The organism is Limisphaera ngatamarikiensis, assembly GCF_011044775.1.
In the GTDB taxonomy this organism is placed as follows: domain Bacteria; phylum Verrucomicrobiota; class Verrucomicrobiia; order Limisphaerales; family Limisphaeraceae; genus Limisphaera; species Limisphaera ngatamarikiensis.
Genome location: NZ_JAAKYA010000023.1, coordinates 4,950 through 62,620 on the forward strand (window position 1 = coordinate 4,950; position 57,671 = coordinate 62,620).

Consider the following 57,671-nt stretch of genomic DNA (forward strand, 5'->3'; position numbering starts at 1 on the left):
AGCGCGGTTTGATTGGAGACCTTTTGGATCACCTCCCCGCTTCAATGGGGCCGCGCTCGTGTGAGCGCGGAGACACTCAACGGTGGGCGGCCTTCCTTCTTCGCCCCCAATAGCTTCAATGGGGCCGCGCTCGTGTGAGCGCGGAGACGAGCTCCTGGCGCGATTGCCCGGCCATCCTGCGCTTGCTTCAATGGGGCCGCGCTCGTGTGAGCGCGGAGACACAACGCCCGTATCAGGTGCCTGGCCGTCCGATCCGGCTTCAATGGGGCCGCGCTCGTGTGAGCGCGGAGACTTTCATCGAAACAGAGGTTGCCCTGATCAAGGTTGAGCTTCAATGGGGCCGCGCTCGTGTGAGCGCGGAGACTGAGTTGGTGGGATTCCTGTCAGACTGGCAGAGCCGTCAGGCTTCAATGGGGCCGCGCTCGTGTGAGCGCGGAGACATAAGCGCCGATTTGTACCCGCCAATTCATTGGCCGTGCTTCAATGGGGCCGCGCTCGTGTGAGCGCGGAGACAAGGCAGGCGCCGCAACCAAAACCAGCGGAGCCGCGGCTTCAATGGGGCCGCGCTCGTGTGAGCGCGGAGACGGGTCGCCCAACAGCTTGAGTATCGTGGCAGCGCCTGGCTTCAATGGGGCCGCGCTCGTGTGAGCGCGGAGACACAACGGTTCATCGATCCGTGGCGGGAGGGAAGGGAGCTTCAATGGGGCCGCGCTCGTGTGAGCGCGGAGACGCAGGGGTTGTTCCACCCAAGGCAGGCGCCGCAACCAGCTTCAATGGGGCCGCGCTCGTGTGAGCGCGGAGACCTCAGGTCTGGTACTCGTGGCTCTGCTCCTACAGTCCGGGCTTCAATGGGGCCGCGCTCGTGTGAGCGCGGAGACCCAAAGAAAACTTTCGAAAAGTTTTGCGCATGTTTAGCTTCAATGGGGCCGCGCTCGTGTGAGCGCGGAGACATTCAGATGGCCTGAAAAGGCCGATAGCCCCCCGAGCTTCAATGGGGCCGCGCTCGTGTGAGCGCGGAGACCAGGAGCAGTGAGCCACATCCAGCGAAGCTGGAAATGCTTCAATGGGGCCGCGCTCGTGTGAGCGCGGAGACGGCTTTGAGAGCGTCGTTTTGTCCTGGGGGCCCCTCGGGCTTCAATGGGGCCGCGCTCGTGTGAGCGCGGAGACCGCCGACGGAACGTTAACGCCTTCAGAATGCCCCCAGCTTCAATGGGGCCGCGCTCGTGTGAGCGCGGAGACCAAACTCACCTCTTCCACATCCCACGTGTTCGGGTTGCTTCAATGGGGCCGCGCTCGTGTGAGCGCGGAGACCCCCTCCTTGGGGTAGTGGTGAGTCATGCGTGTGAAGGCTTCAATGGGGCCGCGCTCGTGTGAGCGCGGAGACGTGGTCGGGGGAGCCCCCCGGAGGGTCGGAACCCCTCGCTTCAATGGGGCCGCGCTCGTGTGAGCGCGGAGACCTCCAGCTTCGCCCGGCATCAGAGTCCCTCCAGTCCGCTTCAATGGGGCCGCGCTCGTGTGAGCGCGGAGACCCGGCGGTGCCGGGCGGAATGGGTGGGGAGGCGGCCCGCTTCAATGGGGCCGCGCTCGTGTGAGCGCGGAGACCAGCGCAACGGGCGGTGGCATTACCATGTAGTAGTGCTATTGCTTCAATGGGGCCGCGCTCGTGTGAGCGCGGAGACTTGGTCGCGTATGAAGGCGGGTGATGTATGAGCTTGAGCTTCAATGGGGCCGCGCTCGTGTGAGCGCGGAGACAACCCACCCCCACCAATAGGTGCCCGAAGAGTAATACGGCTTCAATGGGGCCGCGCTCGTGTGAGCGCGGAGACGCCAATCCCGAAGAAGAGCTGAAAGGAGGAGCGATATGCTTCAATGGGGCCGCGCTCGTGTGAGCGCGGAGACTCGGCGCCCCCGTGGACATGGGCGGACTGGTCAACGCTTCAATGGGGCCGCGCTCGTGTGAGCGCGGAGACTTCCAGGGCGACCTTCCGATCCCACCATGCCGCGTCGCTTCAATGGGGCCGCGCTCGTGTGAGCGCGGAGACCTGTCCGGTGGATGCGGTCCGGTGGGTGCCAGTGAGGCTTCAATGGGGCCGCGCTCGTGTGAGCGCGGAGACACGCCCAACCTGTGGATGGCAGATGTGATTGCTGCGGTGCTTCAATGGGGCCGCGCTCGTGTGAGCGCGGAGACTCGGTCAGTGTGGGAAGCATCGCAAGCCTCCGCCCGCTTCAATGGGGCCGCGCTCGTGTGAGCGCGGAGACCACGTGGTAATGGATCCGCCCGGCCTTGGTCCGCTCCGCTTCAATGGGGCCGCGCTCGTGTGAGCGCGGAGACTTTTAGAGCGTCGTTTGGTCCTGGGGGCCCCTCGGGCTTCAATGGGGCCGCGCTCGTGTGAGCGCGGAGACCCGCCGGATGGCGTGGTAACCTCTTTGACCGCACTGCTTCAATGGGGCCGCGCTCGTGTGAGCGCGGAGACGGAAGCCGCGGGGTCGTATGTGGCCAAGTATTTGGTGCTTCAATGGGGCCGCGCTCGTGTGAGCGCGGAGACGATGGCCGGGTTCGGCAATGTGGGGAGGATCTTCGTGGCTTCAATGGGGCCGCGCTCGTGTGAGCGCGGAGACCGGTCCAGTACGCGGCATTCCCGGGGCTGGTGATCAACGCTTCAATGGGGCCGCGCTCGTGTGAGCGCGGAGACGGAGACACAATGATCCAGTCGCGATGCTGAAGGAGTATGCTTCAATGGGGCCGCGCTCGTGTGAGCGCGGAGACAAAATGCGGAATTCTCACGCGGACTCTCCCTTGGACTGGGCTTCAATGGGGCCGCGCTCGTGTGAGCGCGGAGACCCGCCGCCGTGATCAGCCAATCCCTCAACGTCTCCCCGCTTCAATGGGGCCGCGCTCGTGTGAGCGCGGAGACTAATCTTTCCCCACCGAAAACTGGGTCACTCCCGGGAGGCTTCAATGGGGCCGCGCTCGTGTGAGCGCGGAGACCGGCCTTACCTCACCCTGTACCGAGCCGAACAGATCCGGCTTCAATGGGGCCGCGCTCGTGTGAGCGCGGAGACGATCGACAGCACCAACACCCGGACCTCCTGGTCATCGTTGCTTCAATGGGGCCGCGCTCGTGTGAGCGCGGAGACCCTGGAGGTCGTTGTAAGTCGTTGATGCTCAATGGCGTGCTTCAATGGGGCCGCGCTCGTGTGAGCGCGGAGACCATTGCCGACGCGGGCTATCTGACCGCGGCTGCGTTGCTTCAATGGGGCCGCGCTCGTGTGAGCGCGGAGACACATGACAACGTTTCGATTGACGTGGTAGCATTGCTGGCTTCAATGGGGCCGCGCTCGTGTGAGCGCGGAGACCCAGTCCATCCACTCTGAGGCCGCCAGAATCAAACCTGCTTCAATGGGGCCGCGCTCGTGTGAGCGCGGAGACCGGTGCCTTATCTCGCCGGCATGCGCATGATCGGCGTGCTTCAATGGGGCCGCGCTCGTGTGAGCGCGGAGACATCTTCGCGACTGGCTGCGAGCCAGGCGCGTCGGTCGGCTTCAATGGGGCCGCGCTCGTGTGAGCGCGGAGACTGGAGCTGGGAGGTCCGAAGGCCATTCAACAAGAGATGGCTTCAATGGGGCCGCGCTCGTGTGAGCGCGGAGACCGCCGGTCCCGATCAATCCGCCGTGGGCGTCCCCTTCGCTTCAATGGGGCCGCGCTCGTGTGAGCGCGGAGACGACTGACCAACGGATACTCCCGAACGACCACCTGCGGCTTCAATGGGGCCGCGCTCGTGTGAGCGCGGAGACGGCATTTGTCAAGCCCCAAAAAGGAAGCCCCCTCAAAGCTTCAATGGGGCCGCGCTCGTGTGAGCGCGGAGACTTGTCGAGGCATTGTTCGGATTGTGATTGACCGCACCTCGCTTCAATGGGGCCGCGCTCGTGTGAGCGCGGAGACGCATCAGTAACATTCTCCAGCGGATTCCGGGCGCCAGGCTTCAATGGGGCCGCGCTCGTGTGAGCGCGGAGACCGAATTGTGACAATACAGCGCGGCGAGGTACAGCGGGCTTCAATGGGGCCGCGCTCGTGTGAGCGCGGAGACTCAGTCAATGACGGACTATTCCGCCGTGTCATCATCTTGGCTTCAATGGGGCCGCGCTCGTGTGAGCGCGGAGACCTCAATATCGGCAGAAGGCCATGGCGCCAAGTTGTGGCTTCAATGGGGCCGCGCTCGTGTGAGCGCGGAGACTGATGCAACCGCAGAGCTTGCACTGCACCGGCATCCGCTTCAATGGGGCCGCGCTCGTGTGAGCGCGGAGACCGAAACCGGCGAGATAGAGGAATGGGAGATTGCTGGGGCTTCAATGGGGCCGCGCTCGTGTGAGCGCGGAGACCCCACGTTCGTATTGCCACCAGTCGTCTGCGCACCACGCGCTTCAATGGGGCCGCGCTCGTGTGAGCGCGGAGACCAGGCGCTGCGTCGAGCTGTTGACTGGTCACGTAGAGCTTCAATGGGGCCGCGCTCGTGTGAGCGCGGAGACGTGGAGGGGAGGCACATGGACAATGGAAATCACCAACGGCTTCAATGGGGCCGCGCTCGTGTGAGCGCGGAGACGCGGCGTTCGATGCAGAGGCCGGCGATCCCAACCTCTTGCTTCAATGGGGCCGCGCTCGTGTGAGCGCGGAGACTAGCGGCAACCCCAAGAGCAGCAACGAACGCATCCGCCGCTTCAATGGGGCCGCGCTCGTGTGAGCGCGGAGACTACCACCGCCCAATTGTCGGAGCAGTTGCCCCACCTTGCTTCAATGGGGCCGCGCTCGTGTGAGCGCGGAGACCCCCTGTCCCGCAGCGCACCGTACTCATGCCCCAGGCCTAGCTTCAATGGGGCCGCGCTCGTGTGAGCGCGGAGACCGAAGCGCCGGATCTTCATGACCGGCACCCCGATCCTGCTTCAATGGGGCCGCGCTCGTGTGAGCGCGGAGACGTGTGCGATCTTCGACTTCCCCACACCGGATGGACCATGCTTCAATGGGGCCGCGCTCGTGTGAGCGCGGAGACTTCACGCATCGTGTCCATGATCAGCTCCTTTCATCAGGCTTCAATGGGGCCGCGCTCGTGTGAGCGCGGAGACGGCATCGGCCCGCATGGGCATGACCAGCTGCAGCTGGCTTCAATGGGGCCGCGCTCGTGTGAGCGCGGAGACGCGGCGGCGGCAAAGATCCCGAGCCGCGCGGCAGCAAGGGCTTCAATGGGGCCGCGCTCGTGTGAGCGCGGAGACGAAACACCTGCACGAAATGCGTGAAACACTGCGGTATGGCTTCAATGGGGCCGCGCTCGTGTGAGCGCGGAGACGGTGCCGCGCAAAGGCTGGCTCGAGCTGAAGACTTAGCTTCAATGGGGCCGCGCTCGTGTGAGCGCGGAGACACTTGGCAAGCTTAAAGCTTGCCAAGTTGTGTCATACGTCGCTTCAATGGGGCCGCGCTCGTGTGAGCGCGGAGACACACAACACACACAAAACACACAACCCACAAAGCTTTGGGCTTCAATGGGGCCGCGCTCGTGTGAGCGCGGAGACCTCTCCGCTTCTGCAAAGGAAGAGCGCATTCCTCACGCTTCAATGGGGCCGCGCTCGTGTGAGCGCGGAGACCTTGCTCTTGCGCCGGGACTCTTCTGAGGATGCTGACTGCTTCAATGGGGCCGCGCTCGTGTGAGCGCGGAGACCAGAGGGCTCCGCACCGTCGGGCTGGCATAGACCTCGCTTCAATGGGGCCGCGCTCGTGTGAGCGCGGAGACGAAGGTCTCCACGCATGGCGAGGACTGACCTTGCCACAGCTTCAATGGGGCCGCGCTCGTGTGAGCGCGGAGACTTGAAATTTCAAAACCGGAAATCTGAAAAAGCTTGCCGCTTCAATGGGGCCGCGCTCGTGTGAGCGCGGAGACACGACGCCGACGACGTGAGGTTCTTCTGCGAGGAGCTCATGCTTCAATGGGGCCGCGCTCGTGTGAGCGCGGAGACAGACAGAACACAGCCCAGACCCACTCACTCACTCGACATGCTTCAATGGGGCCGCGCTCGTGTGAGCGCGGAGACCGGCCCGCGACTGTACATCCATCGCGTGCTGGACTGCAGCTTCAATGGGGCCGCGCTCGTGTGAGCGCGGAGACACCAACGAGCCTGACCGCCAGGGATCGCACCCCCCTGCTTCAATGGGGCCGCGCTCGTGTGAGCGCGGAGACATGTATGCATTCGGGAGGGTGCGTTTCTGTTGGGGAGGCTTCAATGGGGCCGCGCTCGTGTGAGCGCGGAGACCCGCACCCCCCCACACCGCGCAGCATCGCCAAGACTATGCTTCAATGGGGCCGCGCTCGTGTGAGCGCGGAGACCGCAACCAAAAACTCCGAACCTCTTCATCCGGCAAACGGCTTCAATGGGGCCGCGCTCGTGTGAGCGCGGAGACGACCTGGAGCGCACGATTTCAACCACAGCTCTGACCAAGCTTCAATGGGGCCGCGCTCGTGTGAGCGCGGAGACGGGTGGAGGATGCTGCGCGGGCTGTTGCGGTGGGTAGTGCTTCAATGGGGCCGCGCTCGTGTGAGCGCGGAGACGAACCGATACCGCGGACACACCCACCGCAACTCCCGCCGCTTCAATGGGGCCGCGCTCGTGTGAGCGCGGAGACTGACGCGGGGCGCTGGGGCTGAACCCACCACCCACCGGGCTTCAATGGGGCCGCGCTCGTGTGAGCGCGGAGACCCGTGGGTCGTCGGTTGGGGCGTAGGGCAGGGCGTGCTTCAATGGGGCCGCGCTCGTGTGAGCGCGGAGACCCCAGACCACGAGCAGCAGCCTTCACCCCCGACGCGCTTCAATGGGGCCGCGCTCGTGTGAGCGCGGAGACACTGCCATGAAACAGCTGAGCAAGCGACAGGTGGTCAGGCTTCAATGGGGCCGCGCTCGTGTGAGCGCGGAGACTGACGGCGCCGTTTTCGGCCTGGATGATCAATGTCTTGCTTCAATGGGGCCGCGCTCGTGTGAGCGCGGAGACGCCGGAAGGTCCTCGAGCTCCGATTCCAGGAGATGGAGCTTCAATGGGGCCGCGCTCGTGTGAGCGCGGAGACTCGAAGGAGATCCTGGCGCAGCTCCGCGCCTGGGCCAGCTTCAATGGGGCCGCGCTCGTGTGAGCGCGGAGACCGATGTATTGGAGGTGGGTGACGGTGGGGTCGGCCTGGCTTCAATGGGGCCGCGCTCGTGTGAGCGCGGAGACCGACCAAATTCGTATTCGGACTGAATCGCACGAACTAGCTTCAATGGGGCCGCGCTCGTGTGAGCGCGGAGACCCATGTCCGAACTCCGCGCCATCGCCGAGGGCCGTCGCGCTTCAATGGGGCCGCGCTCGTGTGAGCGCGGAGACCGAAGTCCTCGATCCGCCGCATCAATTCGTCGAAAGGCTTCAATGGGGCCGCGCTCGTGTGAGCGCGGAGACCACGCAAAGGCAAATTCGTGGCAACCGGCTTCCCCAATGCTTCAATGGGGCCGCGCTCGTGTGAGCGCGGAGACCGCGACGGCCAGGCCTTCGACGTCACGGCGCCACGGCTTCAATGGGGCCGCGCTCGTGTGAGCGCGGAGACCGGTGGACGCCTTGGGGCTGGTCTTACGACGGGTCTGGCTTCAATGGGGCCGCGCTCGTGTGAGCGCGGAGACCAATCAGATTGCCTCCTGGTGCATGGAATACTTTGCGCTTCAATGGGGCCGCGCTCGTGTGAGCGCGGAGACCGGGACCTCGACGGCTGGCATCGTAGGCCCACTGGCAGCTTCAATGGGGCCGCGCTCGTGTGAGCGCGGAGACAATCATCCTGACGGCCCGGGCGTTCGCCGATCGCAAGGCTTCAATGGGGCCGCGCTCGTGTGAGCGCGGAGACACAATTCTTCTGCGAGGAGCTCATCAAAATTATCCAGGCTTCAATGGGGCCGCGCTCGTGTGAGCGCGGAGACGCGTTGCCAATATTTGGCATTGTTTAAGCTATAGCTGCTTCAATGGGGCCGCGCTCGTGTGAGCGCGGAGACCTGCGCCCGCCAATCATCCTCATACGGATCGCAAGAGCTTCAATGGGGCCGCGCTCGTGTGAGCGCGGAGACACCCCGCGGAAACAATCCACGCACGAGCCCCAAGAACCCCGGCTTCAATGGGGCCGCGCTCGTGTGAGCGCGGAGACATCTCCCATCGCCGGCTGCCAGAGTCGTGCGAAACATGCTTCAATGGGGCCGCGCTCGTGTGAGCGCGGAGACCCCCACCGCTACCAACCACGCCCGCCCCGCCAACACACCGGGCTTCAATGGGGCCGCGCTCGTGTGAGCGCGGAGACACAACAATTTTGCGCCCCAACAGAAACGCACCATCGCGCTTCAATGGGGCCGCGCTCGTGTGAGCGCGGAGACCGCATACGCCACCGATAGCACCACCACCCGGAGCACGGCTTCAATGGGGCCGCGCTCGTGTGAGCGCGGAGACGCGTCCCACCAACAACCACACAATCCAACGCAACAGTAGGCTTCAATGGGGCCGCGCTCGTGTGAGCGCGGAGACGGACACAATCCACGCACGAGCAGCAAGAACACCCGGCACGCTTCAATGGGGCCGCGCTCGTGTGAGCGCGGAGACAGTCGCTTCCCCGCCCCCTCTGTCCCGCCCAGGCTTCTGCTTCAATGGGGCCGCGCTCGTGTGAGCGCGGAGACCACCCGACCAACCACGGCACACCGAACACCAACGCCGCGCTTCAATGGGGCCGCGCTCGTGTGAGCGCGGAGACCCTCCGCGAGGCGTTTCAGGGCCCGGTGGGCCCACGCAGCTTCAATGGGGCCGCGCTCGTGTGAGCGCGGAGACATACTCCAGAAGATATCCTTCCAATCTGCTATTACGGCTTCAATGGGGCCGCGCTCGTGTGAGCGCGGAGACATTGGTCAGCTATGTTGTCTGGGATTATTGCTTGGCCAGCTTCAATGGGGCCGCGCTCGTGTGAGCGCGGAGACGTTGCCATGCTAGAACCCCCAACAATACCCCCAATACGCTTCAATGGGGCCGCGCTCGTGTGAGCGCGGAGACGCTCACAATATACGGATTGCGTGCGTGCGTAAAGACGCTTCAATGGGGCCGCGCTCGTGTGAGCGCGGAGACCCGGACACGCAGTCCGGACCAGAGCGGAAACTATATGCTTCAATGGGGCCGCGCTCGTGTGAGCGCGGAGACGGTCGGTATGACCTGCCCCACCAACATCGCCGGCCCCGGCTTCAATGGGGCCGCGCTCGTGTGAGCGCGGAGACAGGGTACCACTTGCCGAGCCTCTACGTGCCCCACCGCGCTTCAATGGGGCCGCGCTCGTGTGAGCGCGGAGACAGGGTCAGCGAGGACAGCCCCTGCCCGGGCGGATCCGCACGGCTTCAATGGGGCCGCGCTCGTGTGAGCGCGGAGACTCGCGTCGTTTTACGGCGGATGGAGGATGATCTGTCGCTTCAATGGGGCCGCGCTCGTGTGAGCGCGGAGACGATTGGGGAGGATACGCAGGGCACGCTGGTCAGAGCGCAGCTTCAATGGGGCCGCGCTCGTGTGAGCGCGGAGACGCAACCGGTCGCCTACCATGTCCGCGTCAACCAAAACGGCTTCAATGGGGCCGCGCTCGTGTGAGCGCGGAGACCGCGCAACAGCGTCTGGTTGTCCAGCAGCTGCGCCTGCTTCAATGGGGCCGCGCTCGTGTGAGCGCGGAGACTTGCGAAATCTCGATCTTTACCTGCAGGGCGCTGGCATGCTTCAATGGGGCCGCGCTCGTGTGAGCGCGGAGACATAAAGAGGTGCGACAGACTGCCGGAGAAGGTGGTTGCTTCAATGGGGCCGCGCTCGTGTGAGCGCGGAGACATAAACGCACCCCGGATATGAGACGGACACCGGCCCCTCCGCTTCAATGGGGCCGCGCTCGTGTGAGCGCGGAGACACACTGTGATTGCAGGACGATTGATCTCGGAGCCATGAGCTTCAATGGGGCCGCGCTCGTGTGAGCGCGGAGACCTACGGGGATCCCAAGTACAAGATCACTGGACTGAAAGGCTTCAATGGGGCCGCGCTCGTGTGAGCGCGGAGACAATCCCAAGAGCGTCTCCGTCCAAGACTTCCTCCTCGGCTTCAATGGGGCCGCGCTCGTGTGAGCGCGGAGACGGGCCGGCCTAATGGCAAGGGGCGGGGAGCAAACCAAGCTTCAATGGGGCCGCGCTCGTGTGAGCGCGGAGACCCGGGGTGGGCCGTGGAGGTAGTGAGATGAAGATCAGTGCTTCAATGGGGCCGCGCTCGTGTGAGCGCGGAGACTGGCCTGTCGTCAGACACATAATTGGGAGCCAAAAATAGCTTCAATGGGGCCGCGCTCGTGTGAGCGCGGAGACGGGACGGTCGTCGATTGGTTTACGTGGGGCGTCTCGCTTCAATGGGGCCGCGCTCGTGTGAGCGCGGAGACCCAACACGTAGTCGTCCCGCACCAGGGGCAACATCCTGCTTCAATGGGGCCGCGCTCGTGTGAGCGCGGAGACCCGCAGCCTACGTGGCCGAGCAGGTCAAGTCGAAGCAGCTTCAATGGGGCCGCGCTCGTGTGAGCGCGGAGACCCTCCGACACGCACGCCCGGAACTCCCGAGCCTTCCCACGCTTCAATGGGGCCGCGCTCGTGTGAGCGCGGAGACGCAGCAGTCCCACCAGCTCCCGGAAATCGGCATCCACGCTTCAATGGGGCCGCGCTCGTGTGAGCGCGGAGACCGCACGGCGCCGCAACCAATGCGTTGCGAACGAGTTGCTTCAATGGGGCCGCGCTCGTGTGAGCGCGGAGACAAGTCCCGGCGGATGTAGAGGGTGACGTGCTGACCGAGCTTCAATGGGGCCGCGCTCGTGTGAGCGCGGAGACCACCCCCGGGAGCGTCTTTGAGCCGATCAACTGTTCGACGCTTCAATGGGGCCGCGCTCGTGTGAGCGCGGAGACTTGAATCCGTCAAAAAGGCGATCGAAACGCATCTGGCGCTTCAATGGGGCCGCGCTCGTGTGAGCGCGGAGACTCTACTTGGTACTGGCTCAAAAATTGACGCTTGCCAAAGCTTCAATGGGGCCGCGCTCGTGTGAGCGCGGAGACACAATTGCATCCGCGAGGGCGAAAGCTTTGGATGCTGCGCTTCAATGGGGCCGCGCTCGTGTGAGCGCGGAGACTCTTCGTCCTACCCCTTCAATCTCCACCACCGTTCCGCTTCAATGGGGCCGCGCTCGTGTGAGCGCGGAGACCCGACCGGCAAGATTTGCCGGGTGGGGGACATGTCTCGCTTCAATGGGGCCGCGCTCGTGTGAGCGCGGAGACGCACCTATGCAATTTTTGCGCAGTTTGGCAATGTCCAGCTTCAATGGGGCCGCGCTCGTGTGAGCGCGGAGACCGCTCTGGCCAAACGGAGACGTAACACTTCATGAACTTGCTTCAATGGGGCCGCGCTCGTGTGAGCGCGGAGACTCCATGCGTTCCGCGAAGAACGCTGCGAACACGTCATTCAGGCTTCAATGGGGCCGCGCTCGTGTGAGCGCGGAGACCCGCAAATGGTGGTTTGTGTGGAATTGATGAACCATGAGCTTCAATGGGGCCGCGCTCGTGTGAGCGCGGAGACAGACCTCAGCCAAGACCGATATGCCATCCATGTAATCGGCTTCAATGGGGCCGCGCTCGTGTGAGCGCGGAGACCTTGCGTGGCGTTCGTGTTGTGCGACGATTGTGAGTGGCTTCAATGGGGCCGCGCTCGTGTGAGCGCGGAGACGTTGCTAGGTTGTGGCAACATATAAATGCACACACAAAGCTTCAATGGGGCCGCGCTCGTGTGAGCGCGGAGACTGATCGTCCTCGGTTTTGTAGGTGGCGCTTTCCGACGCTTCAATGGGGCCGCGCTCGTGTGAGCGCGGAGACCGGCGGGACGGAGTGTGACTGACATGGCGACCTCCTTGCTTCAATGGGGCCGCGCTCGTGTGAGCGCGGAGACGGCGGTGGCGTTGGATTCGACGAACGCCACGGGGACGCTTCAATGGGGCCGCGCTCGTGTGAGCGCGGAGACTGGCCCAGGCGTCGAGCAGCATGCCCATGATGCCCCTGGCTTCAATGGGGCCGCGCTCGTGTGAGCGCGGAGACACAACTCCGCTCTTCCAGGGCCCAGCATCTCATCCTGGCTTCAATGGGGCCGCGCTCGTGTGAGCGCGGAGACTGTTTTGCAAGTGCTTTTGCAATTGCTGGCAGGCTGCTTCAATGGGGCCGCGCTCGTGTGAGCGCGGAGACTGCGCCCTACTAAGTACCTGGTTGTCAAAGAGCTCGTCAAGCGTTCGCGAGCGGCGACCCATCTGCGGAGCGCGAAGGCGCTCTCAATGCGCCCGGCAGACCCGCAACCTGTTGCAGCGGCGTGGCTTACGAGGCGCGAGCGCCCGCCGCAGTTGTCGCATCACCTCGCCTCTCGCTCATGCGGAGTATGCTGAATGCGTGCGTTGTCGCCGTCAATGTGCTTCAAGTTAACGCGTGACGAATGCGCTGTACTGCGGGACCTCGCCGTTGATGTACCGGGCCAGGAGACGGGTTTGGATTTCAAGAATTCGGCGGTAGCTGACCCGGTAGTCGAACAAGGGATGTGTGGCCAAAGTATCCATGCGTTGCTCGTATGCACGGAGGAAGTGTTTGCGAGCGTCGTTTTTGAGGGCGACCGAGGGGCCTACCTGGACGAAATCGTCGGGTGTGAGCATGCGGTTGTTGATTGCGATGAGAACGGCGCTGTCGGCAATAATGGGCCGGAAGGGTTCCATAAGGTCGAGGGCAAGGGCCGGGCGGCCGAAGCGGGGTTGGTGGTAGAATCCGACGTAGGGGTCGAAGCCGACGGCCCAGGCTGTGATGGTGACGTCTTTGGCGAGAAGGGAATAGGCAAGTGATAGCAGGGCGTTGATCGGATCTCTGGGTGGGCGCCGGTTGCGATGGGTGAAGTGGAAAGTGAACGGGAGCCGACTTTTCCCAGTCGCTTCCCAGAGGTCGTCGATTTTGAGCATGCCGGCAAAGTGTGCAAAGTACAGGTTGGCGGCCTGGCCCTCTATCCCGCGGAGGGTTTCCAAAGAATCGGCGGTGCGGGCCTGCTGTGCAAGGTGTTTCAGGGCGGCCAGGACCTCGGCGGGTGGCTCGATGTGGTTTCGTTGGAGAAGAGTCCGTTGATTCTGGATTTTGCCGGCCACAAGGGCGCGGGCGATTTTAAGGCAGGCCCAGGGGGTATCTGCGAGTCGGAACTGGTTGCGGCGGAGGAAGACATTTTTGAGGCTGTGCCCGCGCGTGAGACCGTAGAACCAGCCCCCCATGGAGAAGTAGGCAATGGGGATGTCCTCCTGGCAAAGGGCCTGAATGGCCTGGGTGGTGAGCTGGACGTTCCCAAAAACGTTGACCTGATTGACATCCATGAGGCGGATTTCCTGCGTGTGATCCTCCTTGTCGCGGATCTGCAACACGCCTCCTGAGATGCCGATCTTGAGTCCCTGGGTGTTGAGGTAGAGTGGTTTTTCGTCATCGCGTGCGGGCACGAGCCGTCGGACGGGCGGGACGGGCTGCTGCTCTGAAGGACACTCGGGGAACAGGGAAAGTTGAATCGCCGTGGGCCGGGACGGTGGCTCTGTAATATCAAGACGGGTGGTGATCCAGGTTTCGTCCGGCAGGCAGATTCCGACCAGGGAGCAGCGGGGGCATTTGGGGCTGTTGAACAGAGGGGGTGGGATTTGGCGGCGCGCTGCCAGGGCACGGGCCTGGTGGGCGAGGCGGAGGGTTTCTTCGATCAATTCCTCCGTAATGGGCAAACGAACGCGTTGACGGGTGCTGCAGTAGTAGACAATACCCTCTTCACAGCGATAGCCGTTGTCCCGTAGGATAATTGCCTGGGCGGCGAGCTGGACACGGTCTGTATCCCAGAGTTCCGGGGCGCCATCGCCCTGGCGCGGGGCCCCACGCTTGTAATCCACGGGGCAGACCGCGCCGTTTTCAACCTCGACGAGGTCGATGCGGGCGATGAGGCCGTGTTTTTCGCTACTGAGGGTGACGGAGCGGGCGTGGATGGCCTCGGGGACCTCTTCGGCGGATGTAGGGCTGGGGAGGGCCGTGGGCCCCTTGTCCACGCGGCGATGTTGGTGGGCACCGTGCACGGTGTCGGCATTGTCGGCCCACAGGGCCTCCACCCATTCGTAGTAGAAGAGGCGTGGGCAGTAGACGAATTCGTTGAGCATGCGGGCCGGGAGCAGGTCCGGGACCAGGGCGTGTTCAGGGTCGGTTTGTGTGGGACTTTGGGCCTGAGCCGTGGCAGGCGCCGCGGGCGGATCGTGAGCCGGTCGGTTGTGTCTTGAATTGGAATTCATATGTCACATAAAGGCACACCCGGTGCGGCCGTATGTGCCTCACCGTCTATATCGGAACGGGGGTATGTCCACTTGAGCAGGTCATACGACGTAGCAGGGGGCGTCGATGCGGACGTAGGGCAGGCCGATGGCGGTAATGACCCGTTCTCCGCGCCCCTCGGCCGGTCCGAGGGAGACAAAAAGAACCTGATCTTCCGCATGATTGATGATGGCGGAAAGCGCGGCTTCGAGTTCAGCTTTTTCGGCGGGGTTCAAGTCGCATTCGAAGACCGAGTACTGGAGGTGGTTGCCGTAATCCTTGCAGGTTTTGAAGACCTGTCGAAGGCGTTTATCGTCGCAGATGTCGTAACAGACCAGATACGTTGTCCGCATGGCTCGTGGTGACGCTGGACCGGAGCCCTCTGGGGCCGTTGGCAGGTTGTTGAAAAGTTCGCTTTCGGACGAACAATCATGCGACAACCCGGTAATTGTTGAGGTCGGCTTTTCACAACCTGGCTTTTCCGACAGTCAAGCGGACAGGCCAGCATGCTGAATGCCAATCGCCAGTGGCCGGCCTGCGTCTTTTCATGGTTTAGAGGCTAACACTGTTCGAGCTTGCATGGCTGGGGTGGAGGTCGCACCCGGGGTGGTTATCGTTACAGGGCTTGTTCAGGAGCGGGGACGAAAAGTCCTAGGCCAAAGTGGGCTGCGTAGCCGAGGGCCAAGGGGCCTCTAACGGGCTCGGGGAAGACGATCTGGAAGGCAACGGGTACTGTGCGGGTGGCGCGGCGACCCTGACCATGGTATCGACGGGTCTGGAACTGGATGGGGCGGAGGATGCGGGAGGAAACCGTGATGGTGCGGAGGGGAGTGATTTGAGAGGGGCGTGGCAGGCCGGCCTCCAAAAGGAGACGGCGCAGGTCGTGTTCCGGTGATCCTATCCAGAGCCCGTCGACGTCGAGCTTGGGCTGACCGTTTCGGTGGGTCTTGGGATGACGGGTCGCAACGAAGGGCGTCAGGGAACGCCAAACATTTGCGGGGCCAAACAGGCGACAATCGGCAAAGGTCTGCTCATCTCCAAAGCCAAGGAAAACGAGTTGCAGATCATGGCCGCCGTGTCCCCACAGTCGTGTGACGGACTCGATGGCGCGGCGGGATTCGGGGTCGAAGCCATCTCGAGCGTAGAGGGTTACGTGGGTGATGGCGTCGCGTGGGCCGTTGGGCTCGCTGAAAATGTAGAGATGCTTGTGGCCTCGGAGCGGGTTCCCCTCCGGATCTCGCCCGGAGATCAGGGATGGTGGGTCCTGGTTTTTAAAGCGTGAGAGGAGAGCTTGGTGAAGTCGTTCGGCCACCGAGACGGCGTCCAGGATCCGCGGCGGTACGGCGCTGGAGAGGGCAAAGCGCGCGACGGTGTGGCGCTTGGTGAGGGAGCGGCTTGCTCGGACGGGAGTCCGGGCCACACCCTGGGCCGGGCGGATGTAATTGAGGAAACGGCTGCCGGGGGGTAGCAGCCAGCCGGCGGACTGCAGGTCCGTCGTGTCGGCGTGGAGGGCCTCAAACAGGCTGTCCGGCAGCTTCGGAGCTTCATGCCTCTGCCTGCGGGTCCTTTTTCGGGCCCGAGTGGTTTTTCCCGACGCTTGTGCATCATGTTGGGCCCGCCACTGAGCGAATTCGGCGGGGCTTAATGGCGTCAGCAGGCGCACCAATTCCGTTCCCACGGGTACGGGCTCGGTATCCGACAAAGGGCGCGCATTGGGAAGGAAGTCGTCCCCGGTCGGGATCAGCGTGGCTTCGACGAGGCTCTCGGCGCGGCCGAAGTAGGCAAGTCGGCGACAGAGGATGTGGAGGACCTCCTGTTCCTCTGGCGTTAGAGAGAGGTCCCAGCCGACGCGTAAAGGGCCGGCGAGGTGAAGGAAAGTGTCGAAGATTTTGACGGGCTTGAGTTTTCTGCCCTCGATGACCTGCATGTAATGGCGCGTATGCGCACCTGTGGCGGGCGGCAGATGGAAGGAGGGTGGTTGAGAGGCCAGTTTCTCCACGAGACTGCGGATTGGGGCCTCGGGGATCTCGTCTTTTGCCTTGAGATGCCAGGTGGCGACCAGGGCACGGAGAAGCCGCCATGGCGAAGGAGGCCACTCGACCACCCCCTCGTTAACGTGACTACCCCATGGCGTGGCATGGTAGCGGCCCGCGGGAAAACGGAGTTCAATGACGAACATGGCTATTCTTCACCGGTTTGCGTCTGGGACTTTTTGGGCTGGGAGGCCTCTTCGTAGACCACCCTGGTGATGGGCGGTTGGGCAAAGCGTGTGGAGACGGCCCGGATCAGTTCAGGGAGCTCCTGCTCAATTGTCTCCAGTGGAGGCAGCGCGAAGTTTTCCGGGCGTTTGACCTCGAGGTTGCCATCGACTTCGAGATCGCAGGCGGTTCGCAACCGCAGCCCGTCTCTCAGGAAACGAAGGATTTTGAAGAGGGCGAGAGTAATCAGTAAGCGCTCGACATCCTGGCCGAGGCCGAAGCCGCGGATCAAAGCGAGGTCGAGCGAGAAGTAAGCCCTTATGTCGCCACAGAATTCCTGGCGATGGTAGGGGACGTTACCAAACCCCTTGTTGGCGTCCCCGCCAGGGTTGAGAGCGTCGTTTTTGACGCCCCCGCTGGGGGCCACGGTGACGTTGCGGGCCTCGATGAATGCGGTAAGTGCTCGGGGCAGGCGCATACGCCCACCAGCGATGTCGCTTTTGGCCAAGAAAACGCCGTGCAGGAGGCTGTTGATGTCGTATTTGAGGAGTACTTGAGCCAACAGTCTGAGGTTGACCGGCGCGAAGTCATCGACAGCCAACTCCTTTTTCAGGGTTTCCGCAAAGTTCTTGTGTTTACCCTCCAGGATATAGGGACTATTGAGGCGGTGGGCCTCGAGCACGGTGCAAGTGAGGAATCGGCCATTTTTGTCGGTGACGACCACGCACGGCAGACCGCGGAGAGGTTCGACCCAGTCGTTGGCGACGGTGTCCCAGCAGACGGCTTCCAATCGGTTGGCCATGCTCTGTGCGGATTCCACCAGAAGCATGTCCGTACCGTCCGGTAGCTTGTATTGTGCCGGCCCGAGGTCCGGAAAGCCGGTGGGCTGGAAGCGGGTTCCGGCGATGGGTTTGAGTCTGGCCTCCAGGAGGAGGCGCGGGCTGTTCTTTAATGCATCGAGGTTCATGGGTTTCGTTCGTTTTCGTTGGGTTTCAGACCCTTTGGGTTTGAGGTTTCAGGATCAAGTCCGCCAGCCGTTCGAGATCACGTCGGCTGAGCGGAAAGAGGATTGCGGCCGCTGCTCGGCGGGCGGCTTCTCCGTGGATGTCGACCGACCCGAGCGCCGGGGCCAGATCGGATGCCCGGAGCCGTTGCGCGGCCAGACGCGAAGCTGCCAGGCCATTGCCGGCGGCGGCCCACCGGTGAACAGCGGGCACCAGGGGTATGGGCGCAAGGGAACCCTGCTCGGATGGCCGAGCAAAAAGCAGGCGCAGGAGGCTGAAGAGGGCCGAAGGGGTAGCAAGGTCGCCGGGATCCCTCCATGTTGCCGGTAATGAATCCTCCTGCCGGCCAGGGGATGACCAGTCCACAAGGCAGAGTCCCCATAGCAGGTCAGCCAGGCGGGCATCGTCGGTTTGGTGGTCGAGGAAGGCCACCACGTCGCCGAGCGGGGCGGGATATGCGGCGTGATCGGGCAGTTCGGAGAAGCCGGACTGCGTGGCGCACAATAGACGGCGGGTGAAGATCGCATTCAACAGGTCCACGAAATCACCCTCGTGCCACACGACATGATTGGAGGGATTGTCGTCCCACTGGAATGTTCCGCGTCGGGTATCGAACGTGACCGGCTCGAGATGGCAGCGCAAGGGTAGTCTCAGAGGTTGTCCTTCGCGGTTTTTGTAGGAGCCTGTGATGGAGACCAGGGCGGTGGCGAGGCGGAACTCAACCGAGCCGTCATCTGCTTCCCTGAGCCACTGTCGGGAGAGCCCGTGTAGCGGCCAGATTCTCGTTCTGGGTGGCCTGCTGTCGAGACCTGCGGCCCAGGAGTGGCTGCGGGCCAGCGCCTTTTCAGCCCGGCCGAGTGCAATCAAAACGCCCTGGAGGCGCGTTGCACTGTTTTCCTGGCAAAGGCTCAGAATGGCTTCCTCTACGTCGCGCAGGGCCCGGGTTACTGAAGCCGGCACCCGGTCGGCAGTCGGACCAGCGATGTTGCGGAGTGTGTCCAGCCAGGCATCCACCTCACAGATGAGGTCGGCTCGGGCATTGCGGCGGACGACGAAGCGCCCCAGGGGCGTGGCAAAGTAATTCAGGCCATTACGGACCTGGAACCCGTAGCGTTGGAATGCACTCAGCCCCCGGTCGACACCCAGACCCACAATCGCCCGGGCAAAATCGACCCCGTGCCGGGCGGGGCGATTGCCGATCTGTGCGCGACCCTCGGCGAGGATGGCTGCGAGTTCTGGCAGCCTGGTGGGACGCTCCCACAAGGGCATCCACATTTCGCCGCGGGCTGTGGCCTCGTCAGCCCCGGCGGAGCTGGCGTAGCCGGCGGCGGCTGCACGCACGCAAAACGGATAGGCTATCGTTCCTGGTTCGGTGGTCTCTAGCCGGCGGACGACGGCCGAGGCGAAGAGCAGGGAGCCTTCGAGCGTGAGGATGTAATCCCATGGATTGATCAAACTGGCTCCCTGGAATCCGGAGGCAGCATTGGCACCGCCGGCCTGACCGGGCAGGAACTGGCCCACGGATGCATTGGCCAAAGGAAGGGCTTCCTGAGCACCGAAAAGAGCGCCTGTTAAAAGCGCACTGGCAGTCCCGCGAGGGTGTCCCGTGGCGGGGTCGATGACCTCGACCAGGCGCTGCATGAAATTGTTGGTGAACTCCAGCCGGCCGTCGTTGCCGCCGGTGCCGAGTAACGGGGGATACTTGGGCCCATGTTCGGTCAATACATAAGCGGCGTCCAACCAAGCCAGAGCCTGTTCCGGAAATAGACTTCGACACAGCAGAAGCAGTTGTTGTTTGGCCTCCGCATTGGGTTTTGCTGTCAGGCCCAGTCGGTTGAGCGCCGATCGGGCTTCGGCAATCGTGCGGCGATACACCTCAAATCTGGGAGAAGTTGAGCCGGCGATGGATTCGAGCGCTGTGCGGTTGTCCTTTGGGTAGAATCCGCTGCCACCGTTCCAGGGAGCGAGGATGGGCGTGGGACTGTATTCGTGGAGGAAAAACTTGAGGAGGCTGTCGGCGTCCAAGGAGCTGTTGAGCACGAAGACATCGCGTTGCCAGTAGCCTGTGGCGTCATGGTCCTTCTGCTCGGCCACCAGACGCAGGATGCCCAGCGCTTTCAAGTAATGCGCCAGAGGAGTGGGAGCACAACCGGTGAGTCGAATCTCGGGCATGGTCTAAATTTGCGGGTTGGATGTGTTCGACGTTTGGGTGTTGGCGTTTTGGCGGCTCTCGGCAGCGGAGGCGCGTGCGTCGGCGGCGCGCAGCAGCGTCTCCAGCCAGGCGAGTCGAAAGGGGCCCAGGCGGTCCCGCAGGGCCAGCATGCGTTCCAGCCAAGAGGGGTGTCCGGAGGAGTTTCTCCCCATTTCCATGAGGTCCAGCGTGAGCCGCAGGGGTTCGGCGGGTGGGGTGACCTCAATGGCGGCGAACGCCTCCGGTGGCAGGAGGTCACCCTCAACGATGCCCCGCGCAATGCGGGCGTCAGGCCGGTCGGGAGGTGGTTCTTCCCCGGGCATCGAGCGCAGGGAGAGGCGAACCTTACCGTGGTGCGACGCGATGAGGTAGGCGACCAAATCGCGCTCGGGGTGCGACTCTGGTTGGGTTAGGAGCCACGCAAGGGCGGAAGCGAGTTCGTGGCGGAAATAGCGGCGGGAGGCCGGGCGGGCAGGGGCCTTTGCTTTTGCCCAGAGCTGCTGTGCGCGGGATGAATCGTCGCCGCGGAGCATGTGTTGGAAAACTTCGTGGGCTTTGCCCAGATCATGCCAGCGAGCGGCTGTAACCAGGATGTTTGCAGGCGGTTCCCGGAGGTCCAGCTGGGTGAGCTCTGGAGCCAGGCTACTGACAAGATTGTGTGTTTCTGTGCAAACGTGTCGGGTGTGTTCCGTAAGGGTGACCCAGACGCCGCGTAGACTTGAGGGATCGCCGCTATAGCCCTGACCGAGGTCGGCACATTGGGTGGAGAGGTTGTCGGATGGCGTGATAAGCGGGATGTGAGGTGCATGGTCGGCGGTGCCGAACCATCCGAGTTCTGAGGAATAACCGCCGGCGTCAACATTGACGAGGTAAGTGGCGCCGGGCCTGGGATGTTGCGGAACACGAGCTTCTTCCCACTGCTCGGCCAACGGGTTCCAGATCCAGACGGGCCAGAGCTGGTGCGTACCGGAGCGTTTCGTCAGGGAACGGAGAAACGCTTGAAAGCTCGCGAGGGAGACCTGGCACAGTTCGCCAGGGGCCGGCTCGGGCTGGTTTTGCGAGGGTTCTTGCCCGTTAAGGGCACGCCAGAAGACCTGGACATCCGTGCCCTCGTGGTCGCGTATGAATCTGGAGATATCGAGGTCGTGGCCGGCGAGATCCGGCGTGGTGTCGAAAAGTTCGAGGATATCCTTGCGACGCAGGACAGGTCGGATGTCCGATGTAACGGGGGGGTCAATGCGCTGCAGGTGAATGGGGCTGGCATCTTGGAGGTTCTTGAGGCGCTCGCGGGCATCGTGCAGCTCAGCGCAGGTGTAGGGTTGGCAGAGGTCGGAGTTCTCCGACCTTGGGGCGATGTCGATCCAAATGATGCTGGCTTCGCCGGAGCCGAATTCGCCGTAGCGATTGCAACGGCCGAAGCGCTGGACCATGGAAGACCACGGTGCCAGCTCGGTAATGAGGGTTTGGGCGGAAATATCGATCCCGGCTTCGACAGCCTGCGTGGCGATAACGATGCGGCTGCCCGGCTGCTTGAGGACCTCTTCGTGCTTTCGGCGATCCGGTGGTCGAAAGCGGGAATGCACGAGCGCAAGGTCGGCGTGTGGGGCCATGGCCTTGAGGCGGGAATAGACCTCCTGGGCCCTGTTGACCCGATTCAGGATCACCAACGTCAGAGAGCCCTGGACGTGGCGTTCCAGGACGAGGTCGGCGACGAGGTTTGCGTAGTTGGGCAGGGTGCTGTCGGACAGGTCGATCTCCGCGCGGACGAGCTTTTTGGGTGCGTGAACGCGGGCCCTGACGCTCTCGAGTGCCAGATCCCTGTCATCCAGTATAAGGTTGGGCCAGCCGCCGTTTGGCGGGGTGTGATCCACGGTGTTCAGCCGGTCTGCGTCCAGGGTCGCGCTCAGCCACCAAGTGGCCGCGGGGCCCACGGTCCCGGGCCGGCCGTTCCCAAGAAATTGGCGGAACGCATCCAGCTGGGCCGTGGTCTCCAGGCCTACGCCCATCAACTGGGTTTCATCCACGACCCACAGGCAGTCGTTGTTTAGCAGGGCGAAGTGGATGGGCCATCGGTAGCGGCTCATGCCATAACCGCGGTTCAGGGCCCGGCTGAGGAGCATGTCCTGGGTGCCGATTACGATGCAGGGTTTTTCGGGGTACAAATCCCAGTCTCGGAGGTGCGACTCCAATTGCTGACCGCCCATGAGTATCAGCGGGGAATGGGCTGGATGATCCGGGCTGCGGTCGCCGGCCATCCAGTGCAACTCGGCAAGCGCCGAATCTGACAATGCCAATGCGTCGCGCTTTTCCCAAAGATTTGCGAGCCAGCGTTGGATGTTTTCAGCCGTTTGCTCGACGAGTGTTCGCATCGGGAGGCAGTAAACAAGGCGTCGGGGCCAGGGCTTGTGGGCAACATGATTGGGCTGCGGCTTTGAACTCCCATTGGGTGATGGTGGGTGTGGCAGGGTGTAGAGGCGGTTCCATAACCAGGCAAGCACGACGGCAGCGGTTTTTCCCAAGCCGGTGGGGATGTGGATCAGTTGTGATTGGCAGACGGTTCCGGTTTGGAGTGATGAGGGATTGGCGGGGTCGGCATCAGGGCCGCACGCGAGACGGCACTGGTAGGGGTAGGGAGTGTGAGAACCTGTGGCGAGGCGGAAGAATGTGTCGAATCTGACCGGTGTCATTTCAGTTCAGAGAAGAGAGTACCGCGAGTGAGACGCCGCAAGCAAGAGAAAGTTCATGGCCCCTGGTGGTTGATGAGGGTGGGCGGCATGTCTGTGCGGTTCGGTGCGGCGGGCGGGCTTGGTGCGCTGATGGGCTTGGTGTCCTGTTGTGGGACAGGGTGTCCATAAATGTGACCCGCGGGGTCAGGCGGTGCGGACTGCTGCGCTCTTGGGGATTTGGTGGGGCGTGGGAAATGGGGAAGGTGACGTTCGCGGGGTGAAGGAATGCGTGCGTGGGATGGGCACGGCCCGAGGTGGCGGCATGCCATGTGTAATGGAGGCTGCATCAGTTGGGAGAGATGGGTTTGTGCGCCACCCGACCTGCTCTGCCTTGCCGGTCGGGACGTGCTGAAGCCCATGTCGTGCGCAGGTGAGCCCATGAGAGCCTCGGGAGGAGACCCGGGCTGTGCGGTACCGCGAGCACCCGGGCGCCGTGGCAGTTGCCCTGGAGGGTTGTTTGCCGGCGGAGATTGGGTGGAGGATTCCGTGGCCTGCACGAAGGATCAGGAGGCAAACGGGTAAACGACCGGATATGCTTCTGTGGAACCGTGGGCTTGGGGCGAGAACCGAGATGGCGGGTGCCGGTCGAGCGGGTGAAGGCGTGGCGGTGGGAAGGTCACGGGCTCCGGGTTTGCCGATTGAAATTGCCGCGAAGATGAAGGGTTGTGAGGAGGTGCGGCGGTGGGATAGGATGCTTTTGATGAGAGCGCATCGGAGTGACGGGGTGACGTGGCTGGGTGTGGGGCTGATGGTGTGGGTGGTTGGGGGAGTGGCGGATTGGGGTGGGGCTGCGGAGGCACGCTGGAGCTGGCAGGATAGTTATGCCGAGGTGGATCCCCGCGGGGATTTGCGGTGGCGCCCGCGACCGTTCGTGTTCGAGCGGGGTTCGTCCGTCCGGTACATTGATTTCGAGGGGGGCGATGACGGGAACGAAGGGGACAGTCCGGAGCGTCCCTGGAAGCATCATCCGTGGGATCCGAACGCGGCGGGTCGGGCGGCGGCGGAGCGGGGCGTGCATACGTACGTGTTCAAGCGGGGCTCGGTGTATCGGGGGCGGTTGTTGGTGCGGGATGCGGGCCGGCCGGATGAACCGATTCGGCTGACCGCGGATCCGGAATGGGGCAGCGGGGAGGCGGTGATATGCGGTTCGGAGCGGGTGAGCCGGTGGGTGCGTGGCGCCACACATCCGGACATTCCCGAGCCGGAAAAGGTATGGTGGACAGACCTGGATTTCCTGCCACGGTCGGTCTGGCTGGTCGACGCGACCGGGGGTGTGCGGCGGATCCCGCTGGCGCGGACGCCGAATTGGAAGGTGTCGAACCCGGACGATGTGAAAAGCGAATGGTGGGAGTGGGACAATCCCGGCCGTCCGTTTGGCAATGTGGTGACGAATGGGCGCGGACAGATTTTGCATCTGGGGATTGACACGCGACACATCCGGGACAGGCCCGAGGACTACTTTCGGGGTGCCCTGGTGTGGACCGAGTTTGGCTGGGTGATGAGTGCTCCCTATCCCACGCCGGTGGAGGTGGTGGATCTGCAGCGGCACGGTTTGGGGTTTGCGGGTTGGACCGGGGGCGGGACGAACGGGGTGATCATGCGCGGCATGCGGTACTATCTGGAGGACAAGCCGCATTATCTGGACGATCCCGAAGGTGAGTTTTGGTTTGAACGGCGCGGGCGTGGCGGGCGGTTGTATCTTCGGCTGCCGAACGACGGAGATCCGAGGGTGGAACGGGTGGAGGTGGGTCGGTGGAGCAACCTGGTGGAAGGGCGGCGGGTGGAACATGTGCATGTAACCGGCCTGACCTTCCGATTTACGACGCCGGACTGGGACTTGACGGCGCCCCCCTGGGATTTTCGGACGCAACCCTGGTCGTTGCGGCCGGAGCAGCATCCCGGCTGCATCTTTGTGTGGGGTGAAGGTCGGGACATTCGGATTGCCCATTGCCGGTTTGAGCATGTGGTGATGCCGGTTCGGATTCGTGCGGTGGAGCCGGGGCAGAGGGTCGACGGGGTACGGATCGAGGACAACGAGGTTTGCTACACGGATCACGGGATTTTTTCCGTGTGTGACGGTGGCGCCTGGGGTTATGCGGACCTGCGAGGGCGGCTGGGGGATGTACGGATTTACCGCAACCGCTCCTTCGAGACGGCACGCCGGCCCTCCCGATACAGCAACGGGATTGGCATTGAAGTGGCGGGGGCGCGCACGGTGGAGATAGCCGGGAACATCCTTGAGCGGTCCTACGCGCAGGGGATTGACGTGCTGGGCGGCAAGCGGAGCGGTGTGTGGGGGGATGTGCCATTCACACGCATCCTGATTCATCAGAACAAGGTGTGGGAGTCCCTGTTGAACTGTAATGACTTTGGCGGGATTGAGACGTGGCAGGGGGGACCGGCCTATGTGTTCAACAACCTTTCTTACAATCCGCTGGGGTACCGGCATTGGAACCGTTCCACGGGCACCGACGCCGGGTTTGGTCATGCGTACTATCTGGACGGTGCGTTCAAGAACTATCACTTCAACAACATTGCGTGGGGTCGGGGCAGGGATCCGAAGGGGGCCGTGGTGAACTGCGCGGCGTTTCAGGAGATCATCAGCTATCAAAACACGTTTTTCCACAACACGGTGTACAATTTCCACATGGGCTCACGGCGGCAGGAGCCCCGGGCCGGGCGGAACAAGTATGTGGCGAATCTGTGGCAGGGGATTGGCGGGTATGTGTTCCGGCATGCGGACCCGGCGCGGACCCGTGCGGAGGGCGAGGCGGCGCAGGCACGGCCGACGGGGGAGCGATATGCGCTGGAGCTGAATGCGTTCAGTCGGAATGTGTTTTATGACTTTGCCCAGATGGGGGTGTTGGAACCGTCGGGCCGGTGGCTGTCGCGGTTTGAGGATTTTCAGCGGGCGTTGCGGGAGCATCGGAGTCTGACTTACGATCTGGGGGTGGTGAGTCCGGTTCCGTTGCTGAGGGATCCGGAGCGCGGCGACTTCCGGCCGGTGGCAGGGTCCCCCGCGGTGGACGGTGGGGCTCGTGTGTTTGTTCCCTGGGCGTTGGCGGCGGTGGTCGGTGAATGGCACTTTTATCCGGCCGGGGATGATCAGGCGCTGATCCCGGATGAGCATTGGTATCTGACGGACTATCATGTGTCGCGGGACACGTACGGGGATCGGCCCACGTATCCGTTGCGGGTGGTGAATGGGCGGCCGGAGGATTTTGAGGTGGGGCTGCTGGAGGACTGGGTGCGGGGCGCGCTGCGGTTTCGTGCTGATCGGCGGCAGTACGCGGTGGTGACCCATGCGGAGATGATGCGGCCGTTTCGGTTTACGGATTTGAAGCGGAGCCGGCACGAGAACGCGCAGCCGGAGCCGCATGTGGTGGAGGGGGAGGCTTTGAGGAATCTGCAGGTGTATCGCTCGGGTTTTTTGGTGGAGCTGGTGGTGCGGGTGGAGGCGGGTCATGGGGGATCGGTCCTGGTGGAGAAACGGCGGGGCACGGGGTACAGCCTGGGGGTGACGGAGGAGGGCCGGTTGAGATTTGAAGTGGGACCGGAGGGTGCGGGCTTTCGGGTGGAGAGTGAGACGCGGGTGAACGACGGGCGTTGGCATCATGTACTGGCGGAGGCGGACAGGGAACGCCGGCGGCTGACGTTGTATCTGGATGGCAGGGTGGCTGGTGAGGCGGCGGGGCCGGACGATTCGATGTCGCTGGCCAACGAGGGGGATTTTTATGTGGGGGGAACGCCGGGCGGGAGGTGGCTGGAGGGTGTGATGGATTTCCTGCGGGTGGCGCTGGGCACGTTGCGGGATGCGGACACGTGTGTGGAGGAGCTGTATGCCTGGGAGTTTGACGGCCCGTTTCTGCGGGATTTTGCCGGGCGAAGTCCGAAGGGTTTGCGGCGTGACGCCGGGGCACTGGAGCTGGTGGACCCGCCGGGCGACCCTGTGAGTGCAGTCCGGTGACAGTGAGGTGCCGGGTTGTGAGAGGTTAAAAAGGCTTTTCCGGGTGGCGGATTTGGGGCAGCTTCCCGCCGGCGTGTGTGCGTGCGGTGCAATGGGATCGGGTCATTCGATGAGTGCGTACGAGGAAACCCTGGCGAGGCTTCGGGCGCGACCGGCACGGTGGCTGGTGACCGGCGCTGCCGGTTTCATTGGTTCGCATTTGTTGGAGCAGTTGCTGCTGTTGGATCAATGGGTGGTGGCGCTGGACAATTTCAGCACGGGAAAGTGGGAGAACCTGGAGGCGGTGCGCGCGCAGGTGACGCCGGAGCAGTGGGCGAGGTGTCGGGTGGTGGAGGGGGACGTGTCGGATCCGGGGGTGTGTGCGGCGGTGTGCGAGGGGGTGGAATATGTACTGCACCATGCGGCACTGGGGAGTGTGCCGCGCTCGATTGCCGAGCCCCGGGCGAGTCATCGGGCGAATGTGACGGGGACACTGGAGCTGATGGAGGCGGCGCGGCGGGCGGGGGTGCGGCGGTTTGTGTATGCGTCGAGCAGCTCGGTTTATGGGGATGACCCCCATCTGCCGAAGCAGGAGGATCGGATCGGCCGGCCGTTGTCGCCCTACGCGGCAACGAAGCGGGTGGACGAGATTTATGCGGACACCTGGGGGCGGGTTTACGGGCTGGAATGCATCGGGTTGAGGTATTTCAACGTATTCGGACCGCGGCAGGATCCGGAGGGCCCGTATGCGGCGGTGATCCCGCGCTGGATGGAGGCGCTGTGGCGCGGGGGGTCGGTGACGGTGTACGGGGATGGGGAGACGACACGGGACTTTTGTTATGTGGGGAATGTGGTGCAGGCGAATCTGCTGGCGGCGACGGTGGAGCGGGCGGGTGCGGTGCATCAGGTTTACAACATCGCGGTGGGGGAGCGGACGTCATTGAATGCGTTGTATCGGATTCTGGTGGCGGGGTTGAAACGTTGGCGGCCGGAGGTGGAGCCGGGCCGGCCGGTGTACGAGGATTTCCGGCCGGGGGATGTGCGGCATTCGTTGGCGGACATCCGCAAGGCTCACGAATGGTTGGGTTACGAGCCACGGTACCGGCTGGAGGAGGGGTTGGAACTGACGTGGGCGTGGTTTGCCGCGCGCCCGGCCGGTCAGGGGTGTGGTGGGAACGGCGGGGCCGTAGCTCGCCCACGGGCAACGGCCTGAGCGGGCGGTGCTTTGATAGATGATGCGACCGACCGGATCTTCCCGGTTCAGGTGGCCAGCAGGAGTTCGGCGATCTGGACGGCGTTGAGTGCGGCGCCCTTCAGGAGCTGGTCGCCGCAGACCCAGAAGCAGAGGCCATTGTCGAGGGCGCAATCCTTGCGGATGCGCCCGACGGCGCAGTTGTCCTTGCCGGCCTGGTAGAGGGGCATGGGGTACTCGCAGCGGGCCGGGTCATCAATGACGTCGAGGCCGGGGGCCTGGCGCAGGACGTCGAGGGCGGCCTCCACGGAGACCGGTTTTTCGAACTCGGCGCTGACGGCCACGGAATGGGCCCGGTAGACGGGCACGCGCACGCACGTGACACTGGCCCGGAAGCCGGGGTGGTGCATGATTTTGCGGCCCTCGTTTTCGAGTTTCATTTCTTCGCGGGTGTACCCGTTGGGGAGGAAGCTGTCCACGTGGGGGAGGACGTTGAAGGCGATCTGGTGGGGGTAGACCTCGCGGGTGACGGGCTCGCCGTGGACGATCTGGCGCACCTGTCGTTCCAGTTCGGCGATGGCCCGGGCGCCGGTGCCGGAGACGGCCTGGTAACTGGAGGCGAAGATGCGGCGGCAACCGAAGGCCCTGTGAAGCGGGTAGAGCGCCATGAGGGTGATGGCGGTGGTGCAGTTGGGGTTGGCGATGATGCCGCGATGCCAACGGACGTCGTCGCCGTTGATTTCGGGGACGACGAGCGGGACGGTGTCATCCATGCGGAAGGCGCTGGAATTGTCGACCACCACGCAGCCGGCCTTGACGGCTTCGGGTGCGAACTGTTTGGAGACGGAGCTGCCGGCGCTGAAGAGGGCGAGGTCGACGCCCCGGAAGGAATCGGCTTTGAGTTCCTGGACGGGGATTTCCTCGTTGCGGAACCGGATGGTTTTGCCGGCGGAGCGGGCTGACGCCAGGAGGGTCAGCCGGCTGAGCGGGAATTGTCTCCGTTCCAGCGTCCGGATCATTTCGATGCCGACGGCGCCGGTGGCACCGACGACAGCCACGTGTGGTTGACGGTTCATAGTCGCTTGAATGGGCATGTTACGCCATGGTGCCGGTGTGTCAATGAGCCCGGTTGGGCGTGTGGTGGGCGCCGGGGACGGAGGGGTGCGTCCCGGTGTTTGGCGCCCGGCCGTTTTTCTGGGCAGGCCGCGGCCTCTTTGGCGGGTCTGCACCCATCCTTTCGGAACCGTCCCAATGGTGATCTCTAAGTTCGGGTGTGCAAGCCATTGACGCCACTGGTTTGGAGGGCGGGCGGGGTCGGGGCGCAAAATTCCCGGCGGGTCCGAGGCTGCGAACAGGCGGGAGGTGTCCGGCTGGGGTGGAGGTGGAGAAATGCAGGTTGACCCCGGGGTGGGATCCGTTATGATTTTTGCTTAAATTTGCGGGTTCGCAAAAAGGAAAGGAACAACGGATTCTATGGCAGTCAAAGTTGCAATCAACGGGTTCGGCCGGATCGGCCGTTTGGTGTATCGGGCCCTGGTGGAACAGGGGATGGTGGGACGGGACATCGAGGTGGTGGCCGTGGGTGATATTGTACCCGCGGACAACCTCGGTTATCTGCTCAAGTACGATTCGACGCAGGGTCGGTTTCAGGGGACGATCGCCTCGGAGAAATCGACGCCGGATCGTCCGGACGACGACATCCTGATCGTGAACGGCCACCGGATGAAGGTGGTGAGCGCCAAGGAACCGTCGCAACTGCCCTGGAAGGACCTTGGGGTGGAGGTGGTGATTGAGGCGACCGGGTTGTTTACGGACGTGGAGAAGGCCAAGGGGCACCTGGCGGCCGGGGCGAAGAAGGTGATCATTACGGCGCCGGCCAAGGGTGACTGTCTGACGGTGGTGATGGGGGTGAACCATGACCAGTACGATCCGGCCCGGCACCACATTGTGTCGAATGCGTCGTGCACGACCAACTGTCTGGCCCCGCTGGTGTACGTGCTGTTGAAGGAGGGATTCGGCGTGGAGGAGGGCCTGATGACCACGGTGCATGCGTACACGGCGACGCAGAAGGTGGTGGACGGACCGAGTCGCAAGGACTGGAAGGGCGGTCGGACGGCGGCGATCAACCTGATTCCTTCCACCACGGGTGCGGCGAAGGCCGTGGGTCTGGTTCTGCCCGAGGTGAAGGGCAAACTGACGGGCATGGCGTTCCGTGTGCCGGTTCCGACCGTGTCGGTGGTGGACCTGACGGTGCGGACGGTGAAGGAGACCAGCTATGCCGAGATTTGCGCGGCCATGAAGAAGGCCAGCGAAACGTATCTGAAGGGGATTCTGGGTTACACCGACGAGGAGGTGGTGAGCACGGACTTCATTCACTGCCCGTTGTCGTCGATTTTTGACGAGGGCTCGGGCATTGAGCTGAACAAGCGGTTCTTCAAGCTGGTGAGCTGGTACGACAATGAGTGGGGTTACAGCTGCCGGGTGGCCGACCTGCTCAAGCTGATGATTGACAAGGGCCTTTGAGCGGGTGGGGAAGGCGACCCGGTCACGGGTTGGGCGCCGGCGGTTTTCCCGGAGGGGAACCGCCGGCGTTGTTTTTGCGGGCCGGGCGGAATTGGGAGGGACCGGGTGCGGGCGGCTTGAGCGGGGGTGCGGTGAAGGGGATGTCGGAAACGGATTGCGTCGGGGGTCGGTGCAGGGTATGAATGCGCGCGGCTGAAGGGTTCGGGAAGGTCCGAATCCGCGTCACGTTCCGCCCGGCGCATCGGTTCCTCTCGACTGGGAGCGGTTAACGAGACGTGTGGACATGAATCTGCCCCTTTTTTTTGCCGCTGCGGTGGCACGGCCCGTGCCGACCGAGTGGGAGCTTGTTTACGTTTGGAATCAGACCCGGCCTGAGGCCAAGGTCATCATTGTCTGTCTGCTGTTGTTTTCGATCATGGCCTGGTCGGTCATGATCTCGAAGGCGCTGCAGATGCGGCGGGCGCGGAAGCTGAACCAGTATTTCATGGAGGCGTTTCGGTCGCAGAAGCGGGTCCTGGACCTTTTTGACCGGCGGGTGCAGGCGGAGGGTTGTCCGTTGTTTGTGGTGTATCAGGCCGGGTGTGCCGAGCTGGATGCGCGGTTGCGCGGGTCGGACGGGGAGGGTCGGCGGCGGCACCTTTCGCTCAAGGGGATGGAGCATGTGAAGCGGGTGCTGGAGAATGCGGTGGCGCAGGAGGCTTTGAAGCTGGAGTCGGGACTGATTTTGCTGGCGATTGCGGTGAGTGGCGCGCCGTTTCTGGGGTTGTTGGGGACGGTTTGGGGGGTGATGAGCACGTTTGCTGGGGTGGCGCAGCAAGGGGTGGCGACGCTGACGGCCATGGCGCCGGGGGTGTCGGCCGCGCTGAGCACGACGGTGGCGGGTTTGTTGGTGGCGATTCCCTCCATGTTCGGGTACAACTGGCTGGTGCATCATTTGCGGGTGCTGACGGTGGAGTTGGACAATTTTGCGCAGGAACTGGTGTCCCGCATGGAGACGGAGTATATGGCGGAGGATTGAGAGGGGGTTCGGAACATGCGCCGATTCAGCCAACGCACGCACCTGGTGACCCTGAGCGAGATCAACATCACGCCGCTGCTGGATCTGGCTTTTGTGTTGTTGATCATTTTTGTGATCACCACGCCGTTGCTGGAGCAGAGCCTGCCGTTGAAATTGCCGCAGGGGGGGCTGCCGGATACGCCGCTGGATCCGCGGCTGGTGCGGACCGTGGAGATCACGGCCCAGGGGGTTTATATTCTGGATCGGCGTCCGCTGCGGCTGGATCAGGTGGAGGCCCAACTGGCGCAGGATTTCCGCGTCAATCCGAATCTGGTGGTGTACATCCGGGCGGACGAGAATGGTCCGTACAAGCATGTGGCGGCGTTGTTGGACCGCTGTTTGCGGCACGGGATTACGCGGTTTTCGTTGCGGACGGAGGCGGTGCGGCGATGATGGACCGATGGCAACGCCGGGGTTTGATGGTGTCGCTGGCACTGCACGGGTTGTTGGTTGCGGTGCTGGTGGTGGGCCCGGCGTTTCGTGCTCCGGACCGGTCGTTGCCGGACCTGCCGTTGATTGAGTTTGTGCCGTTGCGGTTGGTGGATGAGCCGGATTTTCGAGGTGGGCAACCGCAGGTTCAGCCGCCGCCGGCCCGGACGGCCCCTCCTTCACCGCCGGCCCGACAGGAGCCGCCCCGGCTCGAGCCGCGGCCGGCGCCGCCCGATCGGGTGGCCGAGCGGCGTCCGGAGCCCGAGCCCCGGCGTGTGGCCGAGCCGCGTCCCGAGCCGGAGGTGCAGCGCGAGCCCCGGGCCGCGCCTGCGCGTCGGTTGCCGGAGGTGAGCACGCGTGTGGTGACCCGGCCGGTGCAGCCGCGGGAACGGGGTGGCGGGTCCGCGGATGATTCGGCCCGGGAGAATGCGGCCGAGGTGCGGGCGCGGCAGGAGGCGTTGCGTCAGGCGTTGAGTCGGCTGCAGGAGTTGGCCGGTTCGAGCACGGAGGTGAACGTACCGGGTCCGGGTGGTGAGGCATATGCGAATTATGCGCAGTATGTGAAGTCGGTGTACACGCGGGCGTGGTTGGTGCCGCCGGACCTGGATGTGGAGGATGCGACGGTGACGGCATCGGTGACGATTGCGCGGGACGGCACGGTGGTGTCGGCCCGGATTGTACGGGGCTCGGGACATCCGGCGGTGGATGCGTCGGTGCAGAGGACGCTGGACCGGGTGCGGTCGATTGGGCGGGAATTTCCGGCCGGTGCAACGGAGGACCGGCGGACCTTTACGATCATCTTCAACCTGAGAGCGAAGCGATTGACGGGATGAAACGAGGCATCTTTGGCAGGATGGGCTGGTGGGTCCTGGGGTTGGGATTGTGGGGCTTGTGGGTCTGGACGGCGCGGCCGCAGGAGATTCAGATCCGCAAGGAGGTGTTGTGGCAGCCGGGGACCGCGCGGCCGATTCCGATTGTGTTGAACGGGTTTGAGGGGGAGGCGGCGGCGGTGTTGCGGTTTGACCTGGAGGTGGCGGGTTTTCAGATCGTGGGGCCCGAGTCTGCGGAGTTTGAGTTGAAGGGGGGGCGCACGGGTGGGGGTTTGGAGGGGGCGTTGGTGGACCGGCAGTCGCGGGTGACGTTGTGGGCGCGGGTGTACAGCGGGGGTACGTTGCGTTATCAGGCGCATGCGATGGCGGATGACGTGGTGTTGGCGGTGACGGGCCGGCCCGGGATTGCGCAGACGAGGATTGCGTTCAAGGTGGAGTCGGACGGGACGAGTGAGATTTACGTGAGTGATTATGACGGGTACGGTGCGCGGGCGGTGACGCAGGATCGGTCGCTGGTGGCGGCGCCGTGCTGGGCGCCGGGCCGGTTGGTATTGTACTATACGAGCTACAAGAGCGGGAACCCGGACATTTTGCGGCACGATTTGACGACCGGACGGCGGGAGGTGGTGTCGGGGCATCCGGGGTTGAACACCAGTGTGGCGATTTCTCCCGACGGGCAACGGATGGCGATGATCCTCAGCAAGGACGGGGCGACGGAGTTGTACACGGCGCGGGCGGACGGGAGCGGGTTGAAGCGGTTGACGTTCAGTCGGGAGGACAAGTCTTCGCCGACGTGGTCGCCGGACGGGCGTTGGATTTGTTTTGCGACGCGCCAGAACGGGCGGCGGATTTTGGCGCGGATTCCCGCCGAGGGGGGGTCGGTGCAGCGGATTGCGACGGCCGGGGTGTCGAATCCGTCGGAGCCGGACTGGTCGCCGGACGGCAAATGGATTGCCTTTACGGCGCAGATGGGTGGTTTTGAGATTTGCGTGGTGCCGGCGGAGGGCGGGGCGGCCACGGTTTTGGTGGGCGGGGAGGATCCGAGCTGGGCGCCCAATTCGCGAACGCTGATTTTCACGCGTCGGCAGGGGGGGCGGAAGGTCCTGTCTTTGCTTGACGTGGCCACGAGGCAGGTCAAGGATGTCGCGCGGGTTGCGGGGAACAGTTCGCAACCGAGCTGGGCGCGGTAGGATTCGGGTTTTTGGGACGGAGTCGACGACCATGAAAAAGGCACGTTTTTGGGTGGTGATCGTGTTGGCGGTGGTGTTGGTGGGGACGGTGACGGGCTGCCGACGGAGTCCCCAGGGAATCACGCCGTTGCCGGCCCCGGCGCGGGTGGGGCCGAGCGAACCGCCACCGGGCGGGATTATTGGCGGGCCGGTGGGGCCGGGAGTGACGGGAACGGAGCCTCCCAGTCCGATTGGCACCCCGTTGCCGCCGCGGGGCAACTACGACGGATGGCCGCAGGACCGGGAGACGTTCAAGGCGCAAACGGTGTACTTCGACTTTGACAGCTCGGTGATCAAGAATTCGGAGCGACCGAAGATTGACGTGGTGGCGGCGCATTTGAAGGCCAATCCGAATCATGCGGTGATCGTCGAAGGTCACTGTGATGAACGGGGCACGGAGGAATACAATCGTGCGCTGGGCGAGCGCCGTGCGCTGGCGGTGCGGGAGGTTTTGCTGGCCGTCGGGATTGAGCCGGTACGGATTGTGACCATCAGTTACGGTGAGGACCGGCCGGTGGACCCGGGACACAATGAAGAGGCATGGCGGAAGAACCGCCGGGCCGAGTTTGTGCTTTTGACGCCGCCGCGGTGATGTCGGACCTGGTCCCGGTGTCGCAGGCATGGGCGGTGGAGGGTTGTGAGGAGGGCTTTACGCGGGTTGGTTCCTGGTCTAGACTAGGGTGGCTTGGGTTTCGGGGCTGTGGGCGGATCGGACGAGATACCGGGACGGTTCCACGGCTCCGGGAACACTCAGTGAGGTCAATCCGGAGCGGACAGCAGAGGGTCGGGTCGCACAGCAGAAAGGTATAGAGAGGTGTCATGAGCAACGGGATGATGTTGGCGTTCCTGGGATGGGGCGAGGTGGTTTGCATTCTGGCGATCTTGCTCCTGCTGTTTGGAGCGAAGAAGTTGCCCGAGTTGGCCCGGGGCCTGGGCAAGGGAATTCAGGAGTTCAAAAAGGCCACTCAGGAGGTGCAGAGCGAGCTGGAACGGGTGATCGAGGAGCCTCCTCCTCCTCCCCGGCCGGTGAGCCCTCCGGCGAATCAAACGGTCTCCACTTCCCAAGGTACCGGTTCGCCCTCGTCCACTCCTCCCACTGCGTAAGTTGAGCGCGTCTTGACCCCGGAACGGACCATCGTCGATGGCCGCGGATACGGAGGAGATTTGGCTGGACGAAGAGGAGAGCGAGGGAGGTCCGGTTAAACCCTTTCTGGAGCATCTCGAGGACCTGAGGTGGACCCTGATCAAGGTGTTCGCCTCGTATGCCGTCGGGATGCTGATTTGTTTGGTGGCGGGCAACCAGCTGGTGCGGTTTCTGGTGTACCCGCTGAAGGTGGCCACGCGTTTTCATGCACCGTCAGCTTCCGGGACGGTGGTGATTGAGTGGGGGACCAATGTGGTGGCGCGGTTGGACCGTTCGTCGGCCGGCTCCTGGTTGAAGGGTTTGGGCACGAATGTGCATGCGTTGCAGGTGGTGCCGGAGCTGGTGGAGGGGCGGTGGGTGTTGTCCTTGCGTCCCGAAGAACGGCCGCAGGCGCCCGAACCCGACACGCTGGTTCTGCTGAAGAATTACAGCCCGATCAGCGCCTTCATGGTGGCGATCAAGCTGGCGTTGTACGGGGGGCTGGTGATTTCGTTGCCGTTCATGTTGTACTTCATCGGGGAGTTTGTGTTGCCGGCGCTCAAGGTGCATGAGAAGCGGTTTGTGTTGCGGGCGTTGGGGTTGGGGGCGGTGCTGTTTTTGCTGGGGATGGCGTTTTGTTATTTTGTGATGCTGGAGGTGGCCCTGGGTGCCACGGTGCAGTTTTCCACTTGGTTGGGGTTTCGGGCGGATGAATGGCGTGCGGAGGATTACGTGACGTTTGTGGCGTTGTTCATGCTGGTGATGGGGGTGAGTTTTGAGCTGCCGATTGTGTTGCTGGCGCTGGTCAAGGTGGGGCTGCTGGATTATGAGAAGCTGAGGGATTTCCGCTCGTACTGGGTGGTGGTGGAGCTGGTATTGTGCGCGGTTCTGACCCCGTCGGGCGATCCGTTCACGATGTTGTTGATGGCGTTGCCGGTGCACTTGTTGTACGAGGTCAGCACGTTCATTGCGTGGCTGTGGTGGCGGAAGGAACGTCGGTTGGCGGCGGCGGGAGAGGTGTGAGGCGCGGGCAGGGGACTTGAGTTTCCGGGGGAGGTTGGAACGGTCCGGTTTTGGCGCCGGGTCGGAGCGAGGGGGCTCACCGGGGTCGTACGGGTTGGTTCTTGGGGAGGATTTGTGTTCGGGGATGGGGCGGGAGTGGTGTGCGGTCGGAGGAGCTCTCCGGTTTGCGTCTGTGTAGGGGGTAGGGGGTACAGGGCGGTGTGGTTGTTGGGTTGGATTTGGTCCGGGCCCCAGGGTGTTGCGGTCAAGGGTTGGTTGTTGACCGTGGTCAGGAAGTGCGGGTTTCAGGGAGGTGGGGATGTGGGGGGCGGGCTAACGTCGCGGGGTACGTTGAGCCATCCAGGCGTAGTCGGGGCTGTGTGGGGCTTGGAGACCCGGGAAATCGGCCATGCGGACGGGGACAGCGGTGCGTGGGTCGGTCCATTTTTTGATTTCGGCGTGGCCGTCGGCGAAGGCGAGTCCGGCTGCACCGCGGTGGTAACTGGCGGGGAGGTCGCGCCAGGCGGCTCCGGCCCCGGCCTGCCACGGGTTGAGGAAGAAGCAACCGTCGTTGATGCTGTCGGGGTGTTCATCCACGAACAGCCAGGTCCATGCGGGTGGCGGGTTTTGGACGTCGGAGAGTCTGAAGGCGAAGAAGAAGGGCGGGTTCCAGTTGGCGAAATTGGTTTTGTTGCCGGGGCCGAGTGCGGCGTTCATGGAGATGCTGCGGACGCGGGGACCGGGGTTTTGGCGGCTGCGGTAGTGGTCGGCCGGGCATTTGTAGAGTCGGGCGGATTGGAGGGTGTAGGGGGCCAGGAGTGAAAATCGTGCGTCGGTGAGATAGAGGGTGTTGGTGTTGTCGGGGTTGCTGGTCCAGTCCATCCAGCCGCTGACCCAGTTGTTGGGGTCGGCGGCGTGGAGTGCTGCGGATCCGTGCTGATTGGGGACGAGGAAGCCGTTGTGGTCGTCGGCGTACATTTGCCAGGCCAGGGCCAGTTGGCGGCTGTTGTTCATGCAACGGATACCCTGGGTTTGTTGCCGGGCGCGTACGAGGGCGGGGAGGAGCAGGCCGGTCAACACGGCGAGGATCCCCACCACCAGCATGAGCTCCAGCAGGGTGAAGCCCCTGGCGCCGGGGGGTGACCCGTCTGTGATGGTTTTGCCTGCCTGCATGATACGCGCGCGACCCTTGTGGGGGGTCGCCAAGGCAACATTAGTCCGTTGGGCGGGGTCGTCAATGCGGATTCTTCGGGTTTGCATGGGTTGGAGGGGGTGTGGAGGGGCAAATTCGCGCTGTGCGCGGGGGCATGGACCTGATTAAATCGGAGCGATGAAAGTGCGGGTACGATTTGCACCCAGTCCGACGGGTTATTTGCACATTGGTGGTGCGCGCACGGCGTTGTTCAACTGGTTGTTTGCGCGGCATTATGGGGGGACGTTTGTGTTGAGGATTGAGGACACGGACGCTGCGCGCAACTCGCAGGAGGCGGTGGAGGTGATCCTGGACAGTTTGCGTTGGTTGGGGCTGCACTGGGATGAGGGGCCGCTGACGGGGGAGGCGACGGGTCCGTACAAGGGGGATCGGGGCCCGTATTTTCAGAGTCAGCGTCGGGAGCTGTACCTGCGTCGGGTGGAGGCGTTGTTGTCGCGCGGGCTGGCCTACGAGCAGGAGGGGGCGGTGAAGTTTCGGATGCGGCGGGATCCGGTGGTGATTCAGGATTTGATCGTGGGGGAGGTGGTACGGCGGCTGACGGACCGGGAGGCGGAGGATCCGGATTTTGTGATTTTGCGTTCGGATGGCCAGCCGGTGTTTCACCTGACGAACGTGGTGGACGACCTGGAGATGGGCATTACGCATGTGATTCGGGGTGAGGATCATCTGAGCAACACGGCCAAGCATATTGCGTTGTTTGAGGCGTTTGGAGTGAAGCCGCCGTATTACGCCCACATTCCTCTGATTTTGAATCCGGACGGTTCGAAGATGAGCAAGCGGGACCGGGGCGCGGCGGTGCATTTTTATCGGGAGGAGGGCTACCTGCCGGAGGCGCTGGTGAACTATCTGGCGTTGCTGGGGTGGTCGCCGAAGGACAATCGGGAGAAGCTGAGTTTGGATGAGTTGGTGGAGCGGTTCGATTTGGGGCAGGTGTTGCGGCACAATGCGCGGTTCGATCCGGAGAAGTTGCTGTGGTTGCAGGGTGAGTACATGCGGGAGTTGCCGGTGGAGCGGTTTTACGAGCTGGGGGTGCAGGCGCTGCAGAAGGCGGGTTTGGACACGGGGCGGTATCCGGTGGGGTATGTGAAGGCGGCGCTGGACACGTGTTATGGGAAGATCAAGCGGTTTTGCGAGCTTCCGGAGTATGGCGGGTTTTATTTCCGGGAGGAATTCGATTATGACCCGGAGGGGGTGGCGCGGCATTTTGTGCCGGAGAATGCGGCCCGGGTGCGGCGGTTGCGGGAGGCGCTGGCGCAGGTGTCGTCCTTTGATGCGGCGACGTTGGAGGCGACGTTGAAATCGGTGGCGGCGGAGCTGGGGGTGAAACCGGCGGTGTTGGTTCATCCGGTTCGGCTTGCCTGCACGGGGCGGACGGCCGGCCCAAGTTTGTATCATTTGATGGAGGTGCTGGGGCGGGATCGTGTGCTGGCCCGGTTGGACCGCGCGTTGGCGCGGCCGGAGTGGGCGGGTTGAGTGGAGGGGCCGCCCGGTGCGGGGTTGCCGGCGGCGACCGGCTGGCGCGCTGGCGGGTGAGGTTTCCCGGGTCGGGCTCATGGGTCATGACCCGATGCGGGCGGGACAGGGTGGGGTTGGTTGCAGCGGCGTTATCGGCGAGTGGCGCCGCTGACGATCTCCGACATCTTGAAGATCGGCAGGAACATGCAGATGACCATGCCGCCGATGATGATGCCCAGGACGACGATGAGGATGGGCTCGATCAGGGAGGTGAGGCCGGAGAGGGCGGTTTCCACCTCGTCGTCCAGGAAGTTGGCGACGCGCTCGAGCATGTTGTCGATTTTACCGGTTTGTTCGCCGGCGGTGATCATGCGGATGATCATGACGGGGAAGACGGGGTGTTTCCCGAGGGCGGTGGAGATGCCCTCGCCGCGTTCGATGTCCACGGCGGCGGCCTTGATGGCGGTTTCCATGACCACATTGCCCACGGTTTGGGAGACGATCTGGAGGACTTCGAGGATGGGCACGCCGCTGCGGACGAGGGAGGCCATGGTGCGGGCGAACCGGGCCAGGCAGATTTTGTGGGCCAGGGTGCCGAAGACGGGCATGCGGATGCGGTAGGAATCCCAGAGTTTGCGGCCGACGGGTGTTCTGATGAAGTAGAGCCAGCTGTAGGCGGCGGCCACGCCCCCCACCAGCAGTAGGAGGATGTAGCGTTTGACGAACTGGCTGAGGTCGATCATGAACTGGGTGGGGCCGGGCAGTTTTGCGTCGAAGCTGCTGTAGATCTCGCCGAAGACGGGCACGACTTTGACCAGGAGGAAGATGGTGATGAGGATGGCCACGATGGTGACCACGGTGGGGTACATCATGGCGGATTTGACTTTTTTGCGAAGGCGCGCGGTGTTTTCGAGGTAGGTGGCGAGGCGGGCGAGGATTTCGGCCAGAAGGCCGCCCTTTTCACCGGCGGCGACCATGCTGACGTAGAGGCGGCTGAAGACCTTGGGGTGTTTTTGGAGGGCTTCGGAGAAGCTGTCGCCGCTTTCGACGCGGGCGCAGACGTCGCGGATGACGTCGCGCATGACCTTGTTGGTGGTTTGCTCGGCGAGAGCCTGGAGGGACTGGACCATGGCCAGGCCCGCGTCGATCATGGTGGCCAGCTGACGGGTGAAGAGCACCAGGTCCTGAAGGGAAACTTTGCCGCCCGAGGTGCGGCCTTTTTTGCCGACTCGTTCCTGGATGGAAAGGACCAGGAGGTTGCGATTGAGCAGGGCGGCGATGGCGGCCTGTTCGGAGGCCGCCTCCACGACACTGCGAACTTCACGCCCGGTGACGCTGTCCCGGGCCACGTACACGTACGCCGGCATGGTTGCTTCGGACGGTTGTTGAATCAGTGGCCGGATCGGACCCGGTTTCCCGTCGGATCCGATCCGGACCCGGCTGACACGTCGCTTCTGGTGTGGGTGCGTAGCAGGGCGCGTTCCAACCTCCGCAGAGGGCATCGGTCTGGAAGGGAGGTAGTGGGGGTGCAGTGTCGATGTGGGTCGGGGTTGGGCGGCCTTGCCGGGCTGATTTGGGGTGACGGTGGGTTGTGGCCGGGCTTGGGGGTTGGGCGGGTTGCTCCAGCGGGCCGGGCTGGGGACGGTTGGGATCGTGTCCGGTGCATGGGCGGTTTGGAGGTGGGGGCGTCCAGAGAATGGACAACCGTTGGGTGGACGGGGTGGTTGGGTGGTTGCGTGGGGCTTGCAATCGTGGCGGGTCTTTCTAAGGTTGGATCGGGCTCGCACGGGTGCGGGCCGGCGAGGGGAGGGGTTGAGGGTAACGGACGGGCTTGGAACGGGGCGCCATGCCGAAGCGAGTCAGAACCTGGTTGTCGTTTGAGCAATTGAGAGCGGCTGCGGAAGCCGGGGATCCGGAGGCGCAGTGTGATTATGGCATTTGTTTTCACACCGGGCACCATGTGCCTGTGGACCATAAGCAGGCGGTGAAGTGGTTCCGGCTTGCGGCGGAGCAGGGGAACGCGACGGCGCAGTGTTATCTAGGGTACTGTTATCAGACGGGGCAGGGTGTGGAGGTGAATCCGGAGGAGGCGGCGCGGTGGTTTCGGGCGGCGGCGGAGCAGGGGGATCCGGCTGCACAGTTCAATCTCGGGGTGTGTTACGAGACGGGTTTTGGGGTGCCGCAGAGTGATGAGGAGGCGTTCAAGTGGTATTTGGCGGCGGCGGAGCGGGGCGAACCGCAGGCGCAGTTTAACGTGGGGGTGTTTTACGAGCAGGGCCGGGTGGTGGCGCAGGATTACCGGCAGGCGGTGAAGTGGTATCGGTTTGCCGCGGAGCAGGACTGTGCGCCGGCGCAGTGCAATTTGGGTTTGTGTTACGAGTTGGGGCGGGGGGTGCCGCAGAACACGGATGAGGCGGTGCGATGGTTTCTAAAGGCCGCGCGTCAGGGTGACAAGACGGCGCAGCACAATCTGGGGTTGTACTATGCGCGGGTGGAGGCTGTTCCGGATCTGGATGATCCGCGGGTCAGGGAGCTTTGGTCGTCGGGGTCACAAGGGGAGGAAGAATCCAGGGCCTGAGTTCCGGTCGAGTTGTGGGGTGGGTGAGGACGTGACGGATTGGATCCGGGTGGTTGGGAGCTGGCGCGGTGTTGAACTCGGGGTTGGAGCCTGCTTTGCTGTGGGGCATGTCGGAACTGAAGAAGGTGCGAGTGGCGGTGGTGGGTGCCTCGGGGTATTCCGGCGAGGAGCTGGTACGGCTGTTGTTGGGGCATCCCGGGGTGGAGTTGGTGGCCGTGACGTCCCGGCAGTATGCGGGGCGGACGGTGGGGCAGGTGTTTCCGCGATTTGGGCATTGGGGGCGTGCGCGGGAGCTGCGGTTTGAGGAGCCGGACGCACGGCGGCTGGCGGAGTTGGCGGATGTGGTGTTTTTGGCGCTGCCGCACGGGGTGGCGGCGGAGTTTGCGCGGCCGTTGTTGGAGTCGGGTCGGGTGGTGATCGACCTGAGTACAGATTTTCGGCTGCGGGATGCGGCGGTGTACGAGGAGTTTTACGGGCATGCGCATCCGGCGCCGGAGTTGTTGTCGCAGGCGGTGTACGGGCTGCCGGAGCTGTATCGCGAGCGGCTTCGGGGTGCGCGGTTGGTGGCTGCACCGGGGTGTTATCCGACGAGCATTCTGTTGCCGTTGGTGCCGTTGTTGCGGGCGGGGTTGATCGAGTCGGATGGGATTGTGGTGAACTCGCTCAGCGGGGTGAGCGGGGCGGGGCGGAAGGCTGAGTTGGAGTATTTGTTTTGCGAGTGTGCCGAGAGTTTGCGGGCGTACGGCGTGCCGAAGCATCGGCATTTGTCGGAGATTGAGCAGGAACTGTCGTTGGCGGCGGGTCGGCGGGTGGTGATACGGTTTACGCCGCATTTGGTGCCCGTGCGGCGGGGGATTCTGACGACGGTGGTGGCCCGGCCCACGGCGGGGCTGGGTACGGCGGGCGAGGTGTTTGCGCTGACGGGGCGGATCGAGGCCTGTTATCGGGCGGCCTATGGGGATGAACCGTTTGTGCGGGTGCTGGACGACAAGGGTCTGCCGGACACAAAGAACGTGGTGGGGACCAACGTGTGCGAGATTGGCTGGCGACTGGATCCGCGGACGGGGCATGTGGTGGTGGTGAGTGCGGAGGACAATTTGCTGAAGGGGGCCAGCGGCCAGGCGGTGCAGTGCATGAACCTGGTGTGCGGGTTTGCCGAGACAACCGGGCTGATGTGAACGGGCGGGTGCGGTGGGATCCGTTGGATTATGCGGCCCACTCGGCGGTGCAGGAGGGGTGGGGTCGGGAGTTGGTGGCCCGGTTGCCCTTGCGCGGGGACGAGCGGGTGCTGGACGTGGGTTGTGGGGATGGTCGGTTGACAGCGATGTTGGCCGACCGCGTGCCGCGCGGCCTGGTGGTGGGCGTGGACAGTTCGCCCGAGATGGTGGCGTATGCGCGTGCGGTGCACTCCCGGGGGCGTCAGTCCCGATTGCGGTTTGAGGTGTGCCCGGCCGGGGAAATCGGGGGATTGGGGGAATTCGACGTGGTGTTTTCCAATGCCACGTTGCATTGGATTCGGGACCAGGCCGGTTTTTTCCGGGCGGCGGCGTGTTGTTTGCGGGCGGGGGGTGGTTTGTGGGTGTTTGGGAACGCGCGTGGGAATGCGGAGGCGGTGGTTCGGGCGTTGTTCCGTACGGTGCGGGCTCGGACCTGGCGGGCGTGGTTTGCGTCCCTGCCCCGGGAGTGGGCGTTTTATGAGGAGGCGCAATATGAGCGGTGGTTGGCGGAGGCCGGTTTTGGAGTGCGGCGCGTGGCGGCGGTGGAGCGGGGCGAACGATTCCGGGATGTGGCGGCATTTGCGGGATGGATTCGGACGACCTGGCTGCCCTACACGCAGCGGGTGCCGGAGGAGCTTCGGGATGCTTTCGTGGGTGCGGTGGTGACGAGCTACCTGGAGCAGTGCCCGGCGGGCCCTGATGGTTCGGTGTGGGTGGCGATGCGGCGGCTGGAACTGGAGGCGGTCCGGATTTGAGCGGGATGACGCGGGCTCAGCCCGTGCCGGGTGTGTTGGCCAGGGAGGCCAGGAGTCGTTGCAGCCCTTCCCTCAGGCTGGTGGTGGGCTGCCAGCCCAGGGATCGGAGTTGTGTGATATCGGCCACCACGGGATGAAAGGGGTCGGGCGCAGGGGGATCCTGAAACAGGATGAGGTCGGGTCGGCCGACGCAATCGGCGGCGGTTCGGGCAATTTCGCCCACGGTGACGCCGGTGCCGGAGCCCCAGTTGATGGGGCCGGTGACTTTGCGTTCGAGGGTGAGGAGGACGGCCCGGGCGAGGTCTTCGATGAAGATGTAATCCTTGATTGCGTGGGGGCTTTTGATGGTGACGGTCCGGCCGGCGCGGAGCTGGAGGAGGAGGGAGGAACAGAGGCGGGCGGGATGTTCGCCGGGCCCGTACGGGTAAAAGATGCGGCCCCAGGCGAAGGTGCAACCGTGTTGGGCGGCGAGGGTTTCCAGGTTGCGACGGAGTTGGTCTTTGGCGCGGGCGTAGGGCGTGGTGGGGGTGACGGGGGTGTGGAGTTCGTGCAGGGGCTGGCCGGTGATTTGGTATTCGATGCAGGTACCGACGCCGACGATTTGTTTGATGCCGCGGCGGGCCAGGCCGTGGAGGAAGGTGAGGCTGTCGTGGAGCAGGCGCTCGTTTTCGGGCGAGTGGAGGTAGACGCCGGGGGTGGCGATCCATGCTGCGTGGAGGCAGGCCTCGGGCGCGAATTGTTCCAGGGCGGGCCATGGGGGTTCGGCCAGGGTGCCTTCGAGCCACTGCAGACGGTCGGAGGGTGGGAGGTCGGTTGGGAGGGGTCGGCCGGGTCGTTTGAGTCCGGCGACGAGGTGGCCTCTGGCCAGGGCGGCTCGTACGCAGGCGGACCCGATGAAGCCGGCGGCACCGGTGATGAGGAGCTTCATGGGAGTTCGGCCAGCAGGGGCAGTTGGCGGTCGCGTTCGGAGAGGATGGGGTTGGGCAGCGGCCAGGGGATGGCGAGCTGGGGATCGTTCCAGCGCACGCCCCGGGCCAGTTCAGGGTGGTAGAATTCGGACATGTGGTAGAAGACCTCGGAGTTATCCTGGAGGCACTGGAAACCGTGGGCGATGCCGCCGGGGACGTAGAGCATGCGCCGGTTTTGTCCGGTCAGTTCGAAGGCTTCCCATTGGCCGAAGGTGGGGGAGTTGCGGCGCAGGTCCACCAGGACGTCCCAGATGGCGCCGACGGCGCATCGGATGAGTTTGATTTCGGGTTTGGGGTCGGCCTGGTAGTGGAGTCCGCGGATGGTGCCGCGGCGCCGGGTGAGGGTGAGGTTGCACTGGGGCCAGCGGGTGTTGAGTCCGTGTTGTTGGAATTCGCGTTCGCAGAAGGTGCGGGCGAGGAACCCGCGTTCGTCCTCGCGCAGTTCGAGGTCGATGATCCAGACGCCGGGCAGGCGAGCGGGTGTGAACTTCATAGGCTCAGAGCACACGTACCTGCGGGATGGGAAGGATAAACCGGCCGCCGGCTTTGCGGTAGGGTTCCTGCTGGGCCAGGATTTCGTCGGCGAAATTCCAGGCCAGAAGGAGGGTGTAGTCGGGGTGTTCCTCGAGCAGGGCTTCGGGGGGGCGGATGGGGAGGTGCACGCCGGGCATGAGCCGGCCCTGTTTGTAGGGGCTGCGGTCGGCGACGAAGTCGAGCAGGTCGGTCCCGATGCCGTAGTAGTTGAGGAGGGTGGTTCCCTTGGCGGCGGCGCCATAGGCGGCGAGGCGGTGGCCGCGGGATTTGAGTTGGTGGAGCAGCCGGCGGAGTTCGTCGCGCAATTGCGTCACGCGGTGGGCGAAGTGGCGGTAGGGGTTCGGGGTTTGGATGCCGTGCTTTTGCTCTTCGGCCAGCAGGGCCGGTACGGAATCGTGCACGGGGTGTTCGCCCCGCCGTCCGGCGAAGAGCCGGAGGGAACCTCCGTGGATGGGGATGCGTTCGACGTGGAAGATTTCCAAGCCGTGCCGTTGGAAGAGGGGGATCAGCGGGGTCAGGGTGAAGTAGAAAACGTGTTCGTGATAGATGGTGTCGAACTCGGTCCGCTCCAGGAAATCCACGCCGTAGGGGAACTCGAGAATGACGCGTCCGCGCGGGCGCAGGATCGCGGCCAGGCCGGCAACGAAGTCGTTGGTGTCGGGTGCGTGGGCGAAGACGTTGTTACCGAGGACGAGATCGGCGGTGCGGCCTTCGCTGGCGAGTTGTTGTGCCAGGGCGAGGCCGAAGAAGGCTTCGAGGGTGGGGATGCCTTTTTCGCGGGCGACGCGGGCGATGTTGGTGGCGGGTTCGATTCCGAGGCAGGGCACGCGGGCGGCGACGAAGTTTTGGAGGAGGTATCCGTCGTTGCTGGCGATTTCGATGACGAAACTGTGGGGGCCGAGGTTGAATTCGCGGATGTAGCGTTCTGCGGCCTGGCGGGCGTGGCGCAGCATGGCGTCGGAGAAGGAGGAGAAGTAGAGGTACTCGGAGAACAGGGTGACCGGCGGGACCAGGTCGGTGATTTGCATCAGCCAGCACCGCGGGCAGACGGCCAGGCAGAGCGGGAAACGCGGTTCGGGTTTTTGAAGGTCTTCCGGTCTGGGGTAGTTGTTGGCCAGCGGCTGGAGGCCGAGGTCCAGGACGCGGGTGAGCTCGGGATGTCCGCAGGAACGGCAGGCGCTCATGGTCGGACGCGGGGTTGGGCCCAGGCGAGGTTGTTTCGTTGGGCGTCGGCTTCGTAGTGGGCGATTTGTTCGAGCGAAAAGCGGACCATGTCGGGGTGACCGAGGACGTGGCGGTGCCGGTACCAGAGGGCGGTTTGTTCGACGGCGCGCTCGAAATCCCAGACGGGTCGCCAGCCCAGGAGTGCGGCTGCCTTTTCGATGGCCAGGGCCAGGAGTGAGGCCTCGTGGGGTGCGTGGGGGTCGGAGGCGTCTTCCCATTGGCCGGGCCAATGGCGGAGGAAGGTTTCCACGAGGGTTTGGACAGGCTGCTGGGCGGCGGGGTCGGGGCCGAAGTTGTAGGGTCCGATGAGGGGCGAGTCTTTTGGTTCGCGGGCGATGCGAGCGGCCAGCCAGAGGTACCCGCTGAGGCATTCGAGGACGTGCTGCCAGGGGCGCACGGCCCTGGGACGGCGGACGCGGACGGGTTGGTTGGCCAGGAGCGCCCGAACGCAGTCGGGTACGATCCTGTCCGGGGCGTAATCGCCGCCGCCGATGACGTTGCCGGCGCGGGCGGTGACCAGTGGACCCAGCCGCGGGTCGGGCCGGAAGAAGGACCGGTCCCAGGCTTGGACGATCAGCTCGGCGGCGGCCTTGCTCATGGAGTACACGTCGTGGCCGCCCAAGGGGTCGTTTTCGCGGTAGGCGTACACCCATTCGCGGTTTTCGTAGCATTTGTCGCTGGTGACGATGACCGTGACGCAGCGGTGGCCCAACCGGCGGATGGCTTCGAGGAGGTGTACGGTCCCGAGGGCATTGGTTTGGAAGGTTTCGAGGGGTTCGGCATAGGAGCGGCGGACCAGGGCCTGGGCAGCGAGGTGGAAGATGACGTCGGGTTGGACGCGGGCGATGACGGTTTCGATGGCCTGGCGATCTCTCAGGTCGGCTTCCGTGCGGGTGGCGAAGAGGGATTCGGGCAGCAGTTCGTGGAGTGAGGGCCGGGTGGGCGGCGGCAGGCTGAAGCCGTGGACCTCGGCGCCGAGTCGGTGCAACCACAGGGAGAGCCATGAGCCTTTGAACCCGGTGTGGCCGGTCACGAGCACGCGCCGGCCGGCGTAGAAACCGTGGAAGATGGTGGGGATGGGGTTCACCGGGCCCAGACCTTCCATGGGGCCTGACCCGAGTTCCACAGCTGGGTCAGGAGCTGTTGTTCGCGGTAGGTGTCCATGCACTGCCAGAAGCCGTCGTGACGCCAGGCGGCGATTTGGCCTTCGGCGGCCAGGCGTTCCAGGGGTTCGCGTTCTAGGACGCAGTTGTCGTCGGTGAGGTATTGTTCGATGCGGCGGTCCATGACGAAGAAACCGCCGTTGATGTAGTTGGTCTGCTTTTCGGGTTTTTCGTTGAAGGCCACGACGCGGTCGCCTTCGATTTCCAGGTCACCGAACCGGCCGGTGGGTCGGACGGCGGTGATGGTGACGATTTTTTTCTGGCGCCGGTGGAAGGCGATGGAGGCGTTGATGTCGCTGTCGGTCAGGCCGTCGCCGTAGGTGCAGAGGAAGGTGTCGTCGTCGATGAACCGGAGGGCGCGTTTGAGCCGGCCGCCGGTCTGGGTGTGGAGGCCGGTGTCCACGAGGGTGACGACCCAGTCCTCCTCGGGGTGTTGGTTGTGGTATTTGATGCGGGGTCGCGGGCCGAGGCGCAGGGTGACGTCGCTGGTGAACCACTGGTAGTTGCGGAAGTATTCCTTGATGATCTCGCCCTTGTAGCCGAGGCAGAGGATGAACTCCTTGTGCCCGTAATGGGCGTAGAGTTTCATGATGTGCCAGAGGATCGGCCGGTCGCCGATTGGCACCATGGGCTTGGGCCGGAACTCGGTTTCCTCCCGGAGTCGTGTGCCCATTCCGCCGCAAAAGATCACGACTTTCATGTTTTGCACGCTGCTGACGGCCCGGAGATGCTGCGGGGCCGCTGCCCTGTTTGAATACGCGGCCGGACGGCTGGATACAACCTTGGAATCATGGCGGCGGGTGTGGGGCGTTTCCCCGGTTTTTGCAGCTTCGGATCGGCTGCGGAGTTCTTGGCCCCGGCGGCGCGAACCCCTGCGGGGGAGCCGTGTGAACGGTTTCTGCGCGCAAATCGGAAGAACACCGCTGGGGCGGTTGAGGAGGTGATGGCGGTGGACACCGCCCAACAGGTCGCGTGCCACCCCGAACCATGGCCGGCCATTCGATGACTGGAATCCGTCCGGGCCCGGGCCGGATGGGGGTTGCACAGGTGGGTGTGGGTGTGGAGCGGGGCCCGGGTGTGGGGCGTCAAGGGCGGCTTGACCGGCGGGGTGTGGATGTTTCCATTGGCCGGCGTGGGGAGTGTTGGAAGTGAGCCGACCCCGGGGCCGGAGTCGGGGCTGCTGGCGCGGGTGACGCAGCGGCTGTGGCGTTCGGCCGTGGTGTGGTCGTGGGTGATGAACGGCCTGCGCTTGACGGCCGGGGTGGTGGTATTGCCGCTGTTGGTGAGTCGTCTGCCAGCGCCGGATTTCAACACGTATTTTGTTTTTCTGAGTTTGTCGTCGCTGGTGCCGATTCTGGACCTTGGCTTTTCGACCAGCATTGGGCGGGCGGTGAGTTATGCGATGGGCGGGGCCCGGGAGCTGCGGCCCCTGGGGTTTGTGCCGGAACCCGGGGCGACGGGGCCGAATCGCGAGTTGTTGTGGCGGTTGTTGCACACCACCCGGGCGTTGTATCGGTTGTTGACGCTGGCGGCGCTGGCGTTTCTGGGGGCTTTGGGGACGTGGGCCGTGGCGCGGGCGGTGCCGCAGACCAGTCAACCGGCGCTGACCTGGGTGGCGTGGGGGCTGACTCTGCTTTCGGTGTTGTGGGAGATCTACACTGGCTGGTGGAACGTGTTCTTGCGGGGCATGGACCGGGTGCTCAGCAGCACCCGTCAGGTCACGCTGGCCCAGGTGATCAAAATCACCCTCAGCTGCGTCCTGTTGCTGGCCGGCGGGGGGTTGTTGAGCGTGCCGTTGGCCGGGCTGGTGGCTTCCATGGTGCAGCGGGCGCTGGCCCGGCGCGAGGTTTTGTCCCTTCTGGGGCCGGAGCCGCCGGGCGGGACCGATCCCCTGACAGTGCGACGGTTGATCGGGACGCTCTGGCCCAACAGTTGGCGGATTGGGCTGCAGTTGTTCAGCTTTTACCTGGCGGGTCAGGCGAACACCTTGATTTGTTTGCCCATGCTGGGCCTGGAGGCCAGCGGCCGGTACGGGTTCACGTTGCAATTGTTGAACATTTGCTCGGGGATGGCCCAGGTCTGGACGTCGGTGAAGTGGCCGTATCTGGGGCAGCTCAGGATCCGGCAGGATCTGGCGACGATGCGGCGGGTGTTCTGGCCGCGGGTCTGGTTGCAGTATTTGACCTACGTGGGGCTGGCGGTGGCCATGGTGCTGGCGGTGCCGTGGCTGTTGCAGCGGTGGCATCCGGACAAGCAGTTGCTGCCGATGCCGTGGCTGGGTTTGCTGGCCCTGCACGGGTTCCTGGAAATGAATTACATCCTTTGGGGAACCCTGATCAGCACGGAGAATCGCACGCCGTTCACCTGGCCGATCATTGTGTCGAATCTGGTCAGTTTTGGTTTGGTCCTGGTGCTGTTGCATTTCAGTTCTCTGGGCTTGGGTGCGATGGTTTTGGCCCCGTTGGTGGTCCACGGGGTTTACAACCATTGGAAATGGCCGCGCGAGGGTGCACGGGGCCTGGGGACCGGTTACTGGCGGTTTTTGTTCCGGGGACCGGGCGTGCCAGGCTGAGTGGTGGTGGGGCAGGAGACCGGCCGGGACCGAACAAAGTTTGATCGTAGATTGGCAAAAAACGACTGGCCGAGGGACGGGTTCGGGGTAGTGTACGGGCAGGCGGTCGGGCTGGGACCGCACGCAAGATGGACCGGCGCCGGTCCTGTGTGGGCCCGGGGCGCAGGCCAACAAGAAGGATTTTCGGGGACGAAGCATGAGCTCGAAGAGGTTTGTCACCGTGGACGGCAATGAGGCGGTGGCCCATGTGGCGTACCGTCTGAATGAGGTGATGTGCATTTATCCGATCACACCTTCTTCGCCGATGGCGGAATGGTGTGATCAGTGGGCGGCCGAGGGTAAGAGGAATTTGTGGGGCACAATTCCCACGGTGGTGGAGATGCAGAGTGAGGCGGGGGCGGCCGGTGCACTGCACGGGGCGCTGCAGACCGGTGCGCTGGCCACCTCGTTTACGGCGTCACAGGGGCTGCTGTTGAAAATCCCCAACATGTACAAGATTGCGGGCGAACTGTTGCCCGCGGTGATTCATGTCAGTGCGCGCACCGTGGCCACGCATGCGCTGTCCATCTTTGGGGATCACAGCGACATCATGGCGGCGCGGGCGACCGGTTTTGCAATGTTGGGGGCCGCCTCGGTGCAGGAGGCGATGGACTTTGCGCTGGTGGCGCAGGCGGCCACGTTCCGCGCCCGGGTGCCGTTTGTGCATTTCTTCGACGGATTCCGCACCTCGCATGAGGTTCAGAAGATCGAGATGATCCCGGATGAGGTGATGCTGTCCTTGATGGACATGGAGGCCGTGGAAGCGCATCGGAACCGTGCGCTTTCGCCGGATCATCCGGTGTTGCGCGGTACGGCCCAGAATCCGGACGCCTTTTTCCAGGCGCGGGAGGCGGCCAATCCGTTCTATCTGGCGTGTCCGGATATTGTGCAGAAGGTGATGGACGAGCTGGCGGCGCGGGTGGGACGGCAGTATCACCTGTTCGATTATGTGGGGGCGCCGGATGCGGAGCGGGTGATTGTGCTGATGGGGTCCGGCTGCGAGACGGCCCATGAGACGGTGGAGTATTTGGTGGAGCAGGGCGAGAAGGTGGGGGTGGTGAAGGTGCGATTGTTCCGGCCGTTTGACGTGCGCCGGTTTGTTGCGGCGTTGCCTCCGACGGTTCGGGCCATTGCGGTGCTGGATCGAACGAAGGAGCCCGGGTCGGCCGGGGAACCGTTGTATCAGGACTGTGTGTCGGCGTTGCTGGAGGCCCAGCAGAACGGCTGGGCCCGTTTTGAACGGATGCCGCGGGTGGTGGGCGGTCGGTACGGTTTGTCGTCGAAGGAGTTCACCCCGGCGATGGTGAAGGCGGTGTTTGACAATCTGGCCGCCGAGGTGCCGAAGAAGCACTTCACGGTGGGCATCCACGATGACGTCACGCATACCAGTCTGGAATACGATCCGAACTTCTCGACCGAGAGCGACGATGTGGTCCGGGCGTTGTTTTACGGGCTGGGCTCGGACGGCACGGTGGGTGCGAACAAGAACTCGATCAAGATCATTGGCGAGGAGACGGACAATTACGCCCAGGGTTATTTCGTGTACGACTCGAAGAAGTCGGGTTCGATGACGGTGTCGCATTTGCGGTTCGGGCCGCGGCCGATCCGGTCGACCTACCTGATCAGCCGGGCGAATTTTGTGGCCTGTCATCAGCCGGTGTTTTTGGAGCGGTACGATGTGACGGAGCCGCTGGTGGAGGGCGGGACGTTCCTGTTGAACACGCCGTATGGTCCGGACGAGGTTTGGGATCACCTGCCGCGGGTGGTGCAGGAGGGGCTGATCAAGAAGAAGGCGCGGTTCTTTGTGATCGACGCCACCAGTGTGGCGCGGGCCAGCGGGATGGGCGGCCGCATCAACACGATCATGCAGGTGTGTTTCTTCGCCCTGGCAGGGGTGCTGCCGCGGGAGGAGGCCATTGAGAAGATCAAGGAGGCCATTCGGAAGACCTACGGTCGCAAGGGCGAGGAAGTGGTGCAGAAGAACATCCAGGCGGTGGAGAACACGCTGGCCAATCTGCACGAGGTAAAGGTGCCCGACCGCGTGACCAGCACGCGCGAGCTGCGGGGCGGCGTGACGGAGGACGCTCCCGAGTTTGTGCGGAACGTGCTGGGCAAGCTGGCGCTCAACCGGGGCGACGAACTGCCGGTGAGCGCGTTCCCGGCGGACGGCACGTTCCCCACCGGGACGGCCCGGTACGAGAAACGGAACATTGCGCTGGAGATTCCGGTTTGGGACGAGAAGGTGTGCATCCAGTGCGCCAAGTGCGTGGCGATCTGTCCGCATGCCACCATCCGGATGAAGGTGTACGAGCCGAAGTACCTTGAGGGCGCACCACCCACGTTCAAGAGCACGGATGCGCGGAATCCGGATTGGAAGGGGTTGAAGTTCACCCTGCAGGTGGCGCCGGAGGATTGCACCGGTTGCGCCCTTTGCGTGGAAGTCTGCCCGGCCCGCAACAAGCAGGAGCCCAAGCTCAAGGCCATCAACATGCGGCCGCAGGCGCCCCTGCGCGATCAGGAGCGGGAGAACTGGGAGTTCTTCCTGCGGCTGCCGGAGGTGGATCGGCGCAGGGTGAAGCTGACCCAGTTGCGGAGCCAGCAGGTGTTGCCGCCGTTGTTTGAGTTCAGCGGTGCGTGCGCCGGTTGCGGCGAGACGCCCTACATCAAGATGCTCACCCAGTTGTTTGGCGACCGGCTGTTGATCGCCAATGCCACGGGTTGCTCGTCCATTTACGGGGGCAATCTGCCGACCACACCCTACACCGTGGACGCGCACGGGCGCGGGCCGGCCTGGTGCAACTCGTTGTTCGAGGACAATGCCGAGTTCGGGTTTGGCTTTCGTGTCAGCCTGGACAAGCAGCGCGAGTTTGCCTGTGAGCTGGTGAAGAAGCTGGCGCCGGTGCTGGGGGACGACCTGGTCACGGCTCTGATTGAGGGCAGCAAGGCACGCGACGAGGCGGGGATTTACGAGCAACGGGAGCGGGTGGCGGTCCTGAAGGAGAAGCTCCGGGGCAACGGCTCGCCGGAGGCGCGGTTGCTGCTGCCGATTGCCGACGCGCTGGTGCACAAGAGCGTGTGGATTGTGGGCGGGGACGGCTGGGCCTACGACATCGGTTATGGCGGGCTGGACCATGTGCTGGCCAACCAGCGGGACGTGAACGTGCTGGTGCTGGACACCGAGGTGTACTCGAACACCGGCGGTCAAATGTCCAAGGCCACCCCGCGCGGTGCCGTGGCCAAATTTGCCGCCGCGGGCAAGACCACGCCGAAGAAGGACCTGGGGCTGATCTGCATGACCTACGGGCACATTTACGTGGCCAGTGTGGCCATGGGCGCGCGCGATGAGCATACGTTGCGGGCGTTCCTCGAGGCGGAGTCGTATCCCGGGCCCTCGATCATCATCGCCTACAGTCACTGCATCGCCCACGGGATCCCGCTCGACATGGGCGCGGGTGCGCGGCAGCAGAAACTGCTGGTGGATTCGGGGCAGTGGCTGCTGTACCGGTATGATCCGCGCCGGGCGGCCGCCGGCGAGAACCCGCTGCAACTGGATTCGCCGGCTGCGCGGGCGAAGCTGGAGGAGTATCTGCTGAGCGAAAACCGGTTCAAGATGCTGTTGAAGAGCCGGCCGGAGGAGGCCCGGAAACTCTTCGAGCAGGCCCAGCACGACGTGGAAGCCCGGTGGAAATTCTTCGCCTATCTGGCCTCCCGCCGGAACAACGGCAACGGGCAACAGCCCGAGGCGGCCGCGGTGACGGCGACCACCGCATAAAGGTTGTTTGTTGCGGCGGTGCGTCCGGCGGGCGCACCGCCGTCCGGAACCCAACCGCCAACGCACGCTAGAAGCCATGGACCTGAAAACCACCTACCTGGGGCTGACGCTGGAGCATCCGTTGGTGCCCTCGGCGGGGCCGTTGACGGAGAAGCTGGACGATCTGAAGCGGCTGGAGGACGCGGGCGCGGCCGCGGTGGTGTTGCACTCGCTGTTTGAGGAGCAGCTGCGGATCGAAAGTGCGGAGCTCGATTACCATCTTTCCCACGGGGTGGAGAGTTATCCGGAGGCGTTGACCTATTTCCCCGAGCCGTCGGAGTTCCGGCTGGGTCCGGAGGATTATCTGGAACTGATCGCGGGTGCGAAGAAGGCGTTGCGGATTCCGGTGATCGCCAGCCTCAACGGTTCCACCCTCGGAGGGTGGACGGACTACGCCCGCAAGATGCAGGAGGCGGGCGCCGACGCGCTGGAGCTCAACATCTACAACATCCCGACCGATCCGGATCAGAGCTCCGCCGAGATCGAGGATACGTACGTGGAGATTGTGCGGGCGGTGCGGAGTGCGGTGACGATTCCCGTGGCGGTGAAGCTCAGCCCGTTTTTCACGAATTTTGCGCATGTGGCCAAGCGGTTGGTGGCTGCGGGGGCCAACGGTCTGGTGCTGTTCAACCGTTTCTATCAGCCGGACATTGACCTGGAGACGCTGGAGATCCGGCCCAATGTGCTGCTGAGCACGCCGATGGCGATGCGACTGCCGCTGCGGTGGATTGCAATTTTGTACGGGCGGTTGAATGCGAGTCTGGCGGCGACCAGTGGAGTGCACCGGGCAACCGACGCGATCAAGTTGCTGATGGCGGGGGCGGACGTGACGATGATGTGCTCGGCGCTGTTGCGGCACGGGCCGCAGCACCTGGGCACGGTGAAACGCGACATGATCGCGTGGCTCGAGGAGCACGAGTACGAGTCGGTGGCCCAGCTGAAGGGCAGCATGAGCCAGAAAAACTGTCCGGATCCCAGCGCATTTGAGCGGGCGCAGTACATGCGGGCCCTCACCACGTATCCGGTGCCGCCGGCCCGGGGTTCCTGAGGCGGGCCCGGCGGGACTGCGGTCTGCGCGTTGGCGAACGTTTGAGCGGGTTGATCCATCCCGCAGGGGGCGGCGGGTGGGACCATTCAACAGTCCGGGATTCTCCTGGAAGGGCAGAGGACTGCCGAGCAGGTGTCTGTTCTCCGATGAGGGTGGTCGGGCCGGAGGGGCTTTCGCGTTGGTGAGGCGGCGCTGCAGGGGTTTTGTCAAGGCCGACCCGGCATGCCGGCTTTCTGGCAGGCTGACGGGCTGGATTGGCTGTGCCCGCGGGTCGGTCTGTGGTGTAGTGGGGGTGTGGAAGTGATTGTGCTGTCCACGGCGGAGGAAGCCGTGCGGTTGGTGGCGCGGGTGGTGGCCCGGTCGGTGCGGGCCCGACCGGACCTGGTGTTGGGTCTGGCCACGGGACGGACGATGGAGGGGGTGTACCGGGAACTGGTCCGTTTGCATCGCGAGGAGGGACTGGATTTTTCCCGGTGTCGGACGTTCAACCTGGACGAGTATGTCGGGGTTTCATCGGACGATCCCCGGTCGTTCCGGCATTGGATGCAGGAGCACTTTTTCCGGCATGTGAATCTTCAACCGGCGAATGTGCATCTGCCGGATGGCATGGCGGCGGATCTGGAGGCGGAATGCCTCCGGTACGAGGAGCAGATTCGCGCTGCGGGTGGCGTTGACCTGCAGCTTTTGGGGATTGGCCGAGCGGGGCACATCGGGTTCAATGAACCGTTGTCCTCGTTGCAGTCGCGCACGCGGGTGAAGATGTTGACTCCGGTGACGATTCGGCAGAACGCGGCCGCGTGTGGTGGGGAGGATCGGGTGCCGCGCCGGGCCGTGACGATGGGCGTGGGTACCATTCTGGAGGCGCGCTGGTGTGTGTTGGTGGCGTTGGGATTGGAGAAGGCGGAGGTGGTGGCCCGGGCCGTGGAAGGGCCGATTACGTCCATGGTGCCTGCGTCGGCCCTGCAATTGCATCCGCGTTGCACGGTGGTCCTGGATGAAGCGGCGGCGTCCTTGTTGAGCCTGAGGGACTACTGCCGCTGGTTGTTTGAGAACGAGCCGGATTGGGCGTGGTACCGGCAAGGGCCGGCCGGTTGGGGTGTGTCAGGGCGGGGCGGACCCGGGACCGGCCTGCAGGAAGGATCGGACCTCGGGCGAGTTCAGTCCGAGTGACCAGGCCCGGGCAGCAGCGGCCCGGGTTTCCTCCCATCGTTGCAGTCGTGCCAGCACGGTGGCCCGGGCGAAGGGGATGCGCGGGTTGTCAGGTTCAAGCGTCTCGGCTGTCCCCAGGGCGTCGAGGGCGGGTTGGAGGTCGCCGAGGGCGGCGCGGGCAAGGCCGAGATTATACCAGGCGCCGGCGTGTTTCGGGTCCAGTTGCACGGTTTGTTCCAGGGACTCGCGTGCCCGTGGGAGGTTGCCGGTTTCGTGCAGGGCCAGGGCGAGTAAAAACAACACATCGGCGTTGGTGGGGGCCAGGCGGCTGGCGGTTTCGAGTTGTTCCACTGCGGTATGGGGATCGTCCAGTGCGCTGGCCACGGTGGCCAGGGCCACACGCGGCGGGATGGAAGAGGGATCCCAAGCGACGGCCCGTTCCAACGCGAAGCGGGCCTGATCGAGCCGGCCGCGGTCCCGGTGGTAGAGTCCGATTTGAAACTGTCCCCATGGCTGGTCGGCATGATAGCGGAGGTGGTCCTGGAGCTCCCGGTGGGCCGGGTGCGATGGGTCCAACGAAGCCCGGAGGGCCCATGCGGCGGCGATGCGGACATTACGAACCGGGTCGGCGAGTGCGCGCCGGAGGAGCGGGGTTGGATCGGTCGCCTGCCGCTCCATGGCCTGTTGCAGGGCTTGCACGGTGGCCAGCCGGACGAGGGGCGATGGATCCAGGCAGGTTTGGGCGAGGGTGGATGACACCGGGGGATGTTCGGCGTAGGGACCGAGGAACCTGACGAGGACGGCCCGCCAATAGGCGTTGGTTTGGCCCTGCAGGGTGTGGAGGATGTCCTGCCACGCGTTGGGTTGGCAGGCCCGGGCGGCCACGATGGCCGCAGTGCGTGTGCGGGTGCGGGTGAAGCGATCTTCGCGGTACCAGGCGCGGACGTGTTGGAGGGACCATTCCGCGGTCTGGTTGGTGTGGCAACGGTTACAGGCGTTGGGGATGCCGAAGTGGAGGGTCAGCCACGGATCGGGCAGGGTGAATCCATGGTCGTGACGCGGGTGCCGCTGCATGTAGACGGTGACGGGCATATGACAGGCGATGCATTGGTCGCCGGTGGTGCCTGCTGGGTGATGGGAGTGTGTGAGGGGGTTGATGGCGGGGGCCCCGGGATGGCGACCGGCGGCGTGGCATTGGAGGCAGAGGAGGTTTCCCCGGTGGCGGACACGGCCGGTATGGGGGTTGTGGCAGTCGGTGCAGCGGATTTGGGCGTCGTGCATGCGGCTGCCGAGAAAGGCTGCCCATTCGAAGTTTTCGTCGCGCACCTGGCCGTCGGGGTAAAAGGTGTCGGTGTCGTCCACCATGGCGAGGAGGAAATGGTCATCGAAGGCGTGGCCGGGCTGGAAGGTGCCGGTCAGTTCGGTTCGGCGGCTGTGGCAGGAGGCGCAGGTTTCCAGGTGCTGGCGCGGGGTGAGGCGCGCGAGGGTGGGATCGGGCTTACGGCCCGGATTTTGGCGTTGCCACAGGACGTGGTCGCGCAGGGGACCGTGGCAGGCTTCGCATCCGACGCCGCGTTCGAGGAGGGTGGTGGCGTAGCGGTCGGTGTCGGGTTGATAGTTTTTTCGGAGGGCGGTGTTGTGGCATGCGGCGCACATGGAGTTCCAATTCATGCCGCGGCCGGTCCAGTGACCCCATTCGCCGGGGAGCCGTTCGTCGGTGCCGAAGACGTGGAACCATTCGTGTCGGGCGGGGTCGTGGGCGACCGGTGTGATTTGGAAGCGGCCGCCGGGTTGTGGGACGAGGTATTGGACCAGGGGGGCTACGCCGATGGCGCGGCAGGTTTGGTGGATGAGGGTGGGACCGTGGGTGCTGGTGACGGTGATTTGGGGGGTGCCGTTGGTGGTGGAGAGTGTGATGGATTCGCTGGTGAGGGTCACGTGATGAGGGGGGCGGAAGGGGTCGGTATCGCGGACCGGGTGCAGTTCACGTTCGGCACGGGCGTGGTGGGAGTAGAACCAATCGTTGTAGGCGGTGCGGTGGCAATGGGCGCAGGCGTGGGAGCCGGCG

General features: G+C 64.1%; 33 protein-coding genes and 1 CRISPR repeat array (1 of these 34 only partly in view). Of the genes, 18 read left to right on the forward strand and 15 right to left on the reverse strand.

Annotation, left to right across the window (positions count from 1 at the left end):
• The first annotated feature begins 38 nt into the window (after nt 1–38).
• Nucleotides 39–12,315: a CRISPR direct-repeat array (repeat unit 36 nt; unit sequence GCTTCAATGGGGCCGCGCTCGTGTGAGCGCGGAGAC).
• Nucleotides 12,316–12,542: 227 nt separating this feature from the next.
• The 6 genes from cas4g/cas1g to cas3g form a co-directional block, all read right to left on the reverse strand.
• Nucleotides 12,543–14,408 carry a CRISPR-associated endonuclease Cas4g/Cas1g gene (gene cas4g/cas1g, locus G4L39_RS03895; RefSeq protein ID WP_205880765.1) on the reverse strand — a complete coding sequence of 622 codons (1,866 nt, stop codon included), beginning with the start codon at nt 14,406–14,408 and terminating at the stop codon, nt 12,543–12,545.
• A gap of 81 nt (nt 14,409–14,489) precedes the next feature.
• On the reverse strand, nt 14,490–14,780 hold the full coding sequence (cas2, locus tag G4L39_RS03900; RefSeq protein WP_165106074.1) for a CRISPR-associated endonuclease Cas2: 291 nt from the start codon (nt 14,778–14,780) through the stop codon (nt 14,490–14,492).
• A 263-nt stretch (nt 14,781–15,043) separates the two neighbouring features.
• Nucleotides 15,044–16,606, reverse strand: a complete 1,563-nt coding sequence (csb2, locus tag G4L39_RS03905) for a type I-G CRISPR-associated protein Csb2 (protein ID WP_165106076.1) — start codon at nt 16,604–16,606, stop codon at nt 15,044–15,046.
• 2 nt (nt 16,607–16,608) lie between these two features.
• Nucleotides 16,609–17,592, reverse strand: coding sequence for a type I-G CRISPR-associated RAMP protein Csb1/Cas7g (gene cas7g / locus G4L39_RS03910; protein ID WP_165106078.1), 984 nt, complete (start codon nt 17,590–17,592; stop codon nt 16,609–16,611).
• A gap of 25 nt (nt 17,593–17,617) precedes the next feature.
• Nucleotides 17,618–19,801, reverse strand: coding sequence for a type I-G CRISPR-associated protein Cas8g1/Csx17 (cas8g1, locus tag G4L39_RS03915; protein ID WP_165106080.1), 2,184 nt, complete (start codon nt 19,799–19,801; stop codon nt 17,618–17,620).
• A 3-nt stretch (nt 19,802–19,804) separates the two neighbouring features.
• Nucleotides 19,805–22,507, reverse strand: coding sequence for a type I-G CRISPR-associated helicase/endonuclease Cas3g (gene cas3g / locus G4L39_RS03920; RefSeq protein ID WP_165106081.1), 2,703 nt, complete (start codon nt 22,505–22,507; stop codon nt 19,805–19,807).
• A 739-nt stretch (nt 22,508–23,246) separates the two neighbouring features.
• Here cas3g and G4L39_RS03925 point away from each other — a divergent pair.
• Together G4L39_RS03925 and G4L39_RS03930 are read left to right on the forward strand one after the other, a co-directional pair.
• Nucleotides 23,247–26,513 (forward strand): LamG-like jellyroll fold domain-containing protein, encoded by a 3,267-nt coding sequence (locus G4L39_RS03925; RefSeq protein WP_165106083.1) that lies wholly within the window; start codon nt 23,247–23,249, stop codon nt 26,511–26,513.
• A 109-nt stretch (nt 26,514–26,622) separates the two neighbouring features.
• On the forward strand, nt 26,623–27,705 hold the full coding sequence (locus G4L39_RS03930) for an SDR family oxidoreductase (protein ID WP_165106085.1): 1,083 nt from the start codon (nt 26,623–26,625) through the stop codon (nt 27,703–27,705).
• A 47-nt stretch (nt 27,706–27,752) separates the two neighbouring features.
• On the opposite strand, the gene G4L39_RS03935 is transcribed toward G4L39_RS03930, so the two are convergent.
• Nucleotides 27,753–28,760, reverse strand: coding sequence for an aspartate-semialdehyde dehydrogenase (locus G4L39_RS03935; protein ID WP_165106092.1), 1,008 nt, complete (start codon nt 28,758–28,760; stop codon nt 27,753–27,755).
• 397 nt (nt 28,761–29,157) lie between these two features.
• On the opposite strand from G4L39_RS03935, the gene gap reads away from it, so the two are divergent.
• The 8 genes from gap (at nt 29,158) to tatC (ending at nt 35,898) form a co-directional block, all read left to right on the forward strand.
• The gene (gap, locus tag G4L39_RS03940) at nt 29,158–30,207 is read left to right on the forward strand and encodes a type I glyceraldehyde-3-phosphate dehydrogenase (RefSeq protein WP_165106093.1); all 1,050 of its coding nucleotides are present in this window, start codon (nt 29,158–29,160) and stop codon (nt 30,205–30,207) included.
• 283 nt (nt 30,208–30,490) lie between these two features.
• Nucleotides 30,491–31,225, forward strand: coding sequence for a MotA/TolQ/ExbB proton channel family protein (locus G4L39_RS03945; protein WP_165106095.1), 735 nt, complete (start codon nt 30,491–30,493; stop codon nt 31,223–31,225).
• A gap of 15 nt (nt 31,226–31,240) precedes the next feature.
• A complete protein-coding gene (locus G4L39_RS03950; RefSeq protein WP_165106096.1) occupies nt 31,241–31,657 on the forward strand; it encodes an ExbD/TolR family protein in 417 nt (138 codons plus the stop codon).
• Nucleotides 31,654–32,526, forward strand: a complete 873-nt coding sequence (gene tolA / locus G4L39_RS03955) for a cell envelope integrity protein TolA (RefSeq protein WP_165106098.1) — start codon at nt 31,654–31,656, stop codon at nt 32,524–32,526. Before G4L39_RS03950 ends, tolA begins: the two co-directional genes overlap by 4 nt.
• On the forward strand, nt 32,523–33,713 hold the full coding sequence (locus G4L39_RS03960; protein ID WP_165106100.1) for an LpqB family beta-propeller domain-containing protein: 1,191 nt from the start codon (nt 32,523–32,525) through the stop codon (nt 33,711–33,713). The genes tolA and G4L39_RS03960 overlap by 4 nt, the downstream gene beginning before the upstream one ends.
• A 31-nt stretch (nt 33,714–33,744) precedes the next feature.
• Nucleotides 33,745–34,344 (forward strand): peptidoglycan-associated lipoprotein Pal, encoded by a 600-nt coding sequence (gene pal / locus G4L39_RS03965; RefSeq protein ID WP_165106101.1) that lies wholly within the window; start codon nt 33,745–33,747, stop codon nt 34,342–34,344.
• Between the two features lie 242 nt (nt 34,345–34,586).
• A complete protein-coding gene (locus tag G4L39_RS03970) occupies nt 34,587–34,856 on the forward strand; it encodes a Sec-independent protein translocase subunit TatA/TatB (RefSeq protein ID WP_425485731.1) in 270 nt (89 codons plus the stop codon).
• 37 nt (nt 34,857–34,893) lie between these two features.
• Nucleotides 34,894–35,898, forward strand: a complete 1,005-nt coding sequence (tatC, locus tag G4L39_RS03975) for a twin-arginine translocase subunit TatC (protein WP_165106103.1) — start codon at nt 34,894–34,896, stop codon at nt 35,896–35,898.
• 312 nt (nt 35,899–36,210) lie between these two features.
• Here tatC and G4L39_RS03980 read toward each other — a convergent pair whose 3' ends face one another.
• Entirely contained in the window at nt 36,211–37,050 is an 840-nt protein-coding gene (locus G4L39_RS03980; RefSeq protein ID WP_165106105.1) for a type II secretion system protein, read from the reverse strand.
• Between the two features lie 157 nt (nt 37,051–37,207).
• Here G4L39_RS03980 and G4L39_RS03985 point away from each other — a divergent pair, with 157 nt between their 5' ends.
• The gene (locus G4L39_RS03985; RefSeq protein ID WP_165106106.1) at nt 37,208–38,563 is read left to right on the forward strand and encodes a glutamate--tRNA ligase; all 1,356 of its coding nucleotides are present in this window, start codon (nt 37,208–37,210) and stop codon (nt 38,561–38,563) included.
• A 131-nt stretch (nt 38,564–38,694) separates the two neighbouring features.
• Here the strand turns inward: G4L39_RS03985 and G4L39_RS03990 are convergent, their stop codons facing one another.
• Nucleotides 38,695–39,912, reverse strand: a complete 1,218-nt coding sequence (locus G4L39_RS03990; protein WP_165106107.1) for a type II secretion system F family protein — start codon at nt 39,910–39,912, stop codon at nt 38,695–38,697.
• Nucleotides 39,913–40,391: 479 nt separating this feature from the next.
• Here G4L39_RS03990 and G4L39_RS03995 point away from each other — a divergent pair, with 479 nt between their 5' ends.
• From G4L39_RS03995 to G4L39_RS04005, 3 genes are all read left to right on the forward strand, one after another.
• Nucleotides 40,392–41,123, forward strand: a complete 732-nt coding sequence (locus tag G4L39_RS03995) for a tetratricopeptide repeat protein (protein ID WP_165106109.1) — start codon at nt 40,392–40,394, stop codon at nt 41,121–41,123.
• 107 nt (nt 41,124–41,230) lie between these two features.
• Nucleotides 41,231–42,301: an N-acetyl-gamma-glutamyl-phosphate reductase gene (gene argC / locus G4L39_RS04000; protein ID WP_165106110.1), complete on the forward strand. Its 1,071-nt coding sequence runs from the start codon at nt 41,231–41,233 to the stop codon at nt 42,299–42,301.
• Complete coding sequence (locus G4L39_RS04005) at nt 42,298–43,095, forward strand: methyltransferase domain-containing protein (RefSeq protein WP_165106111.1); 798 nt, start codon at nt 42,298–42,300, stop codon at nt 43,093–43,095. Before argC ends, G4L39_RS04005 begins: the two co-directional genes overlap by 4 nt.
• A gap of 16 nt (nt 43,096–43,111) precedes the next feature.
• Here the strand turns inward: G4L39_RS04005 and G4L39_RS04010 are convergent, their stop codons facing one another.
• Genes G4L39_RS04010 through rfbF form a run of 5 tightly spaced genes read right to left on the reverse strand, consistent with a single transcriptional unit; the run spans nt 43,112 to nt 47,684 of the window.
• The gene (locus G4L39_RS04010) at nt 43,112–44,023 is read right to left on the reverse strand and encodes an NAD-dependent epimerase/dehydratase family protein (RefSeq protein WP_165106113.1); all 912 of its coding nucleotides are present in this window, start codon (nt 44,021–44,023) and stop codon (nt 43,112–43,114) included.
• A complete protein-coding gene (rfbC, locus tag G4L39_RS04015) occupies nt 44,020–44,556 on the reverse strand; it encodes a dTDP-4-dehydrorhamnose 3,5-epimerase (RefSeq protein WP_165106114.1) in 537 nt (178 codons plus the stop codon). Before rfbC ends, G4L39_RS04010 begins: the two co-directional genes overlap by 4 nt.
• Nucleotides 44,557–44,560: 4 nt before the next feature.
• Nucleotides 44,561–45,781, reverse strand: coding sequence for a class I SAM-dependent methyltransferase (locus G4L39_RS04020; RefSeq protein ID WP_165106116.1), 1,221 nt, complete (start codon nt 45,779–45,781; stop codon nt 44,561–44,563).
• Nucleotides 45,778–46,926 carry a CDP-glucose 4,6-dehydratase gene (rfbG, locus tag G4L39_RS04025; RefSeq protein WP_165106117.1) on the reverse strand — a complete coding sequence of 383 codons (1,149 nt, stop codon included), beginning with the start codon at nt 46,924–46,926 and terminating at the stop codon, nt 45,778–45,780. Before rfbG ends, G4L39_RS04020 begins: the two co-directional genes overlap by 4 nt.
• Nucleotides 46,905–47,684, reverse strand: coding sequence for a glucose-1-phosphate cytidylyltransferase (rfbF, locus tag G4L39_RS04030; protein WP_165106118.1), 780 nt, complete (start codon nt 47,682–47,684; stop codon nt 46,905–46,907). Before rfbF ends, rfbG begins: the two co-directional genes overlap by 22 nt.
• Before the next feature lie 351 nt (nt 47,685–48,035).
• On the opposite strand from rfbF, the gene G4L39_RS04035 reads away from it, so the two are divergent.
• From G4L39_RS04035 to nagB, 4 genes are all read left to right on the forward strand, one after another.
• The gene (locus tag G4L39_RS04035) at nt 48,036–49,556 is read left to right on the forward strand and encodes a hypothetical protein (RefSeq protein WP_165106120.1); all 1,521 of its coding nucleotides are present in this window, start codon (nt 48,036–48,038) and stop codon (nt 49,554–49,556) included.
• Nucleotides 49,557–49,752: 196 nt separating this feature from the next.
• Nucleotides 49,753–53,367 (forward strand): pyruvate:ferredoxin (flavodoxin) oxidoreductase, encoded by a 3,615-nt coding sequence (gene nifJ, locus G4L39_RS04040; protein WP_165106121.1) that lies wholly within the window; start codon nt 49,753–49,755, stop codon nt 53,365–53,367.
• Between the two features lie 76 nt (nt 53,368–53,443).
• On the forward strand, nt 53,444–54,454 hold the full coding sequence (locus G4L39_RS04045) for a dihydroorotate dehydrogenase-like protein (RefSeq protein WP_165106122.1): 1,011 nt from the start codon (nt 53,444–53,446) through the stop codon (nt 54,452–54,454).
• Nucleotides 54,455–54,748: 294 nt separating this feature from the next.
• Complete coding sequence (gene nagB, locus G4L39_RS04050; RefSeq protein ID WP_205880767.1) at nt 54,749–55,624, forward strand: glucosamine-6-phosphate deaminase; 876 nt, start codon at nt 54,749–54,751, stop codon at nt 55,622–55,624.
• Here nagB and G4L39_RS04055 read toward each other — a convergent pair.
• A protein-coding gene (locus G4L39_RS04055) for a tetratricopeptide repeat protein (RefSeq protein ID WP_165106124.1) crosses the window boundary here: on the reverse strand, nt 55,556–57,671 show its 3' portion. 146 nt of this gene lie beyond the right edge of the window; the window shows 2,116 of its 2,262 coding nt (coding positions 147–2,262); its start codon lies off the right edge, out of view — the gene reads right to left on this strand; its stop codon occupies nt 55,556–55,558. The two genes, nagB and G4L39_RS04055, sit on opposite strands and share 69 nt — an antisense overlap.

Excerpts from the sequence above, each read along its gene's own strand:
- G4L39_RS03930 (WP_165106085.1), top strand. The coding sequence starts at position 26,623 with ATGAGTGCGTACGAGGAAACCCTGGCGAGGCTTCGGGCGCGACCGGCA.
- argC (WP_165106110.1), top strand. The coding sequence starts at position 41,231 with ATGTCGGAACTGAAGAAGGTGCGAGTGGCGGTGGTGGGTGCCTCGGGG.
- G4L39_RS03935 (WP_165106092.1), bottom strand. The coding sequence starts at position 28,760 with ATGAACCGTCAACCACACGTGGCTGTCGTCGGTGCCACCGGCGCCGTC.
- csb2 (WP_165106076.1), bottom strand. The coding sequence starts at position 16,606 with ATGTTCGTCATTGAACTCCGTTTTCCCGCGGGCCGCTACCATGCCACG.
- G4L39_RS03970 (WP_425485731.1), top strand. The coding sequence starts at position 34,587 with ATGTTGGCGTTCCTGGGATGGGGCGAGGTGGTTTGCATTCTGGCGATC.
- cas8g1 (WP_165106080.1), bottom strand. The coding sequence starts at position 19,801 with ATGCCCGAGATTCGACTCACCGGTTGTGCTCCCACTCCTCTGGCGCAT.
- G4L39_RS03960 (WP_165106100.1), top strand. The coding sequence starts at position 32,523 with ATGAAACGAGGCATCTTTGGCAGGATGGGCTGGTGGGTCCTGGGGTTG.
- tatC (WP_165106103.1), top strand. The coding sequence starts at position 34,894 with ATGGCCGCGGATACGGAGGAGATTTGGCTGGACGAAGAGGAGAGCGAG.
- G4L39_RS03925 (WP_165106083.1), top strand. The coding sequence starts at position 23,247 with ATGAGAGCGCATCGGAGTGACGGGGTGACGTGGCTGGGTGTGGGGCTG.
- cas3g (WP_165106081.1), bottom strand. The coding sequence starts at position 22,507 with ATGACACCGGTCAGATTCGACACATTCTTCCGCCTCGCCACAGGTTCT.
- gap (WP_165106093.1), top strand. The coding sequence starts at position 29,158 with ATGGCAGTCAAAGTTGCAATCAACGGGTTCGGCCGGATCGGCCGTTTG.
- G4L39_RS03950 (WP_165106096.1), top strand. The coding sequence starts at position 31,241 with ATGCGCCGATTCAGCCAACGCACGCACCTGGTGACCCTGAGCGAGATC.
- G4L39_RS03980 (WP_165106105.1), bottom strand. The coding sequence starts at position 37,050 with ATGCAGGCAGGCAAAACCATCACAGACGGGTCACCCCCCGGCGCCAGG.
- cas4g/cas1g (WP_205880765.1), bottom strand. The coding sequence starts at position 14,408 with ATGAATTCCAATTCAAGACACAACCGACCGGCTCACGATCCGCCCGCG.
- rfbG (WP_165106117.1), bottom strand. The coding sequence starts at position 46,926 with ATGGAAGGTCTGGGCCCGGTGAACCCCATCCCCACCATCTTCCACGGT.
- G4L39_RS03945 (WP_165106095.1), top strand. The coding sequence starts at position 30,491 with ATGAATCTGCCCCTTTTTTTTGCCGCTGCGGTGGCACGGCCCGTGCCG.
- pal (WP_165106101.1), top strand. The coding sequence starts at position 33,745 with ATGAAAAAGGCACGTTTTTGGGTGGTGATCGTGTTGGCGGTGGTGTTG.
- rfbF (WP_165106118.1), bottom strand. The coding sequence starts at position 47,684 with ATGAAAGTCGTGATCTTTTGCGGCGGAATGGGCACACGACTCCGGGAG.
- rfbC (WP_165106114.1), bottom strand. The coding sequence starts at position 44,556 with ATGAAGTTCACACCCGCTCGCCTGCCCGGCGTCTGGATCATCGACCTC.
- cas2 (WP_165106074.1), bottom strand. The coding sequence starts at position 14,780 with ATGCGGACAACGTATCTGGTCTGTTACGACATCTGCGACGATAAACGC.
- G4L39_RS04010 (WP_165106113.1), bottom strand. The coding sequence starts at position 44,023 with ATGAAGCTCCTCATCACCGGTGCCGCCGGCTTCATCGGGTCCGCCTGC.
- G4L39_RS03985 (WP_165106106.1), top strand. The coding sequence starts at position 37,208 with ATGAAAGTGCGGGTACGATTTGCACCCAGTCCGACGGGTTATTTGCAC.
- tolA (WP_165106098.1), top strand. The coding sequence starts at position 31,654 with ATGATGGACCGATGGCAACGCCGGGGTTTGATGGTGTCGCTGGCACTG.
- G4L39_RS03990 (WP_165106107.1), bottom strand. The coding sequence starts at position 39,912 with ATGCCGGCGTACGTGTACGTGGCCCGGGACAGCGTCACCGGGCGTGAA.
- nifJ (WP_165106121.1), top strand. The coding sequence starts at position 49,753 with ATGAGCTCGAAGAGGTTTGTCACCGTGGACGGCAATGAGGCGGTGGCC.
- G4L39_RS04045 (WP_165106122.1), top strand. The coding sequence starts at position 53,444 with ATGGACCTGAAAACCACCTACCTGGGGCTGACGCTGGAGCATCCGTTG.
- cas7g (WP_165106078.1), bottom strand. The coding sequence starts at position 17,592 with ATGAACCTCGATGCATTAAAGAACAGCCCGCGCCTCCTCCTGGAGGCC.
- G4L39_RS03995 (WP_165106109.1), top strand. The coding sequence starts at position 40,392 with ATGCCGAAGCGAGTCAGAACCTGGTTGTCGTTTGAGCAATTGAGAGCG.
- G4L39_RS04020 (WP_165106116.1), bottom strand. The coding sequence starts at position 45,781 with ATGAGCGCCTGCCGTTCCTGCGGACATCCCGAGCTCACCCGCGTCCTG.